A 57,671-nucleotide genomic window follows, 5' to 3' on the forward strand; every position below is an offset into this window, starting at 1 on the left:
ATATCATTCATGGGAACGTGGATTGAATGAACACACCAATGGATTAATTAGAGAGTTCTATCCCAAAAGTACAAACTTTAAAATCGTGAAAGAAGAGGACTTTCAGAAGGCAGTGAATTTGATCAATCACAGACCCAGAAAATCACTTGACTATCGTACTCCTTACGAAGTATTCTTTGCTTCATCAGAACCCGTTGCATTTCATCCTTGAATTGGCGTCATTTCACCTTGGGGTAATTAGATTTACTTCAAATTTGGTCTAGGTTACTAAAAAAAATAGAATTTCATCCTGATTTAATAATCTTATGACAAAGTATGTAAATTAATACTTTCCAGTATTTGAATTCATGCTCAACTCTATTCTCAAATGGTCGATCGCACAGCGTTGGTTAGTTGTCATCGGCGCAATTGTAATTACCATTCTTAGCAGTTACAACCTGACGCGGATGCCCCTCGATGTATTCCCTAGCTTTGCACCGCCACAGGTAGAAATTCAAACAGAAGCCGAGGGTTTAGCGCCTGAAGAAATAGAATCATTAATTACCTTGCCCATCGAAAGCGCCGTTAATGGAACTCCCGATGTTGTGACCGTGCGATCGGCTTCAGCCGTGGGGATTTCTACGGTCAAAATTATTTTTGATGGCAATACGGATATTTATAAAGCACGTCAATTAGTTGCCGAACGCTTGCAACAAGTGCGTGCTAAATTGCCTGAGAATGCTAAAGAGCCAGAAATATCACCAGTTTCTTCACCGATTGGCACGATTTTGATGTATGCCTTTACAGTGGAAGATAATCAAAATAATTCAGAGCCAAAAACTGACTTAATGGAAGTGCGGCGACTGGTCGATCGCAATGTTTCCAATCGCATCTTGGCAGTGGCAGGAGTATCACAGGCGATCGCCTATGGTGGTGATGTCAGGCAATATCAGGTTTTAGTCGATCCTGCTAAATTAGTTGCTTTTAACGTCTCTTTGGAGCAGGTGACTGAAGCCGCGAGTCAGGCAAATCTCAATGCCGCAGGTGGATTTTTAATTACGACCGATCGCGAAGAAATTATTCGCGGGGTGGGACGGATTGAAACCGTTGAGCAGTTGGCGGAAGCAGTGGTGACGGCTCGCGATGGTAAGCCTGTGAAATTGAGCGATGTTGCCGAAGTGAAATTGGGAGCCGCCCTATCACGGGGCGATGGTAGCGTCAATGGCAAGCGGGCTGTGGTATTGCTCATCAATAAGCAACCCCAAGCGGATACTCCCACCGTGACCCGCGCTGTCGAAAAAGCGATCGCTGAAGTCCAAGCTGCCCTTCCCAAGGATGTGAAAGTGCAAGTTACCTTTCGCCAAGAGAGCTTTATTGAGTCAGCGATCGAAAATGTGCGGAATTCCCTCCGTGACGGCATCATCATCGTAGCCATAATCATGATTATGTTCCTGATGAATTGGCGCACGGCTGTCATTACCCTCAGTGCGATTCCTCTATCAATTCTCATTGGAATGCTGATTTTGTCATGGTTTGGACAAGGCATTAATACGATGACTTTGGGTGGTCTGGCAGTGGCGATCGGTTCTGTCGTCGATGACTCCATTGTTGATATGGAAAACTGCTATCGCGGAATGCGTCAGAACCAAGCCGAGGGTAATCCCAAACATCCCTTTACTGTGGTTTATGACACTTCCGTAGAAGTGCGCGTCAGCGTGATTTTCTCCACGATCATTATTGGTGTAGTTTTTGCACCGATTTTTACGCTGACGGGAGTGGAAGGAAGTATTTTTGCACCGATGGGCGTGGCTTATCTCGTATCTATTTTTGCCTCAACCCTAGTGGCGATGACCCTCTCCCCTGCCCTCTGTGCGATTTTACTGGCTTCCTGTCAACTGCCTAGCGATGAAACATGGGTGAGTAACTTTGCCCAGAGACTCTATCGCCCCTTGTTAAATCTATCTATTCATCGACCCAAATTAATTCTATTTCCTGCGATCGCTGCTTTAGTTGCATCTCTGATCATCTTGCCAGCCCTCGGTCGAGTTTTTCTACCCGAATTCCAAGAGCGATCGCTAGTCAATACGATCTTGCTTTACCCTGGCACTTCTCTAGAACGGACAAACCGCATGGGCTTAGCCCTTCAAGACGCACTCAAGGATGATCCAGACTTCACAACCGTACAGTTACGCTCTGGTCGCGCCCCTGGGGATTCGGATGCGGGAGGTGTAAACCTTGGTCATGTGGATATAGAACTTAGCGATCGCGGCATCCAAGATCGCGCAGGTAGCATCGCTAAACTACGTCAAGAATTTAATAAATTGCCTGGAGTCGCGTCCAACATTGGCGGCTTTATTTCCCATCGTATGGATGAAGTCTTATCTGGAGTTCGCAGCGCGATCGCTGTTAAAGTGTTCGGTCAAGATTTAGAAGAACTAAGGGCGATCGGTAGAGAAGTAGAAACTGCCATGAAGGGAATTGACGGGCTGGTGGATTTACAACTGGAGCCGCAAGTTCCTGTTCGACAATTGCAAATCAAATTTGATCGACCGATGGCAGCAAGGTATGGTCTAACGATTGGACATCTTGCCGAAATGGTCGAAACTTCCCTCAATGGCAAAACCGTTTCCCAAGTATTACAAGGACAGCAATTATTCGATCTGGTAGTATGGCTGAAACCTGAAGCCAGAAACAACCTTGATGTAATTCAGAATCTATTAGTCGATACACCCACAGGGCAGAAGATTCCCTTATCTCAAGTCGCTCAAATTGAATATGGAACAGGCGCAAATACAATCAATCGTGAAAATGTTTCCCGTCTGCTCGTGGTTTCGGCTAACGTATCAGGACGAGATTTGCGATCGCTGGTCAACGAGATTCAGGAAAAAGTCAAGCAGCAGGTAATCTTACCCGCAGGCTATTTTATCCAGTACGGTGGACAGTTTGAATCCGAAGAACGTGCCACCCAAAACTTACTTATCTTTGGCAGTCTCGCCGCCCTAATTATCGCAGTGCTGATGTACTTCGCTGTCAAATCCATTCCTGCGATGTTAATGATTATGGTGAATTTACCCCTCGCTGTAGTTGGTGGCATTTTAGCGATCGCCATTAGTGGTAGCGTGATTTCTGTTGCTTCCCTCGTTGGTTTCATCACCCTATTTGGAGTCGCCGTGAGAAATGGATTACTACTAGTCGATAATTACAATCAAAAATTTGCCAAGGGAATTCCCTTCCAGCAAGTAATTCATGAAGGCTCAATGGAACGACTAGTCGCCATTCTGATGACTGCCCTCACATCAGCGCTCGGCATGGTTCCCCTCGTCATCGGCACAGGTGCTGGCAAAGAAATACTGCAACCCCTCGCTGTTGTAGTATTAGGCGGTTTAGTCACCTCTACGGCTCTAACTTTATTGGTACTGCCTGCCTTATATTCCCAATTTGGGAAATATGTCGCGCCTAAACTAAAAACAGAGCTTGTGTCTCCTGCTACGCAGGAGCCGCAAACTTCTATATTTTAAAATTTCACCCAATCTTTTAAAAGGAACTCTATTTATATGCGATCGCCTAAACTTCTCCTCATTACTATTATTTTTGTAAATATCCTAGCTGCTTGCAGTAATAGCCCGACTAGCACCAGTCCCACAGCAAGCTCCAACGCAGTCACCACCACAGAACCAAGTACTCAGACAGTCGCTAAAACAGACTCCAAAGCCGATCAAAAACCAGAAAATCATGGTAAACCCAATCAGGGTGGACAAGTCGTTGAGGCTGGTGCATATCATTTAGAACTGTTAATGGTTAAAGAAGAAAACAATATTCATCTCGACTTCTTCTTGCAAACAGGAGACACTCATGAAGCAATTCCTGACGCTAAGGTGACAGCCCAAGTTCAGTTTCCTGATGGCTCTCAAAAATCCTATGACCTCGCCTATGATGCGCCTAATAAACATTACGCCACCAATCTACCAACCACTGCTTCAGGAGAATACAAAATTGCAATTCTCTCAGATATTAAGGGTGAAAAAGTGAATGGACGCTTTAGCTTTAAATTGTAATTTAACGTGAGTTCGATATAGCCATTTGCGGCGTGCTTCGCACGCCGCAAATGGCGAAAAATGGTAAGAATCGCTAAGCGATTCTTACCATTTTTCGCTTTCGCCGAACTGACGTTCAAACGGCATTCAGTTGGGCGGTTCCTATCTGCGTACTATTCAACTCAGTGGGTACTCGGCTCATATCTAACGGGATTGTCCAAGGTGCTTCCCCTTCATGGCGTTCGGAGATAGCCGCAAGCACTGTCATTATCCCTTCTGCCTTTGCTTTTATTCCTTTTTTGCTTCATTCTTGTCCAAAGTTCAGGTTGAATGAAAATGATTATAAATATGTTGAGCTAACTTCTTGCCGATACCATCGGTTTCGGCAATCTGTTCAACCGTTGCTTGACGAATATAATCAACGGAATGGAATTTCTCCAGCAGAATCTTTTGGCGATGATGTCCTAAACCTGTAATTTGATCGAGGTGCGATCGCTGCATTCTTTGACTGCGTTTTTTACGATGGAATGTAATCGCGAAACGGTGGGCTTCATCGCGCAACCGCCGCAGCACCTGCACGCCTGCTCGTTCTGGATCGCCACTCACCAGAGGCTCTGACTGTTCAGGTAAAAAGATTTCCTCTCGTTTTTTCGCTAAACTAATCACGGTTAGGCGATCGCGCAAACCCAACTTATCAATAATTTTCATTACCGATGAAAGTTGACCCTTGCCACCATCGATCATTACGACATCGGGGAAATCACCATCATTCTTGCCCCCCTCTCCCTCAATGGGAGAGGGGCTGGGGGTGAGGGCTTCCATTCCAAACGTGGAATACTTCCGAAACCTTCTAGCAATTACTTCGGCGAGGCTAGCAAAGTCGTCGGAATGTCCAGTTTGAATATCAGGATTGCGGATTTTGTAATGACGATAGTGCTGCTTAGCGGGAATGCCATCAATAAATACAACTTGGCTAGCAACAGCATCGGAACCTTGAATATGCGAAATATCATAGCCTTCAATCCGATGGGGCAAACTGTCGAGATTAAGAATTTCCGCTAAGTCTTCCAATCCTTGTAAATTGCGATCGCTTTGCTTTTGAATTCTGGCTAACTCATACTGGGCATTACGTTCCACCATTTCGATCAGTTCAGCCTTGAGTTGACGCTGCGGTGTGGCGATCGCTACTTTTCGTCCCTTGCGATCGCTTAGCCATGCCTGCAAAATCTCTACTTCAGGAAGTTCCAATTGGGTGTGGACTTCGTTGGGAATTTCCACAGGATCGCAGTTTTGGTAGTGAGCCTCTAAAGTACGCTGTAAAATCGCCTCTGGTGTATCACTCTGACTATCCGCCACAAATGCTAAGCGACCAACTAAACGCCCTGCTCTAATTTGAAATAGCTGAATACAGGTATGCTGCTCGTCTTGTGCCATGGCGATCGCATCGCGAGAAACTGTATCATCTGGTAGAGAAACCTTTTGATTAGAGTTGAGGTTTTGCAAAACTTGGATGCGATCGCGTAAATCGGCTGCCTTCTCAAACTCCAAAGCTTCCGCCGCCGCTTCCATTTTCTCAGTAAACGTTTCTACTAATTCACTAGATCGTCCCTGAAAAATCATCGCTACTTTTAACATTGTCTTACGATAATCTTCTGGTGAAATTATTTGCTGGCATACCGCAGGACATAAACCCATGTCATAGTTCAAGCAGGGGCGATCTTTAAACATTGGTATCGGTCTTTGGCGGAGTGGGAAAGCCCGTTTGATAATTCCCAAAGTCCGCTTGAGGTTAAAAACATCGACATAGGGCCCGTAGTATTTATCCTTTGTGCCGCCCATTCTACGTTTGCGCGTAATAAAAATGCGTGGATAGTCCTCTGACCAAGTAATACAGACGTAGGGATATTTCTTGTCATCTTTGAGAAGAACGTTGTAATAGGGTTGATATTGCTTGATCAGGTTCGATTCAAGGGCGAGGGCTTCGGCTTCGGAGTCGGTAACGATGAATTCTATCTCATGCACCAACTGCACCATCATTGCAATACGTGGCGATAAGTCTTGACTGTTGCGAAAGTACGATCGCACTCGATTGCGTAGAGCCTTCGATTTGCCGATATAAATTACGCCATCATGGCGATCGCGCATAAAGTAGACCCCTGCTTCTAGGGGGATTTCCTTTAATCTCGTCTGTAGTTTTTCAGGATTTTGTAGTAGCGGCTCAGTCATCATCCAATCATATCAAATCCTTACGATCTAGATACTCCCATAATTAGTGGTGCGGCGCGAAGCGCCGCACCACTAATTATGGGGTGGAAAGGGAGTAGGTGTAGTATTTGAGTTGGACAAGTCTCGCAAAAAGTAAATCACGAGTCTTCTTTGCTTCATCAGAAACCGTTACACTTCATCCTTAGAATTGGCGTTTTTTTGAGATGAACACATCCAAATCTAATACAGATGAGTTATTATTACGTTATTCGCTTTAGGTAATTAATTATGAAATGGGAAGAAGCTTGTGCGAATAAACAGCTACAAGATTTACCCTTCAAAATTGAATTAAATAAGTGGGGACAAATCATAATGAGTCCAGTAAAGATTAAACATTCTTTTCATCAAGGAAGAATTCAACGTTTGTTAGAATCTTTATTAAGTAATGGGGAAGTAATGCCAAAATGTGCGATCGACACGAAAGATGGGATTAAGGTTGCTGATGTTGTCTGGTGTTCGGAGGAAAGATTTGACAAAATTCAAGATGAAGTATCAGCATCAATTGCGCCAGACATTTGTATAGAAGTTAAATCTATAGGCAATAGCTTGGGTGAAATGGAATTCAAAAAAAAGTCATACTTTGAAGCCCAAGCTCTTGAAGTATGGCTATGTAACGAACAAGGTCAAATAAGATTTTATAATGAACAAGGGGAGTTAGCTCAATCTCTATTAGTCCCTAATTTTCCCAATCAGATTAAACGATAATTATTTTTTGGTTTCGGTAGTGATCTAGAGGTAAGAATGGGCGGCGCTACGCGCCGCCCATTCTTACCATTTGTTTTGATGAGGAATGTTTGAGGCAATCTCTTTTTGAATGGATAGCGATATTAGGCGATCGCCTACTCATTGTCGGCTAAACTACTTAAATATTCAATGTAATGAGTTTTCATCAAAAGACTCAGTAACTTTTTATGGCTTCAGGCATATTATCGTTGCAGAAATGGTTAAAACCAAAACGGCTAGCCATTTTTGAAGCTTGTTTGATTGGGGTATTGTCAGGCTTAGCTGCCGTCCTTTTGAAACAGGGAATTGGTTTGATCGGTGGCTGGCGGCTACAGATTGCTAACGACTTACCCGCATGGTTTGCATTGCCGATCATTGGCTTGACAGGCGGATATCTTTCAGGTTTTTTAATTGAACAATTTGCAACTGAGGCTTCAGGTAGTGGCATCCCCCAAGTGAAGGCCGCCCTTGGTTATGTACCGATCGCTCTAAATTTGCGTGTTGCCATTGTTAAAGTTGCCAGTACAATTTTGGCGCTGGGTTCAGGTTTAGCGCTGGGTCGTCAGGGACCAACCGTACAGATTGGAGCCGCGATCGCAGGACAGGTGAGCCAGTGGATTCCCACTTCACCCGAATATCAACGCCAACTGATCGCCGCAGGAGCCGCCGCAGGACTTGCTGCAGGATTTAACGCCCCGATCGCAGGCGTATTATTTGTAATTGAAGAATTGCTCCATGATGTTTCTAGCTTGACTTTAGGAACAGCCATCCTAGCTTCTTTTATTGGCGGAGTTGTTTCTTTAATGTTGTCAGGGCAGAACCTTGCTTCAGTGATCCCTACAATTCAATTTTCTGCTCAAGAGATTCCTTTTTTACTATTGCTAGGGCTACTGGTTGGATGGTTTGCTGCATTTTTTAACCACAGTGTCCTTGCGGTTACGAAATGGAATCGGAGCTTTTTTAAAGTTGGATTAGCATGGCGAATTGCGATCGCAGGTTGTTTGTCTGGCGTAGCGATCGCTATGTTACCTAGTGACTTTCGCGACAGTACAGGGTTACAGATGTTTCTTGCCATGGGGCAATCTGAATGGCAACTGACAGCAGGGACTTTTGCCGTAAGGTTTATCCTCACTCTTATTGCTTGTAGTGCCGAGACTTCTGGTGGATTATTTGTACCTAGCTTGATCTTAGGCTCAGCTCTGGGATCTTTAGTGGGGAACCTTGAACATTCAATGCTGGGGACAGGAACACTTGCGACCTATGCCCTATCAGGAATGGGAGCTTTTTTTGGGGCGGTTGCAAAAGTTCCCATTACCGCTTTTGTGATTGTTTTTGAAATCACACGAGATTTTAATATTATTCTGCCATTGATGATTACCAGCGTAGTTGCTTATCTTTACACCGAAAAATATGCCCCTGGTTCTTTGTACACAAATTTATTAAAACTAAAAGGCATTCATCTTGAAGCAGAAGCCGTTACCGATGGATTATGGGATGGACTGAGAGCCGTTGATGTGATGCAGCGACAGGTAGAAACCCTCAACAGTGAAATGCTGATCAATGAAGCGATGCAGGCTTTTGCGCGATCGCGCCATCGTGGCTTTCCTGTAGTCTCCCATGAACATCTAGTTGGTATTATCACCCAAATGGATTTAGTGAAAGCCCAAGAAAGCAATGTGTCGAGAGATGTGGCGATTAGCCAAATTATGACCTCTCAACCAATTACAGTTAGTCCTGAAGAGCGCCTTACTCAAGTTCTATATTTGCTTTCCTATTACAAGCTTTCGCGATTACCTGTCATTGACCGCGATAAGCTTGTTGGTATCATCACCCGCAGCGATATTTTACGCGCTCAAGCAAAGCGATTGCGCGGAGTCAGTTCCCAAATATCTAAACCATCCTATCTTGTCTACCAACAACGTGGAACAGCTACAGGCAAAGGCAGACTATTGCTACCTTTGAGCAATCCTCAAACCGCGATGTATTTGATTGAGATTGCTCTTGCGATCGCCGAAAAGCACAGCTATGAAATAGAATGCCTTCATATCATTTCCATCGCATCGCATCTTGCCCCATCAGCCACTAATGTTGATTTGCATCCTAGTTTGGGACTATTTCAACAGATTACTGATGCTGCCAAAATCAGGCAAGTTTCAATTCATACCCAAGTGCGTGTAGCCCATGATGCGGGTCAAACAATTTTAGAAGTAGCTAGCGAACGTAAGATTGATTTGTTATTAATCGGTTGGCATGGTAAACCAAAATCTCCCGAGCGCATATTTGGTGACACCGTGGACACGGTGGTGAAGCAGGCGAATTGTGATGTAATGCTAGTCAAATTTAGCGATCGCATCCAAAAGGTTAATCCATTTAATCAAGAATTTAAGAAGCCAAATATTTCCTTTGATCGTTGGCTAATTCCAATTTCTGGGGGACCAAACAATGAGAATGCATTGCTACTGCTCCCAAGTTTGATGTCACTTTCTCCTTACCCTGAAGTTTGTCTCTGCCAAATCTTTTCTCCTACTGACGAAAAACATAAAACGAGTCAGTTAGAAAAATATGCCAATTCTTTATATAAGTCGCTCAATTTTTCCGTTGGTACAATTCCAATATGTTCTAAATCGATTGCTGATGCAATTCTCGATCTGGCAAATCAAGAGAGAAGTGATGTGATTATGTTAGGGGCAAGTCGGGAAGGGATTTTACAGCAGGTTATGCATGGGAATATTCCTGAAGCGATCGCTAAAAACAGTAACAGAACAATTATTATTTTCCGCAAAGCGATGTGATAGATAGCGGCGCTATCAATACCCAATAAATGAGAGGCGGCGCAAAGCGCCGCCTCTCATTTCAGCAAAATCGATGTTAGAGTTTCCAGCGCCGAAGGCGCTGGAAACTCTAACATCAGTTATTTGAAAGCCCGCCAACGGCGGGCTTTCAAATAACTGATGTTCATAATGAGAATTACTCCACTCACTTATTGGGTATTGTCAAATTTTGATTTGTCAGTTATATTACATCTCAGGTTGAATAAACCTTTGGTTTCAAGCCAAATCACACTTGATAATAAACATTTAGACAACAGGAGGTGATGCCCATGCAATCAGATAGTAGTAACGGTAAACGTGTGGGTCTTCAGGTTTCCGAGCTGTGTGCTGGGGCTGTTCTGTAAGGTATTTAGTTAATTATCTCTAGTTCGCTAGCCTAATTTTCTAGTAAACCTGAGATCCTTCCAGCAGTTGACTGTGACCTAAAGATCCTAAAGTATTCCGAAACAAAAAGACCTAGCCAATGGCTAGGTCTTTTTGTTTTATAGCAAGTAGTGGCGGTGCTAAGCGCCACCACTACTTGCTATAAATATTGCGAAGCAATATTTTGATCCTAGGCGCTAGTCAGGAATAAAATTACATCACCTTCTTGCACCACATATTCCTTACCTTCACTGCGGAGCAATCCCTTAGCACGAGCCGCACTCATTGAGCCGCACTCTACAAGATCTTTAAAAGCAACTGTTTCCGCCCGAATAAAGGCTTTCTCGAAATCAGAGTGAATTACGCCTGCGGCTTGAGGGGCTTTCATCCCTGCATGAATTGTCCAAGCACGGGCTTCCTTGGGGCCAACAGTAAAGTAGGTACGTAAGCCTAAAAGGTGATAAGTGGCGCGAATTAAGGATTTTAAGCCGCCTTCTTTGACTCCAAGGGATTCTAGAAAGTCTTGGCGTTCATCATCTGGCAATTCTAGAAGTTCAGCTTCAACCTGAGCCGAGACAATAGTTACTTCAGCATTCTCTGCCGCCGCGATCGCCTTGACTTTATCGACAAAAGCATTGCCAGTTGCTAGATCATCTTCAGAGACATTTGCCGCGTAAATTGTCGGCTTGAGGGTCAGCAACTGCAACACCGAAATTGCTTCTTTTTCTTCGTCGTTGAGATTGGCTAGACGCGCAGGCTTACCAGCATCTAGGGTCTCACGAACTTTTTCAAGGGCTGCTAATTCGATTTTGGCATCAGCATCGGCACGGGCTGCCTTGCGAGTACGATCAATGCGGCGATCGACTTGAGATAGGTCGGATAGAGCTAGTTCGAGGGTAATAATTTCAATATCACGGGCTGGATCAATTGAAGCTTCAACATGGATGATGTCGTCATTTTCAAAACAACGTACAACATGAACGATCGCATCGCAGACACGAATATTTCCTAGAAACTGATTTCCTAGTCCTTCGCCCTTGCTTGCGCCTCTGACCAATCCTGCAATATCGACAAATTCGACTCGGGTGGGAATTATTTGCGCGGATTTACCGACTTCGGCGAGGGTATTTAGGCGATCGTCAGGGACGGACACCGAGCCAACGTTGGGTTCAATCGTACAAAAGGGAAAGTTGGCTGCTTCCGCCTTGGCGTTGGCAACTAGAGCATTAAATAACGTAGACTTCCCCACATTGGGTAGTCCGACAATCCCAGCTTTGAGCATGATGGCTATCTAAACGAAAACTTTTTTGACTTGTGCTTATAAATTTTGTCACAAAAGTCTCACTTGGTGAGACTTTTACCAAAATTTAGCTAGCAGAAGCAAAGCGTTGTAAATTTAAAATAGCCATTTGCGGCGTGCTTTGCACGCCGCAAATGGCTATATCGAACTTATTTTAAATTTAAAAGCGATTTTCATATTCGATCGAAATACCTGTGCTGCCATCAGTCCCGTAGTTACCGCGCAATAGAATATTTGGATCAACACGATAACGCACCGAGAAATTAGTTGGTTGGGTGGAATCATTGATAATCCGTTGCAGGGCGATCGAGAAACTATTACTGACATCGATCGCCGCCTCAGCCGACAGTCCTAATGTTCCTGTACTGCTAGTGCCTGAATTCGTAGTAACTGGACTGAGATTAAATTCGGCAAGATTCAACGCATCACCGATCGCATCTTGGAGGAAGTTGAGAACTGTACCACCTGCAAAACTGGCAAGGGCTGAAGCAGGGTCAGAGCCACCCTGTTGTTGCAAAACGCCGCCGCCAATTAGGGCAATGATTTCGGCTTGACTACGTGGTGGGCTGCTAGAGAGACGGATATCGGGGGCAAGAGCTGTACCCGTAACACTGGCTTGGACTCGTAGGGTCTTCTGCGCCCCCAAATTGCTCACAGGTACTTCATTGGGACGGAACAGATCGTCGGGACGATTGGAATTGATCGGTACGCGGGTGATCTCGGCAACAGCGCCAGAAACACGGACGTTGAGGGTCGGATTTAGTCCTTGAACGGGTTTAAACTCGACAAAGTTTTCATAGGCGCGATCAAGGCGGAACCTTGTCGAAATTGCGTTGAACTGTCCGCGTGAGATATTAATTTTACCTTCTGGCTCTGGTTTGAGAAAGGTTCCATTTACGACTAATGTTCCTTCTCCTAAGAAATTAAATATGGGAAAGCGGGTCACTTGCATGTTTTGCAATTTAACCGCGAGGCGATCAAAGGCGACATCGGCTAAATTGCTATTGTCATCAGCTAGAGCAGCAGAACTATTGGGATCAGCATCATTACCGATGACAAATCGCCCGTCGCCTAGCGCCACTTCCCCTGTAATGACTGGTGCTAATAATGCGCCTCTAACGATAACTCGCGTATTGAAGTTGTCAGAACTAATATCGCGAATGTTCAGTTTGAGCCTATCGGCATTGATGGCAAGAGCTTGTTGATATTCGGGACTATCTGTTGGGATTAGATTAGGATTACTAATGGGGAGAATGCCCGTTAAAGCGAGTTTGCCTTCGCTAAAGTTGCTAGTGATGTTACTGATCAAGCGATCGCGAGTGAAGTCAATTGTGCCTTGAACCTCGGTGAAATCTCCTGGTAAACCTGCAATCTTGACCTTGGCATTATCGACTGTCATCTTTCCAGCGATTTTGGGATCTCTAAAGGTTCCATTTGCCGTGAGGTTGATATTGCCTTTACCACTGACCCAACGTACAGGTTGATTGAAAATATTGATAAAAGCAATACCTTCATCCTTAACATCAAGCTTAACGTCAAAGATCCCAAAAACCCCAAAATTACCCGAAGCGACAACAGAATCCTTACCTGCCACCTTCATGCTGGCATTGAAGTTAATATTTAATTTGTCGTAGTTAAACTTCACCGCCACAAAATCGATTGGTTGACGGTTAACGGAGCCATCGGTCAGGCTCAACTGTCCTTTAACTCCTAAATCCAGCAAATTAGTACCAGAAATAGAGAGGTTGCCGTTAACTTTTCCTGTCAAATCAAAGGGAATTGCGCTAAAAAATGGCAATGGTCGTAAAGATTCAATGGGGAAATCTTTTAATTCAATTTCACCACTTTGTTCACGGAATCGGAATAATGGATTTGATGAAGGAGTAAGTCTAATTCTTGCCTTGGTGATGCGTCCATAGCTCTTGTCGGACTGGAAATTTGCATTGGCAATATTGAAAACCCCAAAGGCATATCGTCCTTCTACTTGAATGTCGTCAACAGCAAACTTTCCATACTCAAATTTTTTGCCAACAAGATTAAAGCCGACACGAATACCTCTGCGTTGGTTAAAACCAAAGGTGACTTTACCTTTGATATCACCGCGAAAATCCGTGAGCGGCGGTAAATTAAAATTGCGGGCTGAAGCCACGGTTTCCTGTTGTTCCTGTCGCAGTTCGATCTGAGTGAGATATTGCAACTGCTTGTATAGAGGCTCTCCCATTAATCGGATTGCTTCTAGGGGCTGTAATTCTGCTGCTCTATTTTTAGCAAAGGTAAGCCCTTGGGTAACATCAACAATGTTCGCCCATTGCAATGTGGCAAATACATCTTGAATTCGACCTTGAGCAATTTCGACGGCTCCAGCGATCGGGTCTTCGGATTTGGGGTTGTAGGTCAGATTGAATTTATACTCATTACTAACTTCTCCCTGCCGAATACTTAGGTTGCCCTCTTTAACATTCAAAATACCATTGGCATAGGTGACTTTAGCGATCGCACGTTCCGCCACCACTCGCCCAAAGCGAGGGCGCTCCACCGTAACCTCACCTGTTGCCGAGGGATTATTGGTAAAATCAACAACTAAGTTGCTAGAGAGCTTGCCACTGACATCATTTTGTCCTGCGAGAGAAGCCGCTAGTGCTAAAGGAATATTATTGATCGCCACTTGTAAACGACGGGGATTATTCTCAAAACGTCTACCAGTCGCCGTCGATTCACCTAAGTTCACATTAAAATCAATGGGACGGAAAGCGCTATCTAGACGCGCAGCAATGCGATCGCGTTTTCCGCGTAAGTCAACATTTAATCCTTGATTACCATCAAAATTGAGTTTGCCTTCTAAACGAGGATCGAAGGCTAATTTATCAACTCTGAGTCCTGCTAGTAGCAAATCACCTGTAGCTTGGATGACGCTACCAATTCCATTTAAAGCACCGTTAAAAGTGAGTCTATCAAGTTCGATTTGATTGACCTTTAAACTGGCTACACGCAGATTACCTACTAGGCTGGGAGCCGCCAAGTCACCATTAATCGTGCCATCAAAATCCAGTGAGCCGCGTGATGGAGCCACTACCCCTTGTTTAGCAAAACTAGAACCTAAAGAAGCTAGATCAACATTATCCAGTTGCAATGCTCCCGCAATCTTAAGCTGATCAATCGCCCCTGAGAGGTTGCCGCGAAAGTTGAAGATGCCTGACGCTTGAGCGGGTATGGCGCTAGAGAGGGTTGCTAAACGCTTGATATTCACATTGCGCGAAATCAGATCGAGGTTGATTCCTGCGATACCTGTAGGGAATTCATTGCGTGAATTATTGGGAAAAGCAAGATCAACTTTACCATTGGCGGTTAGATAGTTACCAACTTGTAGGGAAGGGACTAGCAAATTCCTGCCATCCCATGTCAGATTAGCAACGATCGCATCAGGAACTTCCGTCAACCCTTGTGGTAATCGCACAACACCATCAGCAGTAATATCAGCTAAGGAAAAACCACCGCGATCACTTCGCAAGTTGATCAACCCTTCGAGAATACCTTTCTGATTCATCAGGAAAGCGGATAACGGAATACCATTGCTATTTAGTTGGGATTTCCAAGCACCACTAACAATATTGTAAGTACCTGCTAGCCCAATCTCGCCAATGGGAAAGCGCACCCTTGTATTCCGAATTGTGGCTAATCCATCCGCCAGAAACACCTCTCCTCTGGTAGGATAGGTGGCATTAGGAGCCTCAATCTGTGCCAAAATTTGCGGATTTGCTAAAGCTCCAGTGATTTGCAAAGAACTTGTAATTTGCCCAATGGTGATGGGCAGTTTCGCGCCATATAGCTTGGTAAATTCTTCGGCAACTCCCACGAGGCTAGAGGTAAATAGAATTTCCGCAGGTTGATTTTTTTGAGGTAAGCGGATCTGACCTTCGCCTGTGAGAGTTGCGCCTGTGGATGCGGCTTGGAATTTCTTGATTTGGAGTGTATTGAGATCTTTGAGTTCGATCGTAGCTAAGAAGCGATCAACAGTCACTCGATCAAAGGTAACGACTTTAGGGGTAGTAATGTTGAGCGATAGGGATGGGTTTTGGGCTGTTCCCGTGAGTTTGCCTGCTAGCTTCACCTCACCTGCGATCGCCACAGGGGTTTTGATGTCAAAACTTTCAAGCCCTTTCGCGAGATCCAGTATGGCACTGGTAAAATTCAAGTTAAAGCCCTTTTGTTGATTAAATGTGCCATCAACAGTTGTGGTCAACAAGCCATAATTTGCGGAAAATTCCTTAAGGGTTGCATCATTCCCATCAAAGCTAAGCTGTCCCGAAATTTCGGTAATTGGTTTGATTAATTGTGGAGACTTAATGGCTCCGTCACTCAGTTGGGCGGTAACCGATATAGTGGGACTCTCTTTCTCCGCAATTAGAGAGATCGTCGCTTCGGCATCAAGTAGCCCTTGCTGAATTTCTACGGGCAAGTTAACGGCAAATCCTTGAACTGCGGCAACTTGTAATTTCTGAGACTTGAGATCAACTGTCCCTTGTCCTTTGGTCAAATCCCAATCAACCGCAAAAATGACGCTACCTTTATCGCCTTCCTTGTCAGCAATGGCTGTCTCGATCGCTTTTTTTAACTGCTCAGGATTTGGCGGGGTAGCGATCGCCGCAAGATTGGGTAAAGTTACGCGCCCCTTACCATTCATTTTCAAACTTTGATTGTTAGGATCGGTGATCTTCCAATTGCTATCGATCTGCACTTGACTGAGAGACACTAGCTCACCTTTATCGATCGTTTGGATGGTGATCTGAGCATCCCGAAAAGTAAGCGTCCGCAAATCAACAAATCCTTCTTTGGTCTGTGGATCGGGCGGTGTGAGTTTAGGTAATTGCAGTAAACCTGTAACATCCTGCTTTAAAAATACCTGTGGCTGCTCCGCGATCGCATCAATACCAATTTGGCGACGGGTCAAATAACTCCAGAGATCAACATTAACTTCGATCGCTTCAACAGCCAAGAAATTCGACTCTTGATCGGTGGGCGGGATCAGAGATTTGCCAAACCTGACACTCGAAAAGCTAACTCGTTCAACTTTTCCTAGCTGTAAAGGACGCTTGAGAGACTTAGAAAGCTCAGTTTGTAATAGCGGCGACAATTGCTCATTTAGAAAATAGCGTCCATACCAAAAAGCACCTAAGCTAGTTGCTGTAAATGCGATCGCAAGTCCCACACCTACACGCCCTAATTTTTTGGCGAATGTAGAGTTGGTTGGTCTCTGCGGCGGTAGTTGAGCCTGTCCCACAATATTTCACTCCATTGATGCCCTCACGACACCATTTTACATATGTTCGCCTTGTAGCGGTTTGCCAATTTTATAGCTGTCGCCACAACCCAGAAGACTAGTTGCGGCGCTTTGCGCCGCAACTAGTCTTCTGGGTTGTGATCCTAACAAGACTGGCGACAACGCGACAATTATGAAAGCGCTAATAAGCAAAGCTTTTAAAAAATATCAGCTTTTATTTACCAAGTAAAGCTCAATCATTACAGTCCAGTAACTCAAAAGCCAGTCTTGCTTATTCCTGCGACTTCGGCGCAAGAATAAGCTTTAGCCAAAACGATAGCCTTTGCCATACACCGTATTGATCAAAGAAATTTGGCGATCGCGATCAATTTTGCGGCGCAATAACTTGATCTGAGCCGCGAGAGCGTTACTAGTGGGAATATCTTCTCCTTCTTTCCAGAGATGTTGGGAGATCTGCTCATGACTTAGTAATTGATTGGGCTGCAACATAAAATATTCTAAGAGTTGATATTCTCTCTCGGTTAAAGCGATCGCCACTTGATCTCGGTATACGACTTGATTATCGCGATCAAGTTCCAAATCTCCATAACTTAATTTTGCTGGTTCACTAGTTAAGGCGATCGGCAATGGTACACGTCTTAGTAAAGCTCTTACTCGTGCTAGCAATTCTCGCAATTCAAAGGGTTTAACTAGATAGTCATCGGCTCCACTATCTAGCCCTGTCACGCGATCGTCAAGAGTATCTTTGGCTGTAAGAATCAGAACTGGGGTGCTATCTCCTTTTTGGCGCAATTGGCTGCAAATCTCAACTCCCGATTTCTCTGGCATCATCCAATCCAAAATCAATAGGTCATAACCACCTGTCTGAGCTAACTCCCATCCGCGATCGCCACTATTAGCACTATCAACCGCATAACCCTGATTTGTTAAAATCCGTTGTAATGGTTCAGCGAGTTCTTCTTCATCATCTACCAATAGGATTCGCATAAATCTCCATCATTGCCGCAATTTTAATTATAAAACCGATTTTTGGTAGCGCGGCAAAGCCGCGCTACCAAAAATCGGTTCTGAATTTGACTAAGTGTCCCTAACTTGCCATTTTTAGTAATAGTGCTGAATCCAGTAAAAACACAGTTTGCGGATCAGATTTTTTGATGGAAACTTGCATCATGTGACTAGCTATGCCGAGCGTGTCGCGATCGCGATATTCGGCTGGCACTGGTTGTAACTTATGCACAGGAACATCTTCTACATTAGGTAAAGCGGCGATCGTAAGACCATACAAGCTATATTTACCTGCAAAAATAACCAAAAAACCTTTAGTTAGATTGACCTCTTGATTATAAATTTGCTTATATAAATCAATCACTACAACTTCTTGATCTTCATAGGTCGTTATTCCCAGTAACTTATTACCACTGCGATGAATTTGAGGTAAAGGAATAATCCGCACTACACTATCAATACCCATCGCTAAATTGAGATTTCCCATTGAGAAGATCAGGAATTTAAGTGTCTCTTCTTTCTTTTTATTGCTAAGCATTGTAGTTAATTATAATTTCGTATATCGCAAATCTCAGAAACCATTTAGGAATTGTCTAGATCCCCCCCAGCCCCCCTTAAAAAGGGGGGAGAATTTAATTCTTCCCCCTTTTTAAGGGGGGATTGAGGGGGATCTCTTAGAATTTTTAACATTAGCAAGTAATTGTTGAATAGTTTCTCAGGATGGTGGGTCACAGACAAGGGGCTTAAGCCCCTTGTTCATCTAGCATCACCTATACAAGGAGGCTTTGAATAGTTTTGCTTAGTTCTTGCTCTAGATAGGGTTTAGTGAGATATCCTGAAGCACCAAGCATCTGAGCCACACCGCGATGTTTAGCGCCACTGCGAGAAGTGAGCATCACAATGGGGATATTTTGATAGCGAGGATCTTTACGACAAGCTGCTAAGAATTCAAATCCATTCATATTAGGCATTTCCACATCACACAATACAGCTTGAATTTCAGAGGTTCTCGCAAGTTGCTCGATCGCCTCACGTCCATCCCCTGCTTGGAGTACCTGATAACCAAACTTTTCTAATGTCAAGTACAGTGATTGGCGAGCGGTGAGTGAATCATCCACAATCAGAAGTGTTTTTCTTTGGATAAACTTCGGTTTAGCTTCCAGTAAAGGCGGAGTAGAAATAGCGTTATTTGTAGATAGATAACCTCCAACCGTAGTACTAGATGATTGTTGGATCGACAACAATGCTGAAGTATCAATTACAGGCACAAGCGTACCATTACCCAATACCGTACAACCATAAAGATAGGATGGTGGTGCGATCGCTTTGCCAAAAGGCTTAATTGCTAATTCCTGCTCGTTGAGTACGCGATCTATAGGCAGCGCCATAATTTGATCCCCATCGGAAAATAGTAACAAGGTGATTTGATTTTCTTCAGTGAATGATTCGGTATTGAATATGTCTTGGGACTGTTTGGGTAATGGATAGCCCTCTGCAAATAGGTCGGTGGAATATAGAGGGATTAACCGATCTTCAAAACGGTAAAACCTACTGCCTTGGATGATTTGCACTTCATTAGCCTCAATGGGGATAATTCCCAGCAAGGTATCGATGGCGATCGCTAATAACCGCTCTTGAATGCTGAAGATCAGTAGTTTGGCAATACTCAAAGTGAGCGGCAGTTTAATTGTAAAAGTCGTACCTTGTCCTATTTCTGACTTGATTTCAATTGATCCTTTGAGACTGCGAACTTGCTCTTGGACAGTTGACAGCCCCATGCCTCGACCTGACAATTCCGAAACGGCTTCTACTGTCGAAAAGCTAGGCTCAAACAAAAGCTGATAGAGTTCTTCATTGGTAATCTGATCCGCTTTTTCTAATTCCAATAAACCAGTCGCGATCGCCTTTGCTTTGATATGGGCGGGATTAATGCCCTGACCATCATCCTTGATTTCGATATAGGTTTGATTGCCACGATAGTAAGCACGAATTTCAATGGTTGCAATCAAAGGCTTACCGAGATCTAGACGCTTTTGAGTAGACTCTGTACCATGATCGAAGGCATTGCGGACTAAATGCACAAAGGGATCATAAAGCTTTTCCAATACGGATTTATCAACTAATGTACCTGTGCCGAATAGTTTCAGGCTGACCTGTTTATTATACTTATTGGACATCTCCCGCACCATGCGCGGTAAGCTGCTGAGGATGTCACCTAAGGGCAACATCCTTGACCACAATAGGTCATACCGTAGCTGTTTCAGGATTTGCTGTTTGCGTCGTTGAGTTTGTTGTGTCTGTTGCATTAAAACCTTCATATCGCGCATTCCTTCATCCATCTGCGCGATATCTTCAAGCGCTTCTTGGATAAAGCTATGCAGATGCCCATAGGAATCCATTTGTAATGGATCGAAATCTGCTAATAGACTAGCTGAAGTCGAAAAGTTGGTGGGAATAGCATTAAGACGAGCAGAATCTACAGTTAGCTCTTGGGTTCTAACTTGCGATCGCTGCGCTTTATCTAGCCAAGTTTGCAGATTTTTTGAAAGTTGATCGAAACTTTTGAACTGCTTTTGAATGCGTTCAATTTTAGATTGAAGCTGCTGATTTTGCAGGATCGAAGCATTCTCTTGTGTCACTAATTCACTAGAGAAGTTATTCAATCGATCTAATCTAGGCAAATCGACTCGGATGGTTTCGGCTATATAAGGAGTGGCAGTTGTTGGAATAGAGGCAGTCTCTTTGGAAGCGTAATTTTTGGCTATTAGTGATTTGGAATTTTGTGGAGACTCAGACAATGGCAGGGGAGAGGGAGTGGCTAATTCTGTTAATGAAGGCTCTTGAGGTCTAAAGAAATCAGATAATTCAGATATATCTGATGCGGTATCAAAATCATTAAAGTTATTTTTTTCTAAAGCCTCATTGATATTAGATACTTCTTCGTCTAGATGTGATTGAGAAATGGGAAAAATATCAAAATTTTGGTCTAGATCTATATCTAGTTGATCTAGATCTACCTTATCAAAATCATCAAATCCGTTGGGTTCTATTTTTGCTTTTAATAGGTCTGAGTTGATTGAGGAGATATCATCATCAAGCTCGGTAAATTCCGTCCTATCAGCCAGTAAGTTTAAGCTTGTTTCTAGGGTTACTTCTGGAGTTACTTCTAGAAAATTATCGACAAAAATATCTGAGATTACATCTTCTTGAGTTTTATTTTGAGTTTCATTTTGAGTTTCGCTTTGAATATTTATTTGTATTTTGTTGTTAGCTTCCTTTTGTGAATCTGACTGAGGAACTGGAAATTTAATTTCATCTAGTTCTTTTTCTAAAGATAGGAACCAATCGTCAGCATTGTCAAACTCCTCCTCAAAAGGAGATTCTTCAGATAAAGTTGCCATCTTTATCATTGCCTGACTTACTAGATCGTGATCGGTTTGATTGTGGGGTTTTGTCAGAGCAATTAACTCTTGACTAGGTTGCCCTCCTTGAGCGCGATCACCTGCCAAAACCTCGGCACGGGCAGCTTCAAAGTTAGCGATCGCCACTTTCCCTACCAAAATGGGATTATCAGGATTATGTTCGAGAGCATCTAATGTCACTTGGGCGATCGCTTTAAATCCAGATAAATTTAACAGTTCGCCAATACCGCTAAATACTTCTACTTGCGCTCGAATTTCCCCTGTCACAGGCACACCTTCGGGATTAGCAAGCACATTTTGCAATCTTAAAATCCCCTGCTGCACATCGCCTTCAAACACGATCTGCACTATATCAACACCTAGCTCGGCGGCTGTAGGCAATTCAACATCTTCATCCGTATCACCCAAATAGAGCTTCAGCACTTCAAATATAGGCTCGGCGGTCGCGATAGCTGCTGCCGATTCGTAATGTCCTGATTGCAGTTGATCCATTAATGGTATCCGCAAACAGTCGTAAGCCTGTAACAACAAGCCTTCCACATCCGCATCAATCTCGCCTTCAAAACGATATAGCGATCGGAAGACATCTTCTAATTGATGGGCGATGGTTTTAATGCCTTCAAAGTTAAGGCTTGCTGAGCCTCCCTTAATGGAGTGAGCAGCACGCATAATCGAGTGAATATTCGCAGTACTTCTGTCTTCACGTAGAGAGAGCAACCCTGTCTCAATTGTTTGCAAAAATTCAGGCGCTTCTTGCTTAAAAAATTGATAGGCTTGATCGTGAATTTCTGTTTCTGTACTGTACATGGCTGCTATCCTATTGCTTTTTGCTGATTCTCTGTCCTGATTCTTTGTATTAGCTTCTATGCGTTGACTTTAAACTGAGCTACACTAACCTGCAATTCTTCAGCCACTTTAAGTAACTGGCTAAAAGCATCATTTAGATTTTGGGTATAACTAGAGTTAGAACTAGCGATCGTCGCCACGTTTTGAATCGTTTGGCTAGCCTGAGTCGAGGTTTGTGATTGTAAAGCCGCAGCTTGGGCGATTTCCCTTACTAGTTGGTTAACCTGTTGACTGGAAGCCGAAATATCGGTCAATTTTTGGCGTGTTTCTTCAACCAATTGTGAACCACTGTTCACCTGTTTTGTCCCAACAGCCATCGCTTTGACCAGATCATTAACCTGAGCCTGAATTTCTTCGATCAATTGCCGAATTTCGGTGGTAGCTTTTGCCGAACGTTGGGCAAGCGCTCGTACTTCGTTGGCAACTACTCCAAAACCTTGCCCTTCTTCGCCAGCCCTTGCGGCTTCAATGGAAGCATTTAGAGCGAGCATGTTTGTCTGGCTGGCAAAGCCGCTAATCAGTTTAACGACCTTGGAGATCTTCTGTGAAGCTTCTCCCAACTGCTGCACTTTTTCGGCGGTTTCTGACACGGTGTCCCGAATTGCTGTAAAACCTTCAACGGTACTATTCATAGCTGCATCACCTTCAAGTAATGCTTGGTTTGCTGATTTCACTTGAGCTTCGGCTTGGATCGCACGCATTTCTACGCCTGAGATTAATTCGGTAAGTGTCTGAATGCGTTCTAGAGTTTCGGCGATCGCTAACATCTGTTCTGAGACTCCATCTGATACGTTTTGCATAGTTGGTTGGTTCTGCAAAACAGTTTGAGATACAGACTGCGAAGCAGATTGAACCTCTGTTACTAGCTTGCGAAGGTTTCTAATAGTGGCGTTATAGGAGTCGGCAATTGTGCCAATTTCATCTTCCGTTACCTTAGCGCGAATCGTTAAGTCACCACGACTGATCGGATCAACTTCGATCAGTAATTCCAAGGCTCTTTTTTGGATAAACTCTTTGGCTTGTTTCTGTTCTTGAATGCGTAGCTCAGCTTCGCTCTGAGCGGCTTCCTGTCTAGCTTCAGCAATGCGTTCAGCCTCTAGTTGCTTTTCTGCAATTAGAACTTCTAACTGCTCAGCCATATTGTTTAATTCTTGTGATAATGTGCCTATTTCATCGCGGCGATCGCTATCAGTTAAACGTTCGCTTATTTCCCCAGTACCAATCTTTTGAGTGAAACTAGACAAAATACGCAAAGGCCGCGCAAAAGAAATAGCAACGATGATGCCGATCGCTCCAGCTACAAGAATTGAAATCCCTGCGATCGCATAACCTGCGTTGGATAGAGTTCCAACTAGTTCTTGAATTTCTGATAGCGGACGACCTACATAAGCAATGCCAACTGGTTTAGCGTTCCCATCAATCAGCTTGCGGTGATCGTAAAGAGGGGCATAGAAGGTGAGGTAATTGATCCCTGTGATGTTGGTTTCCCCAACATATTCCTGTCCTTGTTGAAGTACAGCATCAGAAACCTCACGAGCTGAACGAGTACCGATCGCTCTAGTATTATCTGGATTTTTGGTGTTGGGATCGACGTAAGGGACATTGGTGGCAACGCGCCAATCCTGAGCGAAGATAGTTGCTGTGGGCATATTGTAGCGTTTAGAAAACTTATCAACGATGCCATAATTGCGATTGAGTAACGATCCCACCACAGCCGTACCAACGATGCGTCCTTTAACTTTGATCGGGTATACAGCCATGCTGATCAGCCCAGATTTCCCTTGCTCAATGTCATAGGTTCCTGCGGGCGCAGGTTGCTTGTTTTCAGCGAGTCCTTGAATTGCTTGAGGACGAATACCGATATTGGCAGGCTTTTCTAGTCCTAGGGCTTGCAAATCCGAGGATTTCACTAGTTCAATGCCATACATTGGTTGACCTGTTGCGATCGCATTTTTGACAATTGGTAAATTCGCCAAATTACGACCAGTAGGAATACTCCCCCGTTTGTATAGCTGAGGAATTAGTTCTAGTTGATTTCTTTGATCTCTGGAGGCAAGCAAAGGAAACTTGCTAAAATCTTCGTCAAGGACGAGTATATTTCCTTCAATGCTACGCCCACGACTATCTGTAATCAGCTTAATATTTTTAATAGATTCTGGTTCAACACCTTCGCCGCTCACTTGGAGCAAAGGTTGCAGAATCGACCGTTTGGCTGCTAGTTCGTTAGCATCATTGAGATCAAAACTATTCGACTCTAACGCTTTAGCGATCGCTTCTGCATCCTGTTTACTTTCATTATTTGTCCAAAGTACATACTCTGAAACAAAGAATGAACCCTTCTCCTGTACTGAGATCCGTAGTTCCCTAAGAGAAGCTTGTTCTGAAGATTTAACAAGGATTTGAGTCACGATTAATACAGGCAAACCTGAAGCTAATAACAGCACAATCGATAACTTCCAGCGTACACTCCAGTTATTCCAAACTTGGGCTGGTAATTTCCAAAGAGGAGTTTTGGGATGCAGTATGGATGAAGCTCTCTCTGGCAGTGAGATTCGGGTGATTGACTTTTGGGGTAAAATTGGCTCTGGATTTTCAGAGGGAGGGATTTCTGGTTTGTCTTGAATTAACATAGTCTTCTCTAAATCTTAGGATCAAATATTTAATTAGTTTATTCAGTGCTTCGCACTGAATAAACTAAACTTAAGCGACTTTGAACTGAGATACGCTTACCTGTAAATCTTGAGCAACTTGCAAAAGTTCAGAGAACGATCGCGCCACATCTTCAGATTGTTTTGATGTATCCTCGGCGATCGCTGCGACTTCTTGCATCGTCTGACCCATGTGATCGGATGTTTGGGTTTGGTAATCCGCCGCGATCGCAATTTCCCGAACAATGGTGTTGACCTGCTTACTTACCATTGCGATTTGCGTTAGTTTTTCACGGGCATTTTGGACAAGCTTTGTGCCTGTGACTACTTGCTCAGTCCCCGTCTCCATCGCGGCAACTACTTCATTAGTTTGGGCTTGAATCTCTTCCACAAGCTGTTCAATTTCCGCCGTTGATGCTGCCGACTGCTCCGCCAGATCGCGTACCTCTTCGGCAACCACACTAAAACCTCTTCCTTCTTCGCCAGCACGGGCTGCTTCGATTGCCGCATTCAACGCTAACAAATTGGTTTGAGCCGCAAAGTTACCAATTAAGTTCACAATTCGTGAAATCTTTTGCGAAGTCTCACCTAGCCGTTTGACCTTTTTCGCCGTTTCCGAGACAGTCTCACGAATTTCCGAAATCCCTTCAACTGTGCGATTCATTGCTTCATCGCCTTCTTGGAGAACTGTTGCCGCGATTTGCATCCCTTGCTCTGCTTGTTTGGCTCTAGTTTCTACACCTCGACTCGACTCAGCCATGACTTGAATTTCCTGTAGCGCCGAGTTAATGGACTCTGACTGCTTTTGAGCCTCATTGGATACCGATCGCACAGATATTTCGTTACTTGTAGCAGTTTGGGTTACGGACTGCGATGCACCCTGTACATCTAGTACCAGTTTCCGTAAGTTGCGAATAATGGCATTGTAGGAGTCAGCGATCGTGCCAACCTCATCAGCAGTTACGTTTGCCCGAATCGTCAAGTCTCCACGACTAACTGGATCTACTTCCATCAGTAGCTCTAATGCACGACGTTGCAAGAATTCCTTCTCTTGCCTTTGCTGTTCAGCGCGTTCATCTGCCTCGGCTCTAGCTTCTTGTCGGGCTTTTTCTAGTCTTCCTGCTTCTTGTTGCTGTACCTCACTCAGATACTTGAGTTGTTCTGCCATTCCGTTAATGTTGCTAGATAGTACGCCTAGTTCATCTTCACTAGCAACCTCTAAGCGAGTCTCCAGATCTCCCTGTCCGATTTTGGCTACAACCTTAGCTGCTTCCTGAATTGGTTTAACAGCTCGATTGGCAAGTAGGGCGGCTATAAACCCAACCAACAAAGCTGTTAACCCCGTACCTGTCGCGAAGGTTAGTAATAAATCTCGTTGAGGCTTGAAAACACTACCACCCGTATCAATGCCAATAATCACTCCTAGGTTGAGACTAGGCATATTGCGATAAGCAGGTAATGGCACATAGGTTAAAAATTGCTCTTTCCCGTCAAGAAGGTCAATTCCCACAACTGTACTTGTGGTCTTACTATTGACCGCTGATGCTAGACTTGGCAATTCCATCTGAGACAGGTTACCTTCATGATCGCTTTCTTCAGCCAGAAATATTTTGCCTGTTGCATCGATTAAATGATATTCATCCTCATCATTATTGATACTTCCTTTGATAATTTCACCCAATCGATCAATAGGAATTTGCGATCGCATCACACCGATCAACTTATCTGTGCCATTCTCCTTTACGGGCGCAGCTACGATCAAACTGTTACTTTTATCAGTTGGAGACAACACTGGCTGCGAAATAAATGGAGTTCCCTTAGTAATGACATGTTTAAAAAAGTCACGATCTTTAATACTGGCATTGGGGTCTTGGGTAGATGTAGATCGAATTGTGGTGATCCCATTCAGATTCGCAAAGGCAACTAGGTCATAGATTCCATAAGTACGAGCATAGTCATTAAGTACGGCTTCTCTCTCGGTTTGAGGTAATACCGCCTGTACTTTCGGATTCGCAATAATTGGGTGGGTTGCTAACACCTGAATATCACCATATCGCTCAAACATAAAACGATTAATCTTATCGGCGATCGCATTTGTTTTCTGTAGTTGCGTTTCCCGAATTCTTTCGCCTAGAGATACGCTAGATAGATAAGCCGCCACACTACCAATAACGACCACAGGAATCGTACTAATCGTTATCGCCAGAAATGTTGCTTTGGTACGCAGAGTCAGCGATCGCCATCCCCATTTTTTCGGCTTTTCATTTATTGGAATGGGTGGGACATCTTCTAGTAAATTTTCCAGAGAAACTAACTCTGTATGATGGTCGTTGTCCAAGTTGCCATTCGGGTTATTGCTGTTGTCGAGTGCTTGTGGTTGATTTTTGGGTTGGTTATCTTGTGTCAACATTGCTGATTCTCCGTATTAATCTAACTAAATTAATCTAAAAAATTTTAAAAAATCTCAAAACAAACAAAATTTATCTAGCGTCTAGATAATCTGCGCGATCGCCTTGCCATCAAGGACTAAAAATGTCTCTTCATCACCACTCAACCAATAGCCCCGACAAACTTGCATCATCTCTGGATTCGCAAAGGTGAGTACTGAAGATTGGATTTTAGCAACATCGCATTTCATCATCTGCCCAACATGGGAAACCGCAAAGCCAATGACATTTTCTTGGCTACGCAGAAATATGATGTGGCACTTGTCCTGAAATTTTTCCTGCGTATATTCCTGTGCATAGAGAGGCTTATATCCCAAAAGACTAGCTAAATCAATAACCCAAATCACCTCTCCACGCCAGTTATAGATCCCCATTACGCTTTTGTCTAGACCTGCGATCGCCGTTATTTGCGACAAATTAACCTTGACAATTTCCAGCAACTGATCGGTAGGCAGTAAGGCTTGCTGGTCAGCCTCCAGATAGAATGACAAAAATTGTGCAGTCTTCATCTGAGATTTAGATAGCTGATTGAGATTTGTCTGACTGTCAATCATCTGACTTGTCATGGCGATCGCCTTCCTAATCTTTTACTAGTAATTTAATCGTGCGGATCAGTTCAGCAACATCAACAGGTTTGGTTAGATAAGCTGAAGCGCCTTGTTTCATGCCCCAAAATTTATCCATCTCACCACTCTTAGTGGAACAAAGGATGATCGGAATATCCATTGTGTCAGGTTTTTCCTTGAGATCTCGACATAACTCAAATCCACTTTCATTGGGTAACACCACATCCAAAACAATGGCGCTAGGCTTCTGTTGGCTAATTTTAGTTCTAGCTTCAGCGCCACTCATTGCCAAAACAGTATTAAAGCCAGCATTTCTAAGACTGCTAGTAATAATCTCAGCTTGAGTCATTGTGTCCTCAACCACTAAAATTGTACTCATATCTAAATTTTTTCCTTTACTTTTATTGTTTTAACTGATGAGTTGAGAGATAATGCCCGCAAAATAGTTAGTTTTCAGATACTTGCAAAAACTTTCGCAATATTTGCAGCACTTTTGCGGGATCGGGGGGTTTACTCAAAAAATCCGAAGACCCAGCCATCTTTGCCCTTACCCGATCAATCATCCCATCTCGTCCCGTCAAAATGACAATTGGAATTTCCTGAAATGTTGTAGTTTTGCGGAGAAAAGTGCATAGTTCATAGCCATTAGTATTTGGCATCACCAAATCCAGAAAAATCAAATCAGGCTTACGTTGCAATAAAGTACTAACACTTTGCAATGGTTCGGTAATTCCCATAACTTCATAGCCTAATGGCTCAAGGATACGTTTCATTTCTAGCGCCACTTGGGGGCTGTCATCAATACAGGCTATTAAACCTCGCATTGGCATATCCTTGGGCTTATTGGGAAATTTCCAATTTGGTGAAGTCCAATCCTCAACCTCCTGAAAAGCAACAATTCCGTCTACTACCAGAGGCAACAGCGATCGCATCACGGCAATCATTGAGCAGTGCATAATAATCGACATATCCCATAGGGTATTTTTGCCATTTAAAATTTTCTTAAGGGTTTTATAGGTTTTGACTGTGATCGCGTCAGCCTTGAGCATTACATCTAACTGGTCTGGATTAGCTATATAGGGAGCTAAATCAAAGGAAAACCCCTGAATCATATTCTGTACATGGGATAACCCCGCCTGTTGCCACCTCGCTTGAGCAGCCACAATACTATCTAAAGTTTGGGTTGTAGGTAAAGCAACAATCGGTTTAAACGCTAGTGCTTCTAAGGGTTTCCAAGATGATTTAGGCTGTTTCTGGTCGCTGAGACTATAAAAAACTTCATGAATACTTGACTGAATAATTGCACGAGCCTGTTCTGTTGTCAGTTGATTGTCATGAATAGCCTTTTCAATTACCTTTAACTCCCAAGCTTCCTTGGTTGGCTCGGCATCTTCAAGCAATTCTTGAATATTTACTTGGGGTGAATGTTGACGGATCGCTCTTGCTAGCCTGCGAACCCGATGTTTGCCTCCCGTTGCATACACCAACCGCCCCAAATAAAAATATATGTTCCAAGCAGGTTCACCCTCTTGGTCTCCAGTCACCAAAAGTTCACCAGTAGCCTGCTGAAACAGAACATGTAACTGCTTCAAATCTTGAATAAACTTAGGTTGTAATTGGGTTGATGTGTCCACTAGATCCAGTCTGGTAAGTAGCATATTATGAGCGATACCGAAATTCACAGGCAATTAGAATATGCTTGTTTGCCTTTATTACCTGTTGATATGAATATCTGCTTATTCGTTAATGACAAGAGAATCGTTGAGCAGATTATGACAAGCTTATCTACAAAAACAATTTATTATTTGATTGAGTTTTATAAGCCTTATTTCAGGATAACTACTATACTATAGAAATTATTTTTCCGCTCTAACTACCCCCCTTTTTGAGCAAAATTTAATATTCTTTAGTTTACAGCAATTACCCAACTAACGAACCTCCAAAAAATTTTTAAAAGGCTTGTAAATCAGCTTGTAAATCAACCCTTTTAAAAATTTTCTGGGTTTGGGTTTGAGCGCAAAGGGTAGAGAATGGTAAGAATCGCTTAGCGATTCTTACCATTCTCTGCTTTCGTCGAACTGACGTTAAACCAAAGACTTGATTGTAGGGCTACCTACTTACTCGCGCTTTCAATACCCTGTACTAGTTTGGAAAAGTACCAAATCTGCTGTGGTGTTGCGGTCTCTCCAGCCTTTAGAAAAGGAGTTCCATCTTGATAGTTCAGTGGTCCTTTATAAAGATCGATGCTGCGATCGCCCAAGCCATTAATAAATTTTGTCAAGAACTGATGATTCTCAGGAGCCAAAGCCTTGCCTTTTTCAAAACCTATCGATGAAGTATCAAGGTTATTCAAATCTGCCCAATTCGGTTTAGCAAGAACAAACTCACCAGCAAATTTACCTTCCTTTGCCTTTGAAATCTGCTCAAGATAGGCTGGGCCCCAGTTGTAATAGGGAACCCCAACGCAAAGGTCAGGGGCAAGGTTGCAGCCAGTTTTGATATCATAATGGAGGAATTTAACTTTTTTACCAGCTTCATTAGCCTTTTTGGTTTGGATTGACACCTCTGGAGTATCGATACCACTCATTACCACATCAAAGCCACTGTTGTAAAAATCATCAGCAACCTTACTGGGATTTAGAGTTTTACCGGGGATATTGAACCAAAAGCCAATCCACACGACTTTAAACTTTAAATCAGCAGGATTCTTTTTCCGATAGGTTTGCCAACAGTATTTAGCACCTAAATAGCTAGCTGAAGCAAGCCTGCGAGTTTCATCATTGATTAGTGGCCCCACATAGCCGATTTTACCCGTCTCAGAGCTAAGCGCCGCCGAACAACCAGCAATCATTTTGCCGTACTCAATCTGTGGCATGACATTGCCTAGATTTGCTTGGTTTTTAAAATTTTTCCCTTCCTTCCAAGCATAGTCTCCACTGGCGTGAATGATCGATACATTAGGATGTTTTTTTGCCGTTGCCAAAGCTTCATCTTTAAAATCATCGGAATTAAAAATTACGAGTTTAGCGCCCTTATTGATCAGGTCTTCAGCTACTTGCGATGCTTTAACATTAGGGCGATCGCCAGGATTAACCTGCTCGACATACTTAAACTGGATACCTGATTGCTTTTCCATTACATATTTTGTTGCTTCGTAATGCGCCTGATTCCAGCCCGAATCATTTTTGGGTCCAACTAAAATCATTGCTGCTTGAAAATTCTGCCCCTCCGCCACAGAAGTTGGAGAGACAGGTGCAGAATTACTATTGCAAGATCCAGCTAAAAACCCCACAAGTGCTGTCGCCCATAGGTGATTGGCAGAGACTACAGCAGAACCTCTATTAACAACTAGTTTCATGGGCTTATATAACAAACATTTACCTTAAGAAGACTAGCAATAGCTGCAACAAATATGTAGTGAATATTTGTTACATTTATTACAAATCAACTAGCCACCTAAAGATTTTTGATAGTCCATAGAGTAAGTAACCCAAACTGAGGTTACTTACAGCGTGAGTTCGATATAGCCATTTGCGCCGTGCTTCGCACGATGCAAATGACGAAAAATGGTAAGAATCGCTTAGCAATTCTTACCATTTTTCGCTTTCGTCGAACTGACGTTACTTACAGCGTTTTGGCAACGAGACTCATTATAAAAATCGGTTTCATGAAAGCCTACCATCAGTAGGCTTTCATGAAACCGATTTTATTGTTTTTAGCGCCCTAGACGCTAAAAACAATAAAATCAGTTTTGCAATGAGATTTACTGCTGTTTTGAAGTAATTAAACAAAAACTTAAGAACTTAAAGTAAAATTTGGCTAAGGGATGTTTAGATATAGATTTTATAAAATTCTGCGGTTGTGCCTATGTATGCTAATAGTCAGGAAGTTTCGCTTGAACAGGCTATCATTCGTTCTCCCTTAACAATCTCGGCAAGTGCAACAATTGCAGATGCGATCGCCTTGATGAGTGTAGGTAGTCAAACTTGCGATCTATTATGTGAAATTGACTCAGAAACCAACTTGCAATTAGCCCATGCCCAAAATAGTTGCATTTTAGTAACCGAAGAGAAGAAGCTAATTGGGATTTTGACAGAACGGGATTTGGTAAAGCTTTGTGGACAATCAGCCCAAAATTCAAAATGTAATCTGACTGAGACGGCAATCTTTGAGGTGATGACATATCCAGTTCAATCACTATTGGAATGGGAATTTACCGATATACTTGTGCCGATTAACCGCTTCCATCGTTATAACATTCGACATTTGCCCCTAGTAAACGATCTCAGTGAAGTCGTTGGGTTACTCACCCATGAGAGTTTGCGACAGTTGTTGCGACCCGTCGATATGCTGCGCTTGCGTCAGGTTAGAGAGATAATGATTACCGATGTAGTATATGCAAGTCTTACAGCTTCAGTCTCAAAAATTGCGAACTTGATGTTAGAACAGAAGGTTAGCTCGGTAGTAGTTGTCTCAGAGTGTGATGGTGGTTTATGTCCTGTAGGCATTGTTACTGAAGGCGATATCGTGCAGTATCTTGCTTTAGAGTTAGATCTAGTAAAAACATCTGTAGATGTAGTCATGAGCTTCCCTGTGGAGACAGTCAGTCGAGATGAGACATTGTGGACAGTGCGGGAGACTATGCAAGAGCGGATGATTAATCATTTAATAGTTACAAATATCGATGGACAAATGGAGGGAATCATTGGTCAAAGCGATCTGCTCAGGACATTACAACCAACTGAAATTTATAAATTAGTCTCTGTTCTAGAAACAAAAATGTCCCGACTAGAGCAAGAAAAACTTGAAATACTCCAAAATCAAAATAAGTTACTAGAGAGTCAAGTGCAAGAAAGGACATCGGCACTAGCTGATAGTAATAATATGTTTCGTCAATTTGCTGACCATAATCGGGCTGTGATTGTCATTCGTGAAGCTCGCTCCAACAAGGTTCTGTATGTGAGTCCTAGATATTCAGAGATATGGGGGCAACCAAGTGAGAATTTATATCAAAATCCTGATATATGGATGCAGTCGATTCATCCTGAAGATATAGATAGAATTAATCAAGCTCATGTCTTAACTGCTAATAGTGGAGCCTTTAGTGAAGAGTATCGAATTGTGCGTCCTGATGGAGAAGTTCGATGGATATGGGGACGCTGCTTCTCTTTAAAAAATGCCCAAGGGAACATTGAGCAAATTGCGGCTGTAGCCGAAGACATCAGCGATCGCAAGATTTCAGCCATAGCTTTACAACAGAGTGAACAACGCTTAAGAGCTAGTGAATCTCTTTTAAGTGCGATGTTTGAACGCTCAGTTGTAGGTATGGCGATTACTGATGCTCATGGTAGATTTGTGCGGGCTAATCCTTTCTATCAACAAATGGTTGGCTATTCTGAGCAAGAACTACAGTTAATGCGATTTACTGATAATATGCTGCCTGAAGAGATCGAAGATAATTTGAGGTTGCGTACTCAAGTCTTATCTGGAGAAAGTGAAGGCTATCAAATGGAAAAGCGTCTTTTACATCGAGATGGAAAGATGCTTTGGGTAAGGACAACTAGTTCTAAAATATTAGATGAAGTTGGTCAGCCACCACTTTTTGTTGGTGTCATCGAAGATATTAGCGATCGCAAACAAGCTGAAGAATCTTTGAAAAGTGCGGAAGTCGAACGCCAAGAAGCGATCGAAGCTCTCTATCAACTCAATCAGCAATTAGAGTCTAGGGTTGAGCAACGTACTCAAGAACTTCAGTTTGCCAATCAACAATTAATAGAAACCAATGCTGAGCTAGCGAGAGCAACCAAGCTTAAGGATGAGTTTCTTGCCAATATGAGTCATGAACTTCGTACACCGCTCAATGCGGTTTTGGGAATGTCTGAAGGTTTGATGACTGGAGTATTTGGAGATCTCAATGAACGACAGATGCGATCGCTATCTCTAATTGAAAGTAGTGGTCGGCATCTATTGGCTTTAATTAATGACATTTTGGATGTTGCCAAAATTGGTGCAGGGAAATTAGATCTGGAACTTAGCTCTGTAGAGGTAGAGTATCTTTGTAAGTCTAGTCTCAACTTTGTAAAACAGGTTGCTAATCAGAAAAACATTCAGCTTAAATTAGCGATCGCCCCTAACATCCAATCAATCATAGTTGATGAACGCCGCATGAGGCAATCTCTGATTAATCTACTCAGCAACGCGGTCAAGTTCACCCCTAAAAATGGAATGGTTTCCTTAGAAGTGAAGCTTCAAAAGATAGAAGCTTTGGAATTAATTACCGAATGTGCCTATGCGCTAGTCTTCTCAATCATCGATACAGGTATTGGTATTTCTCCAACAGATATTAGTAAATTATTTCAAGCTTTTGTCCAGATTGATAGTAGTCTAAACCGTCAATATGCAGGCACAGGGCTAGGACTCACCCTAGTCAAACAGATTGCAGAACTGCATGGAGGATCTGTAAGGGTTGCCAGTCAAGTCGGTAAGGGAAGTTGTTTTTCGATAGTTCTACCCCATAGAGAGAGCATTAACGTAGAATCTCCTGATTTAGCTGACAATCATCGTTGTGACAGCAATTTAGATAGTAGTTTAGATAACGATTTAGATAATAGTTTGTCGGTTGATGCCTTGATTTTACTAGCGGATGATAATCCAAGTAATATTGAAACCTTTTCTAATTATTTAACTAGTCGAGGATATCGACTAATTTTTGCAAATAACGGTCAAGAGGCGATTAATATGATTATTGACCAAAGCCCTGATCTAGTTTTGATGGATATCCAAATGCCAGTCTTAGATGGGATCGGCGCGATCGCCCAGATTCGAGCAAATCCAAATATTAACCATATCCCGATTGTTGCCTTAACTGCTCTTGCCATGGCAGGCGATCGCGAAAAATGTTTAGCAGTTGGTGCAAATGAATATCTGACCAAACCTGTGAAACTATCTTATCTAGTTAAAATTATTCAACAACAACTCCAGAAAAAACTTAATTACTGATGTTACGTGGAACTCAGATGATGAATCTTTTGCTGCTAGCACAACAGGGCAACCACGGGGGGGATTGCCCCTACCCCAATAATTTAGATTTTTGTAGGGGCTGTGCCCCCGTGCCAGCCCTAGACTTAGATGATCGTAGGAATTCTATCCACGTAACATCAGTTAATTAATGGTAGTGCGGGGTTTGAGTACAAAACTAGGACATAAACCCAAAAGAATAATTGGTGGCGCAAAGCGCCACCAATTATTCTTTTGGATTAAAGCAAACTATTGCCAAGTTTGGCGAAATGCTTTGACCACTTGATCCATACCCACCGATCGCGAAGCCTTGAAGAGAATCCGATCGCCACTTTTGACTTTTTGTAAAAGCGTCTGTGTAATATCTTCATAGGACTGACAGGCGATCGCATATTTTAACGATCCATTGGCTCCTGCTAAAATTGCATCTGCCTCACCATCGGTCAAGATAATCGCTCCTTCGATTCCCAGTTTACTAATCGCTTCACCGACTTGACGATGCAATTGAGTAGACATTTCTCCCAATTCCTTCATCGTTCCCAACACCGCCCAATGACGCTTGGCGGGCATATCCGCAAGTTGTCTTAGAGCAGCCAACATTCCTTCAGGAGAAGCGTTATAAGTTTCATCAAGAATAATCACATCTTGAGGCAACTCGTATAATTGCGCTCTGCCAAAGGGTAAATCGAGTTTCCCTAGCCCTTGAGTAGTCCTAGCCCAGTCAAGATTTAACGCCTTGAGAACGGCTAAACCTGCCAAAAAATTTAAAGCATTATGCCGACCGGGTAAGGGTAATTCCCATGTCAAACCCTCTACCTGTAACTGATTATCAATTAGTTCTCCATTGATATCGCCAGTTCCCAAACCATAGGTAAGCGTTTTACCCTCCCAAACCTTGCTCGCAGTCTCTAGTAAAAGGGGATTACTAGCATTCAAAACAACCGTACCAGTGGGAGGTGTTTCCGCTAAAAGTTCACATTTAGCTTGGGCGATCGCTTCTCTTGATCCCAATCGCCCAATATGCGCCGTCCCAACATTGGTGATTACGCTTACCGTGGGCAAAGCCGTTTTTGCAAGCCGCTCAATTTCACCTAAACCACGCATTCCCATTTCTACAACCACAAAATCATCCTGCTCAGGGGCGATCGCTAATAGGGTTTGCGCTACACCAATATCATTATTATGATTAGCCTGACTTTTGTGGACGCGATGATCGGCTGTAGTGACATAGCAAGCCAACATACTCGCAATAATTTCTTTAGTGGTAGTTTTGCCCACAGAGCCAGTAATCGCTACTACTGGGTTTGAAAACTGCGATCGCCACCAACGCGCTAGATCTTGATAGGCTGCGATCGTATTGTCAACTGCTAGGACAGGCAAACCTGCGGCGGCAGTGGAACTAGCCCATTCACGACTGACGATCGCCGCCACTGCCCCTTGGGCGATCGCCTGAGCCACAAACCCATGACCATCGAAATTTTCGCCTATTAGAGCCACAAACAACTCTCCAGCTTTGAGTTTGCGGCTATCGGAAATAACGCCCCTTATCTCTTTGTTTTGCGCGTTTTCGTCAATATTGGCAACCGTTGCGGATGTGATGGCGATCGCTTGGCTAATCGTACAAATACAGGTCATGCTTAATTTTTTCTGTTCGTAGCTGTTCTAAGCTGAGGATGGAAAGCCTGAACTTAATAAGAAAGCCATACAAAGCATGGCTTTCTTATTAAGTTGATAGGCTTAATATCATTAGCTTTATTATTATCAGGCTTCAGGCAGCACATCATCACCAAACATTTCTTCTAAAGTTGTGAGATAAGGCTCAAACTCTTGGACATGTTCTTCGGAAAGATGGTTATGCATCTCTTGAGAAAGTAATCTTAACAAAGTGCGGACTAGTTCCCAACTAACTTTTAAAGGTGGATAGAGCATGATGCAAAGAGGAAAAAGCTCTTGTTGAATTGAAGAAACACTTTTTTCCAACGCACAGAGACAAAGATAAACTTGGAACATCTCAATATCGCGTAAGCTAGAAATACGAACTTGAGGCGAACTCAGCACGCCACTATGGCACTGATAGTCAGAATGCATAATCAGGGTTTTCTGAGAAACTTGACGAGCAATTTCACTGGTTAATGTCAGCAGATGGCGTACAGCCGCCAGAGCGATATCATCATATTCCAGATTTCCTGCCGCTTCGTAGCATCTTTGCAAAGGCATGTAGAGGTGATCGTCAATGACCTTGAAGTAGGAGTTCACCATCAGTTTTTCTAGGGATGGCAGTGAATCAAGCAGTAGCTGTCCACTGTAATGAAACTGCATACTCACAAACCCGATCGCCCTTGGATCAACTGCTGTGTATTTTTTGCGAATCTTGCCCACACTTTGAGCGATCGCTACTGAAAGTTGACCAACTGTTGGCAGTTGCGTATAACTTTCTAGCCTCAGATTCTGCCCATCGGCATTCAAGTCTATTTGTACTAGACGAGAATGCGAATTCTCTGTGTATATGTTGAGAGCTTGTTCCAATAAAAAACGAGAATCTGTGGCAATTTGCCAAGGATCAATTAGATCTGCGGAAATCCCATGGGCTTGCAACTGTCCCACCAGTAGACTTTCAGTCTTCGCCCATGCTTGAGCGCTAGAAAAACGCAAAGATTGCAATAGATTGGTTGCGGTAGATTTACGCCTTTCTGGGGAGAGGATTTCACCTAAATTATTAGATTGAATATCTCGTTTTGGTGAATCCGCTTGCAGATTTTGAATATACTTTTTTGCCCAAATGTTTGCGAGAGTCGGGACAGAATCACTGCTCACATTGTGAAAATCTTCTGCGAGATTATCTACAGAGGTATGTCTGATCATTGAGACTCCGAGAGTAAAAGATTTTTTAAATTATTGACATTATATTTCTTGCTTGGAACAGTAGCTAAGATTTAGGAAAAGCAAAACAATGATTGATTTCGCAATAATCACTTACAGCGTTTTGCGCTCAAACCCAAACCAAGAAAATTTTTGAAAGCGTTGCAACGCAACGCTTTCAAAAATTTTCTTGTGGTTCGTTTGATCGGTAATTGCTGTAGGGCATTGCTCAGCCAAGGGTGATAATCGCTGAATCTACCATTTCGTGCCAGCTAATACCAAAGCATATACCAAAGCATAAAATGGAGCGTAGCCATTTTGTGCTTTTAAAACCCTTACTGTGTCTGGTTTTTAATTGACGAATGTGTGGTGACACTTTCGTGATTCTTACCTGATAAACCGCAAAAGCAAAAAAACAAATGCTGCAATTGGGGCTTGGAAACCAAGCCCCTACCTTTACAGACATGTAGAGATTTGGTCTCCAAAACCTCTTTTACAGCACTAAGCGTTGTAAAAGAGGTTTTGGAGACATGATGACTATCTTTGATCTATGTAACAACATAGGTTTGGGTGGAGTTGGATAGAATTTCCACAATCAAACAGGGATTAGTAAATTCCATCTATTTTTGCTCAACAAAAATTTGCTGATTATCAACAAATAGAAACTCTAGAGGAATATGTCCTAGTCAACACCTAACGCCAGCGCCTTGACTGTTTCTGCCGCAATCAAGAAGGACTTTGGGTATTAAAGTCTTACTCTGGAGAACAAGATAAATTCCAATTGTCGAGCATCAATTTTGAAGGGAAATTTGCCGATCTTTATGAAGACGTGACATTTTAGCAAAGGCGATCGCCTATAATGCTCACTAGATAGCAAAGATACTTTTGCGGTGATTCCGATGCTCCAAATCGATCTCAAACATCTCCCCACCAGTGACGAATTACCCGATTCTGATGATACGTCTGTGGATAATGAAGACCAGAATTTTTTACCAAATCTATTATTGTTCTTATTGGAATATATTTGGAAAAGTCGCGACGATTGGTACTTTGGTGTCGATATGGGTATCTATCACACCACTGGCGTGAGTCCCAGAATTCCCAGAATTCCCGATGGATTTTTGAGCTTAGGTGTGGAGCGGCGTAAAAATGGCGGTTCGCGTAGCAGCTATGTGATGTGGGAAGAGGAATATACTGCACCGATTTTGACCTTAGAAGTTGTCTCCCATAGCTATGGTGATGAATATGAGAAAAAGCTAGATATTTATCGCAAATTGGGTGTCAAATATTATGTGATTTATAATCCTCAATTCTGGCGGCGCGATGGACATTTGCCCTTTGAGGTTTATACATTGGTTGACGGTAATTATCAATTGCAGATTGGTGAGCCGCTATGGATGCCAGAAATCGGTTTGGGGATTGGGCGTTGTGTATTGCCGAGCGATCGCTTTAGGCGCGAAGTTTTAAGTTGGTTTGATGACAGAGGTCAGCGTTATCTCACTACTGACGAACAGGCTGACATGGAAAGTCAGCGTGCTAATTTCGAGCGACAACGAGCTAATGCCGAAAATCAAAAGGCTCAGTCTGAGCAACTACGGGCTGATGCTGCCGAAAAACAGGTGGAGTTGTTGTTGGCAAAGTTGCGATCACTTGGTATTGATGAGGAGTAAAACGTCACTATCAAAATCGCGATCGCAAGAAATGTAAAATAGGTTTAGCTCATATTGTCGTGAAACTATGCCCGTACCCGTTGAACAGTTACTTAACTCCGAAATCCTCAAACCTGCTCGTTATTTAGGTAATGAGTTTGGCGCAGTGCATAAGCCTTGGGAGCAGGCGATCGTGCGCTGGTCGCTGACCTATCCTGAAATTTATGAGGTGGGTGCATCAAACTTGGGGCATATCATTCTTTACAGCATCATTAATTCTCAAGATGGGCAACTTTGCGATCGCGCCTATCTCCCCGCACCTGACCTCTCAGCAAAACTCCGCGAAACCAAAACAGATTTGTTTGCTGTCGAGTCTAAGCGATCGCTGCGGGAATTTGACATTTTAGGCTTTAGTCTTAGTTATGAACTAGGCGCAACCAATGTTTTGGAAATGTTTGACCTTGCCAATATTCCCATGACTTGGCGAGAAAGGAGTGAGTTAAGTATAGAGGAATGTCCTTTAATCTTTGCAGGGGGACAAACTGCCACTTCTAATCCTGAACCCTATGCGGACTTTTTTGATTTCTTTGCCCTTGGTGATGGTGAAGAACTATTACCTGAAATTGGCGAAGTTCTCAAAGCCTGCAAATTAGCAGGGAAGGATCGCCGTGAAACTCTCTTGGCGCTTGCCAATGAGGTTAATGGTGTCTATGTGCCAGCATTTTATGACATGGATGAGAAAACGGGCGCAGTTACTCCCAACCGTAGCGACGTTTCTCCCCGTGCGTTACGGCGGGTGGCTACACCAATGCCTGAACATAGTATTGGCTTAGTTCCCCTCGTGGAAACAGTTCACGATCGCCTCGTCATCGAAATTAGAAGAGGCTGTACTCGCGGCTGTCGCTTTTGCCAACCTGGGATGCTCACCCGTCCCGCCCGTGATGTCGAGCCTGAAAAAGTTGTCGATACCATTGAGAAAGCCATTCGTGAAACAGGATATAACGAGTTCTCTTTGCTTTCCCTATCCTGTTCCGATTATCTCGCCTTACCATCGGTAGGCGTACAGATCAAGAATCGCTTCAAAGATGAACATGTGACGCTCTCATTGCCTAGCCAAAGAGTCGATCGCTTTGATGAGAACATAGCCCATATGCTGCGTAGTGGTGATGGTCGTCAGCAGGGGCTAACCTTTGCCCCTGAAGCGGGAACCCAACGCTTGCGGGATGTGATTAATAAGGGCTTGACCGATGAAGAGCTATTGCAAGGTGTAAAAACTGCCTATGTTGAAGGTTGGGATAAGGTCAAACTCTATTTCATGATTGGCTTGCCGACGGAAACCGATGAAGATGTGATTGGTATCGTTAATACAGTGGAATGGCTCCAAAATGAATGCTCGCAAAAGGGAAGGAAGAAAATCTCCTTTAACTTGACTATTTCTAACTTCACGCCCAAGCCTCATACACCTTTTCAATGGTTCACTGTCTCTAGTGGTGAGTTTGTGCGGAAGCAGCAATTACTTCGCAAGGAGTTTCGTCGTCTCAGTGGAGTGAAAGTGAACTATACCGAAGTTCGCATCAGTGCGATGGAGGACTTTGTTGGGCGTGGCGATCGCCGTTTGGGTAAAGTGCTGTATCGTGCTTGGCAACTGGGTGCAGGTATGGACTCATGGTTTGAAAATACCGAAAAAGCTTTTGGCGCTTGGACACAGGCGATCGCCGAGGCAGATCTAGTTTGGGATGCACCATCGTTAAAAATGGAGGATGCTTTACCTTGGGATCACATTGATACGGGTATCGATAAACAATGGTTGATCGAAGATTGGGAAAGAGCGATCGCGGCTCAGATCGTTCCTGACTGTTCCTTTGGTGGTTGTTCCCATTGTGGAGTCTGTGGCCCTGAATTTGGACATAACGAGGTGATTCCACCGCCCGAAGTGCCGCCTATTTCTCTAGAGAAGCCCAAAGTACCGCCCAGAGTTCAACGCATCCGCCTCAAGTTTGGCAAATTAGGCGATATGAGTCTAATTTCTCATCTAGACCTGCATCGATTCTTCCAACGTGCGGCTAGGAGGGCTGCTTTGCCTGTTGCTCATACTGAAGGTTTCAATCCATTACCACGTATTTCCATCGCGAAGGCTCTGCCGCTCGGTCAAACTAGCAGCGCTGAGTTTGTGGATTTTGAGCTAACAGCAACTATGCCCATTGAAGAATTTCAAGAACGTTTCAAAGCAGAATTAGATGCGGATCTGCCAATTTATGCGATCGAAGAGGTTCCTGTTCATGCGCCTTCTTTGGATGCGATGCTCGAAGTGGCTGAATATACGCTCACTTGCGCCTTTATTACGCCAAAAGAACGTAATGCGGCGGATATTATGGATTTGCTAGAAGGTGCGAGTTATTGTGTGCTAGCAGCAACTTCGATCCAAATGCCGAAAGTCTCGAAATCAGGTCGCAATCAGATGTTGGAATTACGCGATCGCTTGTTTGCGATCAATGTCATCAACCCAGATCCTGAGTTGCCCAAAATCCATTTTATGGGAAGTTGTAAGCCTGATAGCAATCTCAAACCTGAGTATGTGGTCTATATGATGAATAAGTATCTTGCAGAAGAAGATGAAATTAAATTAGTCAAAGTTCATCGCGAATCGATGCGCTAATCATCCTAGGCAAGGGACTTAAGTCCCTTGCCTAAATGTTACTGACAGGACAAATTTAAGGCTTTAATATGGCTAAACTAACTCTACCGCAAGCTTGCTTTCTAATTCATCACAAAATACCTTTATCTCAAGTCTTTGATGCGACGGGTATGAAAAAGAAGGAATACCAAAAGGTAATGAAAGATTTGGGTATGACTATTGCGATTGGATTAAATCCTTGTACAGCAAGAGAAAGACATACTCTTAAAGATAAATATGGTCATTGCGTTCAATGTGAAACTAATAACTTCGCTTTTCAGAAACGTTACAACGAGTTGGGATTCATTTATGTTGCAAGCTCTGAGAGCATTGGATTAGTAAAAATTGGTACAGCAAAAGATACTGCAAAAAGAGAATACAGTCTGAATAACGTCGGATATGGTGGTTGTAATGATTGGAAAATCCAATTTACTCAACAATATGAGAAAATGGGTCGCATAGAATTTGATGTGCATCAATCTTTGAAAACTTACAGCGTTTCTAAAGAGTATTGGAGACAAGGTAATCCAGTTGAGTGTAGTGAGCTTTTTAACTGTTCAGTTGAATTAGCCATCAAAACTATTGAAGATAATATTTTGCGGTATCGATAATTAGACAATTTCTTGAATGCTAATCTTGAGTTTTCCAAAGTTAGTTTTATGCATAGATGCCAACATGACAGCAATCTCAACACTGAATATGTAATCTATATGATGAATAAGTATTTTGCAGAAGAGGAAAATTGCTCAAGGTTCGGTGGGCATCGATGCGCTAAAAAATAAGCAATACAGGTTTTTCTATGAAGGCGGCGCTCCGCGCCGCCTTCACTTATTTTAGACTGTTGCTGCTACAGGTACTGCATCCGTAGCTTCAGGGCTATTCTGCTCTGAAGGTGGTACAACTTGCCAGAACTTCGGCAAATAGCTAGACCAATTATCGAGAATTTCCTTCGCTCTAGAACTACCAGTATACTCATAGCTAGATTGAATCGATTCCTTTAGCTGATTCTCACCTGCGACGGTGCAAACCCGTTGGACTTTGAGAACTTCTTGGCTTAAGCGCTCTTTGAACTTACCATCAATATCAAGGAAATAAGCAATTCCGCCTGTCATCCCAGCGCCAACATTACGACCTGTGGTTCCTAGAACTACAACTACGCCACCCGTCATATATTCAGAGCAGTGGTCACCTGTTCCTTCCACTACTGCCTTTGCACCAGAGTTCCGCACTCCGAAACGTTCGCCAGCACGTCCATGCACAAACAGATAGCCACCCGTTGCTCCATATAGGCAGGTGTTGCCAATGATGGCATTGTCCGCAGGATTGAAGGTGCAATCAGGTTTTGGCTTGATGCTGATTGTGCCACCATTCATCCCTTTGCCAATGTAGTCATTGGCTTCACCGACTAGAGATAGATTCAAGCCATTGATATTGAATGCGCCGAAGCTTTGACCTGCTGCGCCTACAAATTCGAGATTGAGGTGGCTAGCTAGTCCAGAGTTACCATATTGCTTAGCGATCGCCCCAGATACTCTCGCAGGCACTGAACGATCAGTATTAACGATCGCATAGGTTTTACTTAAATCAGTTTGATTAGCGATCGCATCCTGCACTTCGAGATCTGCCAAGATTTCGTCATCAAGAACTGCACCATTGCTATGGGAAGTTGGAGAATGCTCTAACCAACTGCGATCGCTCTTGGTGTCAGGGAGATTGATGAGGCAACCTAAATCTACTTGATTGAGATTAAGTTTAGCGAGTTTCAAGTCTTGACGCTGAGCCAATAGGTCAGAACGTCCGATGATCTCTTTGAGGGATTTGTAACCGAGCTTCGCAAGGATTTGACGTACTTCTTCAGCGACAAAGTAAAGGAAGTTAACCACATGTTCAGGCGTTCCAGGGAAGCGTTTGCGGAACTGCTCTAGTTGCGAAGTGACACCGACGGGGCATTTGTTTGTGTGACATACTCGCGCCATGATACAACCTTCAGCAATCATCGCCGCCGTACCGAAGCCGTATTCTTCACCACCGAGGAGAGCGGCGATCGCCACATCCCAACCAGTTTTAAATCCGCCATCGACACGCAACAGGACGCGATCGCGCAATTTATTACCCATCAGCACCGTATGCACTTCTGCTAGCCCTAGTTCCCAAGGTGAGCCAGCGTGCTTAATCGAACTTAGGGGTGATGCGCCCGTACCACCATCGTAGCCAGAAATTTGGATGATGTCGGCATTTGCCTTAGCTACACCTGCGGCGATCGTGCCGATTCCAATTTCTGATACTAGTTTTACAGATACCTTTGCCGTGGGATTGATCTGATGCAAATCATAAATCAACTGCGCGAGGTCTTCGATGGAATAGATGTCATGGTGTGGAGGAGGCGAAATTAGCGATACCCCTGCTTTGGAATTTCTCAACATGGCAATATAGCTGCTGACTTTTGGTCCTGGCAACTGTCCGCCTTCTCCAGGTTTCGCACCTTGAGCGACTTTAATTTCTAGTTGATTAGAACTCACTAGATAGGAAGGAGTGACTCCAAAACGTCCCGATGCAATCTGTTTAATTGCTGAGTTTGCTGTGTCACCATTCTTCAAACCTTTGAGATGAGGGAATGTTGCCGAAATACCATTAGCATCCACATCATTAATTGGTAGATAGCGAATCGGATCTTCACCACCTTCACCGCAGTTCGATTTACCACCAACACGATTCATCGCGATCGCAAGGACTTCATGGGCTTCACGGCTCAAGGCTCCGAGGGACATGGCTCCCGTACAGAAGCGCTTCAGAATTTCAGAAACATCTTCGACTTCTTCTAGGGGAATGCTAGGGCGATCGCTCTTAAATTCGAGTAAATCACGTAGCGCCGTTGGTGTGCGATTCTGTAACTGTGTGCGATAGACTTCGTAATGATCATAGCCATCATCCGCTACTGCTTTATGCAAAGCCTTTGCCATTTCAGGACTGTTCATGTGGTACTCACCCGTGGGGCGATACTGCACAAAGCCGTAGTTCTCTAGCTTTTTGATTTGCAATTCAGGGAAGGCTTGAGAATGGAAACTGAGTAATTCCGATGCAATATCAGCGAAGTTAACACCACCAACGCGGGAAACTGTTCCCTTAAAGCAATTGGTAATTACTTCTTCGCCAATACCGATCGCCTCAAAGATTTGTGCGCCACTGTAGCTCGACAGGAGCGAAATCCCCATTTTCGAGAGAATCTTTAATAATCCGCCTTCAACTGCTTTACGATAGCTATCTTGAACCTGAGTAATTGTCAGGGACTTGATTTTGCCCTGTTGCATTTGCATTTGGGTCTTGGCTTTACCCCACCATTGGCGGGTGGTTTCCAAGGCTAGGTAAGGACAGATGGCACTGGCTCCATAACCGATCAAGCAAGCAAAATGATGGGTACTCCAACATTGAGCCGTTTCCACAATGATCGAAGCTTTCATCCGAAGCCCTTCGGTACAGAGACGGTGATGGACAGCACCCACGGCTAGCAATGGGGGAATATAGGCACTTTCAGCGCTCAAGTTGCGATCGCTTAAAATCAACAATTTTGCGCCATCACGAACCGCATTTACAGCAGCATCACTGAGCTTAGTGATCGCCTCCTTCAGTCCATTAGCTCCTGAGGCGATCGTGAATAACATATCTAATTTTGCCGAAGCAAAACCTAATGATTGCAGCTCATCAAGCTCTGCTTCATTGATTACGGGACTCTTTACCTTAATCTGATTAGCCGCCTCAGGAGTGGCAAGGAGCAAATTCGCTCTTTCTCCTAAGAACATCGATAAAGACATCACCGTTCCCTCACGCAGAGGATCGATTGGTGGATTAGTCACCTGTGCAAAGCGTTGCTTAAAGTAGTCATAGAGCAGGTGGGGACGTTGCGACAAAAATGCAAGGGGTGCATCATCGCCCATGCAGAAGACTGGCTCCTTTCCATCTTGAGCCATAGCTTCAATCACCATTTCCACGTCTTCGAGGGTGTAGCCAAAGGCGGTTTGATAGGTAAGAACTTTCTGCTCATCAAGGGTTGGCACTTCTGCAAAAGGTTTGACTTCCAGATTCTTCCGATATTGTTTAATCCATTCACCATAGGGATGAGCCTTCGCGACTCGCTCCTTAATTTCCCAGTTGTGGAGAATCTCATGGGTTTGCAAATCCACAGCGATCGTTTGCCCAGGACCAAGGCGACCTTTTTCAATGATATCCGTTTCAGGAATATCCACAGTTCCTGCTTCTGAGCTAACGATCACCATGCCATCATTAGTAATCATGTAACGAGCAGGACGTAAGCCATTGCGATCCAGCGCCGCACCGACGATTTTGCCATCACTGAAGGCTAACAAGGCGGGGCCATCCCAAGCTTCTTGTAAGCCACTGTAATATTCGTAGAAATCAACGATTGCTTGGCGATCGCTTAAATCTGGTTGATTCTCATAGGCTTCTGGCACAAGGATCATCATTGCCTCAAGTGGACTATGCCCTGTCTCAATTAGCAATTCAAAAACGTGATCGAGTGTTGCTGAATCGCTCTCATTTGGCTTAAGAATGGGTAGCAAATCCTTGAGGCGATCGCCCTTTGCGTCTACCCAAGTAGGATGGGTGAGATCGCCTTGACGAGCAAGGAACCAATTGGTATTTCCCTGCAAAGTATTAATTTCACCATTGTGACCGAGAAAACGCATCGGTTGAGCAAGGGGCCATTTTGGTAAGGTATTGGTGCTAAAACGACGGTGATAGATGGCATAAGCCGACACATAATCGGGATTTTGCAGGTCTGCATAAAACGCATCCAATACCGCCGATCGCACCATCCCTTTATAAATGACAGTGGCGTTAGACAGAGATGGCACATAAAAATCGCTAGGGAGATCAGGAGCTAGCTTTTTGACCTCAAGTTTAATGCGCCGACGGGTAATGTAAATCGCTCTCTCAATCTGATCGATCTGTTGATGATCGGCATCCGCCACGAAAATCGCTTGTTCGATCTGGGGTTGATTTTCCCTAGCTTGAACACCCAATACCTCTGGATTTACAGGCACAATTCGCCATCGTAGGAGTTTTAAGCCTTCTTCTGCGGCAATTCTCTCGGTAATGGCGCGACATTTAGCCGCATGATCCTCATCCTGTGGCAAGAAAAACATCCCCAAAGCTGAATGCTCAGGATCGATGGCTAAATCTGTAAATTCCTTTTGTAACAAACCCCAAGGAATTGCGGTCATCAAACCTGCACCATCGCCCGAATCTTGATCGGCGCTACATCCGCCGCGATGTTCCATACAAGTCAGTGCTTTGAGAGAATTGCTCACAATCTTATGGCTAGCACGACCTTCTTTGTCCGCAATAAATCCTACCCCACAGGCATCACGCTCTTCCACCAGCCAGTAGGGCCCTTGGACAAGATTATTAGTTCCAGACTGATTAGACTGACTTATATTCACGCGGCTCACTTCCATCGGATTAATTGTTGCTATCAAAAAATGTATGTTGAAATTATGAGGTTCTTGAGGTGGGTAATGAAGCTATCACAGCATCAAAAGCAGCCCTTGAACATTATTAACTGATGTTACGTGGAAGTTTCTAAGACCCTCACCCCTAGCCCCTCTCCCAAAGGGCGAGGGGAACAAGATTTTTCTGGATTTTGCTCCCCCTCTCCTCTCTGGGAGAGGAGGCTGGGGGGTGAGGGCAATCTTTACTCCACGTAACAGTCAGTTATTAATTCTAAATTAAGCTTTCTAGTAACAGATTTAAAGCTGCTAAGTAGCTGAGCTTAATTAAAACCTAGAAACCAGAGGTTGTTCCGCCCGCTACGCGGGCGGAACAACCTTTTGGTTTTTAGTTTACTTATGCCTAGCTACTTAGTATCTGGCTTATAGAAATTTGCTTTAAATTGACCGAGACTGTCTAAAAGTATTGCAGATTTATCTTCTTACCTTAGCTAGGGCTTTGGATTTGAGCAAAACTCACTATTTGAACTAAGCTTGCATTTATGTATTTGCATAAAGGCGGATTTTAGATTATAACTATCTACTTAGCTCTATGTATAGATGCTAAACAGATGTCTTTGTGTAGATTTTAGAGTGGGGCATCACTGATTATAAGCGACAAAACTTTTCCTTGTGTTCTACTTACTACAGTTTTTGGATGTAGTTTGACCTATGGCTAAAACAAAAAGGGGCTAAGCAAAGCACGGTCATGCATAAAGCCCAAAAAGGTGCGGCGCTATGTGCCGAACCTTTTTGGGTTTTATAATAGTCAGACAGTTTCAGTGACTTAAATAATGGCTTATTGGCTTCTGAAAAGTGAACCTCATGTTTATTCCTACGCCGATCTAGAGCGCGATCGCCAAACAATTTGGGATGGTGTGAATAATAATCTGGCGCTCAAGCATATCCGCACAATGCAGATCAAGGATCTTGCCCTGATTTATCACACAGGCTATGAAAGGCGGGCGATGGGGATTGCGGAAGTGATTAGCTTGCCCTATGTTGATCCGAAATTGGACGACCCAAAACGGGCGGTGGTTGATGTAAAAGCCTTGCGATCGCTACCTCAGCCAGTCACCCTTGCTCAAATTAAACAAGATCCTGATTTTGAAGGCTTTGACCTAATTCGGATTAGTCGTCTGTCAGTCGTTCCCGTATCTGAGGCACATTGGCAAAAAATTTTAGAACTCGCCAATATTTAAATGAAGTGCCGCGCTCCACGCGGCACTTCATTAGTTTTTGGGTAGCCCTAATTTATTTAGATCGCTTTGCGCTATAGGATATTGGCTAGAAGTTATTAGTAATTTTTTAGAATATATGAACTATTTAGTTAGTGTTTGGGGCGATCGCTTGAAGGCTGAAGAAGTCTATACCCGACTAGAATCCGCAAATTTTCCGATGGAAGCAATTTCAATTTTAGGCAAGGGCTACAAAAGCGCTGAAGAATTTGGCTTTATCGATCCCCTTGTCCAAGGTCGCAAACAAGCCTTTTTTATGTCCTATTGGCTCGTTCCCTTTGGCTTTTTCGCAGGAATTGGTTTTAGCCTTGTGACTGAGCTACATACTTTCGCTTGGGCTGGGACTATTGGCAATCATCTGATCGGGGGTATTTTGGGTGCATTTGGTGGTGCTATGGGAAGCTTATTTGTGGGCGGTGGTGTTGGTGTGGCAACTAGTAGCGACTCTGTTCCTCTTCGTAATCGTCTCGATGAAGGTAAGTATCTAATCGTTATCCAAGGCACTGATAATGAGGTTGTTCGGGCTAATCAAATTATGCGCCCCTTACGTCCTGAAAATATACAAGGTTTTATTGCCCCCTAAATTAACGTTAGTTCGATATAGCCATTTGCGTCGTGCTTCGCACGACGCAAATGGCGAAAAATGGTAAGAATCGCCTAGCGATTCTTACCATTTTTTGCTTTCGTCGAACTGACGTTAAATTACAACGCTTTGCACTCAATCCAGAACAAGATATTTTTTAAAAGCTTTGCATTGCAAAGCTTTTAAAAAATATCTTGTTCTGTTGCAATATAAATAATTGGGGAAACAGTTTGTGATTTAAGTCGTCTACAGTGCTTTATTAAGAGTCCCACTAATCGACACTCTTAGATACCAATCGATAAAAGTGTGACAATACTTTTATCGATTAAAAGTCAATCCCAGCAAGGGTTTTGAAAGCACAAAAATGGCTTAACCATTTTTGTGCTTGAGTATAACAAAGCGTAAAGGTACTATCAAAAATAGAAACATGAAATCACGGCAAGTCTTCAATTATATTTGGCGCATTAATGCTGTAATTATTCTGCTCGTGGGAATTCTTGCCAGTGCTGGTTTTGCAGCGACTGTTTGGGATTTATTTCGGCGAGCTACCCGTACACAGGAAATTAGTAATAATGTCAGTGTATCTACAAATGATGAAGTCAAGGTAAAGACGATAATTGGAACATTTGGACAGATTTCGGGAACGGATATCATTAAAGCTCCGCTTTATCTAATCCAAGAATATGACTATAGAGCAGGATCTAAGGAGTCTAGTTCTATTCAGAATTATATTTTCTATGATCCAACTAAAAAGGTATCTTATTGGTTAAGACCGAAGAGTGAAGGATTACTGCTATCCACGATCGCTTTGCCAGATCTCAGGGAAAGTACGGGAAAAGAACAGCAGTTGCCGACAGTTGGCTATGTGTATTTAGTTGCGGACAAAGACACCAACAATGACAAACGTATCAATGACAAAGATCAAAAGAGCATTGCGATTTCTGATCCGTCAGGGTTGCGCTTTAAAATATTGATTAATCAAGTAGATCGGTTTAATGGCACTTCTTCTATTAAAAACAATCGTGTCTCCATACTATATCAATCAGAAAATAAGCTCAAAGTTGCCGAAGTTGATATGCGATCGCAGGAAATCGTAAGCAACTCTGAGTTAGGGTTGTAAAAACACAAAATGGCTTAGCCATTTTGTGTTTTGGAAGTAAGTAGCTAGGCATAGAAAGTTAATTGCTTAGGCGATCTCCTTGTTTTGATTCTTTTGTGAATTGGCGATTGTTGGTTAGTGTTTTGAATGATGGGGTGATCGCATTGTTATTTGTTTTACAGCACTTTACCCCCAAACCAAGAAAAAACTTAAAAGCATTGCTTAGCAACGCTTTTAAGTTTTTTTCTTGTGGTTCATTTGATCGGTAATTGCTTGAGGTGAATATGCGATCGCTTTGATAGGATTTGTTACGCTCATTTTGATCACCTATTTGTCGAGGGGTTAGTATGAAATAACTGAGAATTGCCACATTTTTCGCATTCACTAAAGAACTGCAAACCGCTTTTTCTAATCTTGGCGCGATCGCCACAGGATTTACAGATATTTTTAATCGCTGTATTTTTACCGCAATCGTTACATTTAAAAAAGTAACTGTGAACATAGGCGATCGATAGATTTGAACTTTGGCAATGGGAACAGGTGTTTGTTGAAGTTGGCTTTACAGGTTTGACTATTGGCTTATGGCTATTCTGCTGATCGCTTGGCATGATAGGAATAATCTTTTTCGGCAGTGATACTGGTTTATCTGTGGCGATCGGTTTAGAGATTGAAGGATTTTTAACTGGCGAACTGATGGGAGTAGAAGTTATTGGCGTATTACTCACATCATTAAACTTAGCCTTAACCTTTAATGGCGTATGATTTGCCAACAAAAAACCACTAATTCTTGGAACTTCATCCATGTCAAATAGATAGGCGGACTTTAAACTAAAGGTTAATAAGCCATCAATTTTGCGATATTCAGATACAATTTCTCTGACTTTATCGGGGATTTGATCGGCTTTGCACACATTATTTAACTTGTCATTTTTGGGACGATTAATGATGCCAGAGTCGGAAATTGCTACCAATACATCTATAGGCATCTTCGTAAAATGTGATTGCATCGTAAAAAGCACCTTATTCAGTAGCGACTCAACATTAGACTCTAAATAATCCTTAATAAATTTTCCCTGTCTTTGAGCTTGCAAAATGGGTGAAGGCATTCCTTGCCAAGCATTATTAAACCAGCGCTTCCACTCGCCGAGTTCATTCACCTCAACACGAGTTGTCACACTTTTGCTCTCGATGATGATCATTCCATATCGATGCAGAACTAAATGATCAATTTGGCAAGCATCCCCCGCTTTTTCAAAACGTAAATTATTAAAAATTAGAAACAGTGGATCATCCTTAAACTCGCGTTTGAGATAAAAAGCTAGCTGAGATTCGGCACGAAATCCTGCTTGTAGCAAAGGATCATTTGTTTCAATGCGATCTAGCTCTTTAATAATCATGATTTTCTGAAACCCCCAAAACACTTTTAAACTTTTAACTGATGTTACGTGGAAGTTTCTAAGACCCTCACCCCTAGCCCCTCTCCCAAAGGGCGAGGGGAACAAGAATTTTCTGGGTTTTGCTCCCCCTCTCCTCTCTGGGAGAGGGGGCTGGGGGGTGAGGGCAATCTTCCTTACACGTAACATCAGTTTTAGCAAAAAAGGGTGGATGCGCTTCGCGCATCCACCCTTTTTTGGAATTTATTCAGCAGATGCAGCAGCAGCACGAGCAGCAGCAGCTTCATCTGGATGAATACCCAAACGAGTCAGGTTAAAACGTCCGCGATTGTCAACTTCACGGATTTTAATCAAGACTTCATCACCAACGGCAACTTCATCTTCGACTTTGCCCACACGACCTTCCGCCAATTGAGAAATATGCACCATTCCTTCCTTACCAGGGAGGAACTCCACAAATGCACCAATCGGAATAATGCGGGTGACCTTACCGAGATAGACATCGCCAGAACCAACGCGACGAGTCATGTTTTCGATGATCCGCTTGGCTTTGAGTGCGCCTTCACCACTCATCGAGGAAATCATGACAGTGCCATCATCTTCGATATCGATCTTGGCTCCAGTCTCTTCGGTAATGCCCTTGATGTTCTTACCACCAGGACCAATGATCATGCCGATTTGTTCAGGATCGATGCGAATCGTGAGCAAGCGTGGTGCATAGGGAGAAAGTTGCGGTCTTGGTGCAGAGAGCAATTCCAACATCTTGCCCATGATATGAGCGCGACCAGTCTTTGCTTGCATCACGGCGGCACGCACTGTATCCATAGAGATGCTAGTGATCTTCATGTCCATTTGCAGGGCGGTAATGCCTGTATCCGTACCCGCAACCTTGAAGTCCATGTCGCCAAGGAAATCTTCAATGCCTTGAATGTCAGTAAGAATGCGAACTTCATCGCCTTCTTTGATCAAGCCCATCGCCACACCACTTACAGGTTTGGAGATCGGTACACCTGCATCCATCAGCGCAAGGGTAGAACCACAGACCGAACCCATCGAGGTGGAGCCATTGGATGACAAGACTTCGGAAACTAGGCGCAGAACATAGGGGAATTCGGCTTTGGAAGGTAGTACAGGCAAAAGAGCGCGTTCAGCTAATGCACCGTGTCCAATTTCGCGACGACCAGCCGATCGCATTGGTCGTGCCTCACCCACTGAGTAAGGAGGAAAGTTGTAATGGTGCATATAACGCTTCTTCGCGTCAGGATGCAAATCATCCATTTCCTGTGCGTCTCCCGGTGTACCAAGGGTGGCGATCGTCAATACTTGGGTCAAGCCACGATTGAATAAACCGCTACCATGGACGCGAGGAATCACACTCACTTCTGTCCAGATTGGGCGCACTTCATCGAGTTTGCGTCCGTCAATCCGCACGTTCTGCTCGATTACCTGCAATCGCATCAGCTTTTTGGTGAGATCTTTATAAGTGGCACTGATTACTTTCTTATCAGCAACCAATTTCACTGGATCTTCCTCTGGCAAGGCAGCGATCGCTTCTAAAAGCTCAGCCTTGATCGCATCGAGAGCCGCATCGCGCACATTGCGATCTTTTTCGCAGCTCGCAACTACTTGTGCAACTTTATCTTTAACCGTATTGGCAATAAAGTTTTCTAGGGTGGGATCGGTTACAGGGTTAACGATTTCGGGGAGAGCGAGTCCTAACTCTTGCAGCAAGTCAAGTTGAGCTTTGATGAGTTCCAGTACGGCTTCATAACCAAAGTCGATCGCTTCGATCATGTCGGCTTCAGGCAATTGATTAGCCCCAGCTTCCACCATGATGATCCCTTCGGCAGTGCCAGCAACTACTAGATCAAGGTCACCTGCTTCAACTTCCGCATAGGTAGGGTTAATGATAAATTCATCGCCAACTAGACCAACACGCACACCAGCCATTGGTCCCATAAAGGGTAACCCTGCAATTAACGCAGCGATCGATGCACCAGTTACCGCTAAAACATCGGGTGGTGCTTTTTCGTCAATCGCCATCGTCGTAGCGACAATCTGTACATCATCACGCAACCAATTGGGGAATAAAGGACGCATGGGGCGATCGATCAGGCGGCAAGTGAGAGTTGCCTTTTCGGGTGGTCTACCTTCACGACGCAAGAAACCTCCAGGAATCCGACCTGCTGCATACAGGCGCTCTTCATAATCAACCAGCAGTGGTACAAAATCTACACCGTCACGAGCAGGACCTCTGGTCGCTGTCACTAAGATTGCAGTCTCCCCACACTGGACTAATACTGAGCCGCCAGCTTGAGGTGCAAAAGTGCCAATTCTTAATTTAATTTCCCTGCCATAAAAAGGGATAATTTTTGTTACGGCATCCATCTATAATCTACTTCCGTTTTGACTTTTTTCTCGTTATATATCTCGCAATGTTAGCACTGATGTAGTAGGGTCTGTCGTTTGTTAAGCGCGATCGCTACAAAAAATGAAGATATACGCTTTGTAAGTACTTCTATAGCTATAGCCACCTGTATCAGGACAAATCAAAACCCAAATAGTATGAGGCGGGGCGAAGCCCCGCCTCATACTATTTGGGTTTTATGTCCTCAAGAATGGCGACAGCTATAATCGACCATAAAGGCGATCCTGCAATTTAGTGATGCGGCAAAGCCACTAAATTGCAATAAGCCAAAAAGATGAGTGGCGGCGCTTTGCGCCGCCACTCATCTTTTTGGCTTATTGCGTTGCTATAAATTGCAGGAGCGCATGTTAAAAATTAAGAAATTTAAATATTGTCAGGCTCTTTTACTTACTACAATAAAGGCAAGAAAGAAAAATTTCTTGAGTTTACAATCTCATATCTAAATTGCTGTGCTAGGTAGGAATTATGTTTAAAACTGTTTTATTTCCTTTAAACAGAAGTCAAGAAACCCGCCAAGCTGTAGCCATAGTGATCGATCTCATTCAAAAATATCAGGCGCAGTTATATGTCCTATCAGTTGCTGATGCAGAGGCTACTGATAGCGATCGCGCTTCATCTCAAGAACTCATTAACGAAATGGATGCTTACTTTGCGGAGGTGGGCATTACGATTAAAAGCAAAATGGCTGAGGGTAAAACTGCTTTTGTAATTTGTGATTTTGCCGATGAGATTAATGCCGATTTAATTGTGATGGGTTCGCGGGGAATGAGCCTGACCGAAGAGCATCCCGATGGCAGCAGTGTTAGCCAAAAAGTGATTAATCTTTCGCCTTGTCCAGTATTAGTGGTTCCTTAAAACAGGCGGCGCTTCGCGCCACCTGTTTTAAGCCAAAAAACATTAAAAAGCGTTGCTTTGCAACGCTTTTTAATGTTTTTTGGCTTAAGCACAAAGTAATGTAAGCCAATCGTAGAGGCAATTTATGAATTGCCTCTACGATTGGCGGCTCAAAATTTGGTGCATTACTAAGGATGTCCATTCAATATCAGCTTCATTATTGGATTTACCTAGGGTGAGACGAATACTATTTCTGGCTTCCGTTGGCGAATATCCCATTTCTAAAAGGATCGAGCTTGGTTCGATCGCGCCACTACTACATGCCGAACCTGAACTTATGGCAAGCCCCGCGAAATTCATTTCGCGCACTAAGCGGCGACCGTCGATATGTTTGTGATAAAAACTGAGGTGATGGGGCAATCTTTCTGAAGCGATCGCACCTGTAGGAATCAGATCGGGAATATCTGCAAGTAATGCGTATAGGCGATCGCGTAATCTTGTTAGCCGCGCAGATTCAGATACTAATTCCTGCTCGGCAAGTTCGGCGGCTAAACCTAAACCTGCGATCGCAGCAACAGCTTGTGTGCCTGAACGGTAGCCACGCTCTTGTCCGCCGCCTTGGATTAAAGGAATTAGCGATCGCTTCTTAGTTGTAAGTGGATTGATATAAAGCGCTCCAATCCCTTGCAATCCATAAAATTTATGAGCCGAAAGTGAAAGCAGATCGATCGGTAAAACTTGCACATCAATAGGCATTTTGCCGATCGCTTGCACCGCATCCGTATGGAATAACACGTCAGCATTACGACAGATCTGCCCTAATTTCTCAATTGGCTGGATCGTACCAACTTCATTTTGGGCGGCGATAATCGATACCAGTACGGTATTGGGACGAAGTGCTTGAGCCAGATCTTTGGGATTAACGCAACCTTGACGATCCACAGGCAAACGGGTAACTTCCCAACCATGTTGTTCGAGATATTGGGCTGGCAGCCGTATTGCCGAATGCTCAACCGAGGAAATGATCATGTGCTGTGGTGTACGGTATTGCCGCGCAATTCCCATGATCACCATATTGTCTGACTCCGTACCGCCCGACGTGAAAATAATCCCTTCAGGATCAGCATTTAGTAAACTAGCTACTTGTAGACGCGATCGCTCGATCGCCATAGTTGAGCGCTCGCCCCACTCATGTAGGCTAGAGGGATTGCCCCATTGCGATCGCATCACGTCCGCCATCAAGTTGATGACTTCTGGTCGCGCAGGGGTCGTAGCACCATGATCTAGGTATATTTGCATAAAATAATTTTATCTTAATCGCTCAAAAAAGAGGAGGCGCTGAGCGCCTCCTCTTTTTTGAGCGATTAAGATAGTGAGAATAGTTTAAAGGCGTTACTAGTAGTTTCTAAAGCTAGTGATTCTAGATCCACCTCGCGCAAATTCGCCACACTCTCAGCCACATGCAGCACATAGGCTGGTTCGTTACGCTTACCACGCTTCGGGATAGGTGCGAGAAATGGGCAATCTGTCTCTACTAAAAGGCGATCGCTTGGTACAATTTTTGCCGACTCATGTAAATCATGGGCATTTTTAAAAGTGACCACACCACTAAAGCTGATATACATGCCCAAATCGACAAACCATTGGGTTTCTTCAGGATTACCCGCCCAGCAATGCATCACGCCACGAATGGGTTGCTGAGGGGATTCTGCATTGATTTCTTGCAAGACTTCACGGGTTGCAACAGATGCCTCGCGTGAGTGAATAATTACAGGCAGATTTAGCGATCGCGCTGTGCGAAGTTGTGATTTAAAAGCTTCAATCTGAGCAGTTCTACTATCAGATTTAAAAAAATCTAAACCAGTTTCGCCGATCGCTACGACACGTTGATCACTAATTGCCAAAGACTTAATGCGATCGCCAACTTCAGGATTCCAACCTAAAGTATTTAAGTTTTTATCTAGTGGATGTAACCCGACCGCAAAACTCACTTCAGGAAATTGATCGGCGATCGCCTGAATCTGATTAAACTCATCGGGACTCACGCAAGAATGCACTAGTCTTGTTACACCATTACCTAGCCAGCGATCGCGAACTGCCTCAAGATCCGATTGAAAATCTTTGAAGTTGATATGTACATGTGTATCTACTAGTTGCATAGAAATAAATCCTAAAAATCAAAATCATGCCAAAAACCAGAATCGATAAAAACAGCGAGAAAATTAAACACTCCCCCACAAAGTAGTATTAATCTTCTCGCTCAAATTTACTGGTCAAACAATCTCCATAGTTGAGGTCTATAAAGCTTATTGTCAAGAATAAAAATTCAGACAATTAACTTTATAATTTTGACCCTATCCAACAGAGATTTAATATGTGCGTTGCTTTACTCTTCAGGATCTTCCGATTGTTCATTACTCAACTGGATCAGATGGATGTGCTTGTATCCAAGCTTAATTTCAAACTCATCACCTTCATTCAAACCCATAGATCTTGTATAGGTAGAACCAATTACGATTTGTCCATTTTTATGAACGCTAACCCGAAAGGTAGGTTCGCGCCCACGACCATCTTTATTCTGTTCAGGATTAATTGCAAATCCTCTAGCAGCAAGCACTGCTTCATAAAATTCTGTCAAATTAACACGATCTACCCCATCTTTCCCACGAGTGAAATACCCGCATTTTT

34 protein-coding genes and 1 pseudogene (1 of these 35 running past the window's edge) are annotated in these 57,671 nt (G+C 43.5%); 14 read left to right on the plus strand and 21 right to left on the minus strand.

Going from position 1 to position 57,671, the window contains the following annotated elements; all coding sequences use genetic code 11:
- The 3 genes from VB775_RS23230 to VB775_RS23240 form a co-directional block, all read left to right on the plus strand.
- Positions 1-211, plus strand: a 211-nt coding sequence (locus VB775_RS23230) for a transposase (protein ID WP_416235818.1), incomplete at its 5' end; no start/stop codon positions are given.
- Positions 212-347: 136 nt separating this feature from the next.
- Positions 348-3,497 carry an efflux RND transporter permease subunit gene (locus VB775_RS23235; protein WP_281008721.1) on the plus strand — a complete coding sequence of 1,050 codons (3,150 nt, stop codon included), beginning with the start codon at positions 348-350 and terminating at the stop codon, positions 3,495-3,497.
- Between the two features lie 36 nt (positions 3,498-3,533).
- The gene (locus VB775_RS23240) at positions 3,534-4,034 is read left to right on the plus strand and encodes a hypothetical protein (protein ID WP_281008722.1); all 501 of its coding nucleotides are present in this window, start codon (positions 3,534-3,536) and stop codon (positions 4,032-4,034) included.
- Positions 4,035-4,149: 115 nt separating this feature from the next.
- On the opposite strand, the gene VB775_RS23245 is transcribed toward VB775_RS23240, so the two are convergent.
- Together VB775_RS23245 and uvrC are read right to left on the minus strand one after the other, a co-directional pair.
- Complete coding sequence (locus tag VB775_RS23245) at positions 4,150-4,281, minus strand: hypothetical protein (protein WP_281008723.1); 132 nt, start codon at positions 4,279-4,281, stop codon at positions 4,150-4,152.
- Positions 4,282-4,334: 53 nt separating this feature from the next.
- On the minus strand, positions 4,335-6,242 hold the full coding sequence (gene uvrC, locus VB775_RS23250; RefSeq protein WP_407072947.1) for an excinuclease ABC subunit UvrC: 1,908 nt from the start codon (positions 6,240-6,242) through the stop codon (positions 4,335-4,337).
- Between the two features lie 264 nt (positions 6,243-6,506).
- Here uvrC and VB775_RS23255 point away from each other — a divergent pair, with 264 nt between their 5' ends.
- Both VB775_RS23255 and VB775_RS23260 read left to right on the plus strand, forming a co-directional pair.
- The gene (locus VB775_RS23255) at positions 6,507-6,983 is read left to right on the plus strand and encodes a Uma2 family endonuclease (RefSeq protein ID WP_281008725.1); all 477 of its coding nucleotides are present in this window, start codon (positions 6,507-6,509) and stop codon (positions 6,981-6,983) included.
- A 206-nt stretch (positions 6,984-7,189) separates the two neighbouring features.
- Entirely contained in the window at positions 7,190-9,793 is a 2,604-nt protein-coding gene (locus VB775_RS23260) for a chloride channel protein (RefSeq protein ID WP_281008726.1), read from the plus strand.
- A gap of 592 nt (positions 9,794-10,385) precedes the next feature.
- Here the strand turns inward: VB775_RS23260 and ychF are convergent.
- The 11 genes from ychF to VB775_RS23315 form a co-directional block, all read right to left on the minus strand.
- A complete protein-coding gene (gene ychF / locus VB775_RS23265) occupies positions 10,386-11,477 on the minus strand; it encodes a redox-regulated ATPase YchF (protein ID WP_281008727.1) in 1,092 nt (363 codons plus the stop codon).
- Positions 11,478-11,655: 178 nt separating this feature from the next.
- Positions 11,656-16,773 carry a translocation/assembly module TamB domain-containing protein gene (locus VB775_RS23270; protein ID WP_281008728.1) on the minus strand — a complete coding sequence of 1,706 codons (5,118 nt, stop codon included), beginning with the start codon at positions 16,771-16,773 and terminating at the stop codon, positions 11,656-11,658.
- Between the two features lie 303 nt (positions 16,774-17,076).
- A complete protein-coding gene (rppA, locus tag VB775_RS23275; protein WP_281008729.1) occupies positions 17,077-17,760 on the minus strand; it encodes a two-component system response regulator RppA in 684 nt (227 codons plus the stop codon).
- Positions 17,761-17,860: 100 nt separating this feature from the next.
- Positions 17,861-18,316, minus strand: coding sequence for a chemotaxis protein CheW (locus tag VB775_RS23280; RefSeq protein ID WP_281008730.1), 456 nt, complete (start codon positions 18,314-18,316; stop codon positions 17,861-17,863).
- A 232-nt stretch (positions 18,317-18,548) separates the two neighbouring features.
- Positions 18,549-22,007 carry a hybrid sensor histidine kinase/response regulator gene (locus VB775_RS23285; RefSeq protein ID WP_281008731.1) on the minus strand — a complete coding sequence of 1,153 codons (3,459 nt, stop codon included), beginning with the start codon at positions 22,005-22,007 and terminating at the stop codon, positions 18,549-18,551.
- 56 nt (positions 22,008-22,063) lie between these two features.
- The gene (locus VB775_RS23290) at positions 22,064-24,676 is read right to left on the minus strand and encodes a methyl-accepting chemotaxis protein (protein WP_281008732.1); all 2,613 of its coding nucleotides are present in this window, start codon (positions 24,674-24,676) and stop codon (positions 22,064-22,066) included.
- A 70-nt stretch (positions 24,677-24,746) separates the two neighbouring features.
- On the minus strand, positions 24,747-27,104 hold the full coding sequence (locus tag VB775_RS23295) for a methyl-accepting chemotaxis protein (RefSeq protein ID WP_281008733.1): 2,358 nt from the start codon (positions 27,102-27,104) through the stop codon (positions 24,747-24,749).
- 81 nt (positions 27,105-27,185) lie between these two features.
- A complete protein-coding gene (locus tag VB775_RS23300) occupies positions 27,186-27,707 on the minus strand; it encodes a chemotaxis protein CheW (RefSeq protein ID WP_281008734.1) in 522 nt (173 codons plus the stop codon).
- A 13-nt stretch (positions 27,708-27,720) separates the two neighbouring features.
- Complete coding sequence (locus VB775_RS23305) at positions 27,721-28,086, minus strand: response regulator transcription factor (protein WP_281008735.1); 366 nt, start codon at positions 28,084-28,086, stop codon at positions 27,721-27,723.
- Positions 28,087-28,153: 67 nt separating this feature from the next.
- Positions 28,154-29,389, minus strand: a complete 1,236-nt coding sequence (locus VB775_RS23310) for a response regulator (protein WP_281008736.1) — start codon at positions 29,387-29,389, stop codon at positions 28,154-28,156.
- A 431-nt stretch (positions 29,390-29,820) separates the two neighbouring features.
- A complete protein-coding gene (locus VB775_RS23315) occupies positions 29,821-31,065 on the minus strand; it encodes a BMP family lipoprotein (protein WP_281008737.1) in 1,245 nt (414 codons plus the stop codon).
- Between the two features lie 509 nt (positions 31,066-31,574).
- On the opposite strand from VB775_RS23315, the gene VB775_RS23320 reads away from it, so the two are divergent.
- Positions 31,575-34,706 (plus strand): PAS domain S-box protein, encoded by a 3,132-nt coding sequence (locus VB775_RS23320; protein WP_281008738.1) that lies wholly within the window; start codon positions 31,575-31,577, stop codon positions 34,704-34,706.
- A 267-nt stretch (positions 34,707-34,973) separates the two neighbouring features.
- Here VB775_RS23320 and VB775_RS23325 read toward each other — a convergent pair whose 3' ends face one another.
- Together VB775_RS23325 and VB775_RS23330 are read right to left on the minus strand one after the other, a co-directional pair.
- The gene (locus VB775_RS23325; RefSeq protein WP_281008739.1) at positions 34,974-36,359 is read right to left on the minus strand and encodes a UDP-N-acetylmuramoyl-tripeptide--D-alanyl-D-alanine ligase; all 1,386 of its coding nucleotides are present in this window, start codon (positions 36,357-36,359) and stop codon (positions 34,974-34,976) included.
- A gap of 126 nt (positions 36,360-36,485) precedes the next feature.
- Positions 36,486-37,586 (minus strand): hypothetical protein, encoded by a 1,101-nt coding sequence (locus tag VB775_RS23330; RefSeq protein WP_281008740.1) that lies wholly within the window; start codon positions 37,584-37,586, stop codon positions 36,486-36,488.
- 634 nt (positions 37,587-38,220) lie between these two features.
- On the opposite strand from VB775_RS23330, the pseudogene VB775_RS26630 reads away from it, so the two are divergent.
- The 4 genes and pseudogenes from VB775_RS26630 to VB775_RS23345 form a co-directional block, all read left to right on the plus strand.
- Positions 38,221-38,424 (plus strand): annotated as a pseudogene (locus VB775_RS26630) (Uma2 family endonuclease); the annotation flags it as partial.
- Positions 38,425-38,482: 58 nt separating this feature from the next.
- Positions 38,483-39,253: a Uma2 family endonuclease gene (locus VB775_RS23335; RefSeq protein ID WP_281008741.1), complete on the plus strand. Its 771-nt coding sequence runs from the start codon at positions 38,483-38,485 to the stop codon at positions 39,251-39,253.
- Between the two features lie 67 nt (positions 39,254-39,320).
- Positions 39,321-41,888: a TIGR03960 family B12-binding radical SAM protein gene (locus VB775_RS23340; protein WP_281008742.1), complete on the plus strand. Its 2,568-nt coding sequence runs from the start codon at positions 39,321-39,323 to the stop codon at positions 41,886-41,888.
- A gap of 68 nt (positions 41,889-41,956) precedes the next feature.
- A complete protein-coding gene (locus VB775_RS23345) occupies positions 41,957-42,517 on the plus strand; it encodes a GIY-YIG nuclease family protein (protein ID WP_281008743.1) in 561 nt (186 codons plus the stop codon).
- Between the two features lie 222 nt (positions 42,518-42,739).
- Here VB775_RS23345 and gltB read toward each other — a convergent pair whose 3' ends face one another.
- Positions 42,740-47,377, minus strand: coding sequence for a glutamate synthase large subunit (gltB, locus tag VB775_RS23350; RefSeq protein ID WP_281008744.1), 4,638 nt, complete (start codon positions 47,375-47,377; stop codon positions 42,740-42,742).
- A gap of 824 nt (positions 47,378-48,201) precedes the next feature.
- Here gltB and VB775_RS23355 point away from each other — a divergent pair.
- The 3 genes from VB775_RS23355 to VB775_RS23365 all read left to right on the plus strand — a co-directional run bounded on the left by VB775_RS23355 (position 48,202) and on the right by VB775_RS23365 (position 50,348).
- Entirely contained in the window at positions 48,202-48,609 is a 408-nt protein-coding gene (locus VB775_RS23355) for an EVE domain-containing protein (protein WP_281008745.1), read from the plus strand.
- A gap of 115 nt (positions 48,610-48,724) precedes the next feature.
- The gene (locus tag VB775_RS23360; protein ID WP_281008746.1) at positions 48,725-49,228 is read left to right on the plus strand and encodes a hypothetical protein; all 504 of its coding nucleotides are present in this window, start codon (positions 48,725-48,727) and stop codon (positions 49,226-49,228) included.
- A 427-nt stretch (positions 49,229-49,655) separates the two neighbouring features.
- Positions 49,656-50,348 carry a hypothetical protein gene (locus VB775_RS23365; RefSeq protein ID WP_281008747.1) on the plus strand — a complete coding sequence of 231 codons (693 nt, stop codon included), beginning with the start codon at positions 49,656-49,658 and terminating at the stop codon, positions 50,346-50,348.
- Positions 50,349-50,650: 302 nt separating this feature from the next.
- Here VB775_RS23365 and VB775_RS23370 read toward each other — a convergent pair whose 3' ends face one another.
- Positions 50,651-51,724: a nuclease-related domain-containing protein gene (locus VB775_RS23370; protein ID WP_281008748.1), complete on the minus strand. Its 1,074-nt coding sequence runs from the start codon at positions 51,722-51,724 to the stop codon at positions 50,651-50,653.
- A 240-nt stretch (positions 51,725-51,964) separates the two neighbouring features.
- Positions 51,965-54,109 carry a polyribonucleotide nucleotidyltransferase gene (gene pnp, locus VB775_RS23375; protein ID WP_094529708.1) on the minus strand — a complete coding sequence of 715 codons (2,145 nt, stop codon included), beginning with the start codon at positions 54,107-54,109 and terminating at the stop codon, positions 51,965-51,967.
- A gap of 505 nt (positions 54,110-54,614) precedes the next feature.
- Between pnp and VB775_RS23380 the strand changes: the two genes are divergently transcribed.
- Positions 54,615-55,004 carry a universal stress protein gene (locus tag VB775_RS23380; protein WP_281008749.1) on the plus strand — a complete coding sequence of 130 codons (390 nt, stop codon included), beginning with the start codon at positions 54,615-54,617 and terminating at the stop codon, positions 55,002-55,004.
- 135 nt (positions 55,005-55,139) lie between these two features.
- Here VB775_RS23380 and VB775_RS23385 read toward each other — a convergent pair whose 3' ends face one another.
- The 3 genes from VB775_RS23385 to VB775_RS23395 all read right to left on the minus strand — a co-directional run.
- Positions 55,140-56,282 carry a cysteine desulfurase family protein gene (locus tag VB775_RS23385; RefSeq protein WP_281008750.1) on the minus strand — a complete coding sequence of 381 codons (1,143 nt, stop codon included), beginning with the start codon at positions 56,280-56,282 and terminating at the stop codon, positions 55,140-55,142.
- A gap of 65 nt (positions 56,283-56,347) precedes the next feature.
- On the minus strand, positions 56,348-57,142 hold the full coding sequence (locus VB775_RS23390) for a TatD family hydrolase (RefSeq protein WP_281008751.1): 795 nt from the start codon (positions 57,140-57,142) through the stop codon (positions 56,348-56,350).
- A 227-nt stretch (positions 57,143-57,369) separates the two neighbouring features.
- A protein-coding gene (locus VB775_RS23395) for an AbrB family transcriptional regulator (RefSeq protein WP_094529700.1) crosses the window boundary here: on the minus strand, positions 57,370-57,671 show its 3' portion. The gene runs 91 nt beyond the window's last position; 302 of the gene's 393 nt are visible here — the last part of the coding sequence; the start codon falls outside the window, past its right edge — the gene reads right to left on this strand; the stop codon is at positions 57,370-57,372.

It is taken from the genome of Pseudanabaena sp. CCNP1317 (genome assembly GCF_034931345.1).
GTDB classification, from domain to species: domain Bacteria; phylum Cyanobacteriota; class Cyanobacteriia; order Pseudanabaenales; family Pseudanabaenaceae; genus Pseudanabaena; species Pseudanabaena galeata.

Bases quoted from the DNA above. Each gene is read 5' to 3' on its own strand.
- VB775_RS23235 (WP_281008721.1), top strand. From the start codon at position 348: ATGCTCAACTCTATTCTCAAATGGTCGATCGCACAGCGTTGGTTAGTT.
- VB775_RS23240 (WP_281008722.1), top strand. From the start codon at position 3,534: ATGCGATCGCCTAAACTTCTCCTCATTACTATTATTTTTGTAAATATC.
- VB775_RS23245 (WP_281008723.1), bottom strand. From the start codon at position 4,281: ATGACAGTGCTTGCGGCTATCTCCGAACGCCATGAAGGGGAAGCACCT.
- uvrC (WP_407072947.1), bottom strand. From the start codon at position 6,242: ATGATGACTGAGCCGCTACTACAAAATCCTGAAAAACTACAGACGAGA.
- VB775_RS23255 (WP_281008725.1), top strand. From the start codon at position 6,507: ATGAAATGGGAAGAAGCTTGTGCGAATAAACAGCTACAAGATTTACCC.
- VB775_RS23260 (WP_281008726.1), top strand. From the start codon at position 7,190: ATGGCTTCAGGCATATTATCGTTGCAGAAATGGTTAAAACCAAAACGG.
- ychF (WP_281008727.1), bottom strand. From the start codon at position 11,477: ATGCTCAAAGCTGGGATTGTCGGACTACCCAATGTGGGGAAGTCTACG.
- rppA (WP_281008729.1), bottom strand. From the start codon at position 17,760: ATGCGAATCCTATTGGTAGATGATGAAGAAGAACTCGCTGAACCATTA.
- VB775_RS23280 (WP_281008730.1), bottom strand. From the start codon at position 18,316: ATGCTTAGCAATAAAAAGAAAGAAGAGACACTTAAATTCCTGATCTTC.
- VB775_RS23285 (WP_281008731.1), bottom strand. From the start codon at position 22,007: ATGTACAGTACAGAAACAGAAATTCACGATCAAGCCTATCAATTTTTT.
- VB775_RS23290 (WP_281008732.1), bottom strand. From the start codon at position 24,676: ATGTTAATTCAAGACAAACCAGAAATCCCTCCCTCTGAAAATCCAGAG.
- VB775_RS23295 (WP_281008733.1), bottom strand. From the start codon at position 27,104: ATGTTGACACAAGATAACCAACCCAAAAATCAACCACAAGCACTCGAC.
- VB775_RS23300 (WP_281008734.1), bottom strand. From the start codon at position 27,707: ATGACAAGTCAGATGATTGACAGTCAGACAAATCTCAATCAGCTATCT.
- VB775_RS23305 (WP_281008735.1), bottom strand. From the start codon at position 28,086: ATGAGTACAATTTTAGTGGTTGAGGACACAATGACTCAAGCTGAGATT.
- VB775_RS23315 (WP_281008737.1), bottom strand. From the start codon at position 31,065: ATGAAACTAGTTGTTAATAGAGGTTCTGCTGTAGTCTCTGCCAATCAC.
- VB775_RS23320 (WP_281008738.1), top strand. From the start codon at position 31,575: ATGTATGCTAATAGTCAGGAAGTTTCGCTTGAACAGGCTATCATTCGT.
- VB775_RS23325 (WP_281008739.1), bottom strand. From the start codon at position 36,359: ATGACCTGTATTTGTACGATTAGCCAAGCGATCGCCATCACATCCGCA.
- VB775_RS23330 (WP_281008740.1), bottom strand. From the start codon at position 37,586: ATGATCAGACATACCTCTGTAGATAATCTCGCAGAAGATTTTCACAAT.
- VB775_RS23335 (WP_281008741.1), top strand. From the start codon at position 38,483: ATGCTCCAAATCGATCTCAAACATCTCCCCACCAGTGACGAATTACCC.
- VB775_RS23340 (WP_281008742.1), top strand. From the start codon at position 39,321: ATGCCCGTACCCGTTGAACAGTTACTTAACTCCGAAATCCTCAAACCT.
- VB775_RS23345 (WP_281008743.1), top strand. From the start codon at position 41,957: ATGGCTAAACTAACTCTACCGCAAGCTTGCTTTCTAATTCATCACAAA.
- gltB (WP_281008744.1), bottom strand. From the start codon at position 47,377: ATGGAAGTGAGCCGCGTGAATATAAGTCAGTCTAATCAGTCTGGAACT.
- VB775_RS23355 (WP_281008745.1), top strand. From the start codon at position 48,202: ATGGCTTATTGGCTTCTGAAAAGTGAACCTCATGTTTATTCCTACGCC.
- VB775_RS23360 (WP_281008746.1), top strand. From the start codon at position 48,725: ATGAACTATTTAGTTAGTGTTTGGGGCGATCGCTTGAAGGCTGAAGAA.
- VB775_RS23365 (WP_281008747.1), top strand. From the start codon at position 49,656: ATGAAATCACGGCAAGTCTTCAATTATATTTGGCGCATTAATGCTGTA.
- VB775_RS23370 (WP_281008748.1), bottom strand. From the start codon at position 51,724: ATGATTATTAAAGAGCTAGATCGCATTGAAACAAATGATCCTTTGCTA.
- pnp (WP_094529708.1), bottom strand. From the start codon at position 54,109: ATGGATGCCGTAACAAAAATTATCCCTTTTTATGGCAGGGAAATTAAA.
- VB775_RS23380 (WP_281008749.1), top strand. From the start codon at position 54,615: ATGTTTAAAACTGTTTTATTTCCTTTAAACAGAAGTCAAGAAACCCGC.
- VB775_RS23385 (WP_281008750.1), bottom strand. From the start codon at position 56,282: ATGCAAATATACCTAGATCATGGTGCTACGACCCCTGCGCGACCAGAA.
- VB775_RS23390 (WP_281008751.1), bottom strand. From the start codon at position 57,142: ATGCAACTAGTAGATACACATGTACATATCAACTTCAAAGATTTTCAA.